General features: G+C 71.4%; 48 protein-coding genes, 1 tRNA gene, 1 other RNA gene and 1 pseudogene (2 of these 51 running past the window's edge). 12 read left to right on the top strand and 39 right to left on the bottom strand.

Translation table 11 applies throughout. From position 1 onward, the window contains the following. The 5 genes from ACIRVH_RS36880 to ACIRVH_RS36860 form a co-directional block, all read right to left on the bottom strand. A protein-coding gene (locus ACIRVH_RS36880; RefSeq protein ID WP_403962920.1) for an IclR family transcriptional regulator crosses the window boundary here: on the bottom strand, window positions 1–559 show its 5' portion. Its footprint begins 83 nt before the window's first position; the window shows 559 of its 642 coding nt (coding positions 1–559); its start codon is at window positions 557–559; the stop codon falls past the left edge of the window. 299 nt (window positions 560–858) lie between these two features. Then, window positions 859–2,658 carry a DEAD/DEAH box helicase gene (locus tag ACIRVH_RS36875; RefSeq protein ID WP_403962918.1) on the bottom strand — a complete coding sequence of 600 codons (1,800 nt, stop codon included), beginning with the start codon at window positions 2,656–2,658 and terminating at the stop codon, window positions 859–861. 122 nt (window positions 2,659–2,780) lie between these two features. Next, window positions 2,781–3,155: a type II toxin-antitoxin system death-on-curing family toxin gene (locus ACIRVH_RS36870; protein ID WP_403962915.1), complete on the bottom strand. Its 375-nt coding sequence runs from the start codon at window positions 3,153–3,155 to the stop codon at window positions 2,781–2,783. Continuing rightward, window positions 3,152–3,352, bottom strand: a complete 201-nt coding sequence (locus ACIRVH_RS36865) for a hypothetical protein (protein ID WP_403962912.1) — start codon at window positions 3,350–3,352, stop codon at window positions 3,152–3,154. The genes ACIRVH_RS36870 and ACIRVH_RS36865 overlap by 4 nt, the downstream gene beginning before the upstream one ends. Window positions 3,353–3,404: 52 nt before the next feature. Next, window positions 3,405–4,832: an MFS transporter gene (locus ACIRVH_RS36860; RefSeq protein ID WP_403962909.1), complete on the bottom strand. Its 1,428-nt coding sequence runs from the start codon at window positions 4,830–4,832 to the stop codon at window positions 3,405–3,407. Between the two features lie 175 nt (window positions 4,833–5,007). On the opposite strand from ACIRVH_RS36860, the gene ACIRVH_RS36855 reads away from it, so the two are divergent. Then, window positions 5,008–5,079, top strand: a tRNA-Cys gene (locus ACIRVH_RS36855). A gap of 78 nt (window positions 5,080–5,157) precedes the next feature. Here ACIRVH_RS36855 and ACIRVH_RS36850 read toward each other — a convergent pair. Then, a complete protein-coding gene (locus ACIRVH_RS36850; protein WP_403962907.1) occupies window positions 5,158–6,072 on the bottom strand; it encodes a hypothetical protein in 915 nt (304 codons plus the stop codon). Window positions 6,073–6,412: 340 nt separating this feature from the next. Continuing rightward, window positions 6,413–7,528, bottom strand: coding sequence for a PP2C family protein-serine/threonine phosphatase (locus tag ACIRVH_RS36845; RefSeq protein WP_403962904.1), 1,116 nt, complete (start codon window positions 7,526–7,528; stop codon window positions 6,413–6,415). Window positions 7,529–7,742: 214 nt separating this feature from the next. On the opposite strand from ACIRVH_RS36845, the gene ACIRVH_RS36840 reads away from it, so the two are divergent. The 3 genes from ACIRVH_RS36840 (at window position 7,743) to ACIRVH_RS36830 (ending at window position 10,866) form a co-directional block, all read left to right on the top strand. Continuing rightward, a complete protein-coding gene (locus tag ACIRVH_RS36840; RefSeq protein ID WP_403962901.1) occupies window positions 7,743–8,933 on the top strand; it encodes an NAD(P)/FAD-dependent oxidoreductase in 1,191 nt (396 codons plus the stop codon). Between the two features lie 10 nt (window positions 8,934–8,943). Continuing rightward, window positions 8,944–9,882, top strand: a complete 939-nt coding sequence (locus tag ACIRVH_RS36835) for a sigma-70 family RNA polymerase sigma factor (RefSeq protein WP_403962899.1) — start codon at window positions 8,944–8,946, stop codon at window positions 9,880–9,882. Between the two features lie 195 nt (window positions 9,883–10,077). Then, the gene (locus ACIRVH_RS36830) at window positions 10,078–10,866 is read left to right on the top strand and encodes a VOC family protein (protein ID WP_403962897.1); all 789 of its coding nucleotides are present in this window, start codon (window positions 10,078–10,080) and stop codon (window positions 10,864–10,866) included. Window positions 10,867–10,891: 25 nt separating this feature from the next. Here the strand turns inward: ACIRVH_RS36830 and ACIRVH_RS36825 are convergent, their stop codons facing one another. The 10 genes and pseudogenes from ACIRVH_RS36825 to ACIRVH_RS36780 all read right to left on the bottom strand — a co-directional run bounded on the left by ACIRVH_RS36825 (window position 10,892) and on the right by ACIRVH_RS36780 (window position 21,868). Continuing rightward, window positions 10,892–12,052, bottom strand: a complete 1,161-nt coding sequence (locus ACIRVH_RS36825) for an SUKH-4 family immunity protein (RefSeq protein ID WP_403962894.1) — start codon at window positions 12,050–12,052, stop codon at window positions 10,892–10,894. Between the two features lie 236 nt (window positions 12,053–12,288). Then, complete coding sequence (locus ACIRVH_RS36820) at window positions 12,289–12,414, bottom strand: hypothetical protein (protein WP_393463861.1); 126 nt, start codon at window positions 12,412–12,414, stop codon at window positions 12,289–12,291. After that, the gene (locus ACIRVH_RS36815) at window positions 12,411–14,720 is read right to left on the bottom strand and encodes a xanthine dehydrogenase family protein molybdopterin-binding subunit (protein WP_403962892.1); all 2,310 of its coding nucleotides are present in this window, start codon (window positions 14,718–14,720) and stop codon (window positions 12,411–12,413) included. Before ACIRVH_RS36815 ends, ACIRVH_RS36820 begins: the two co-directional genes overlap by 4 nt. After that, window positions 14,717–16,321, bottom strand: coding sequence for a 2Fe-2S iron-sulfur cluster-binding protein (locus tag ACIRVH_RS36810; RefSeq protein ID WP_403962889.1), 1,605 nt, complete (start codon window positions 16,319–16,321; stop codon window positions 14,717–14,719). Before ACIRVH_RS36810 ends, ACIRVH_RS36815 begins: the two co-directional genes overlap by 4 nt. Next, a complete protein-coding gene (locus ACIRVH_RS36805; protein WP_403962886.1) occupies window positions 16,318–17,211 on the bottom strand; it encodes an FAD binding domain-containing protein in 894 nt (297 codons plus the stop codon). The genes ACIRVH_RS36810 and ACIRVH_RS36805 overlap by 4 nt, the downstream gene beginning before the upstream one ends. Before the next feature lie 224 nt (window positions 17,212–17,435). Then, window positions 17,436–19,061, bottom strand: a complete 1,626-nt coding sequence (locus ACIRVH_RS36800) for a beta-N-acetylhexosaminidase (protein ID WP_403962883.1) — start codon at window positions 19,059–19,061, stop codon at window positions 17,436–17,438. A 1-nt stretch (window position 19,062) separates the two neighbouring features. After that, window positions 19,063–19,899, bottom strand: coding sequence for a carbohydrate ABC transporter permease (locus ACIRVH_RS36795; protein WP_403962880.1), 837 nt, complete (start codon window positions 19,897–19,899; stop codon window positions 19,063–19,065). Beyond that, window positions 19,871–20,686 (bottom strand): annotated as a pseudogene (locus tag ACIRVH_RS36790) (RNA-guided endonuclease InsQ/TnpB family protein); the annotation flags it as partial. The pseudogene ACIRVH_RS36790 and the gene ACIRVH_RS36795, both read right to left, overlap by 29 nt. 298 nt (window positions 20,687–20,984) lie before the next feature. Further along, window positions 20,985–21,266: a DUF3039 domain-containing protein gene (locus tag ACIRVH_RS36785; protein WP_031159440.1), complete on the bottom strand. Its 282-nt coding sequence runs from the start codon at window positions 21,264–21,266 to the stop codon at window positions 20,985–20,987. Between the two features lie 29 nt (window positions 21,267–21,295). Continuing rightward, a complete protein-coding gene (locus ACIRVH_RS36780; RefSeq protein WP_403962877.1) occupies window positions 21,296–21,868 on the bottom strand; it encodes a YqgE/AlgH family protein in 573 nt (190 codons plus the stop codon). Window positions 21,869–22,189: 321 nt separating this feature from the next. Here ACIRVH_RS36780 and murA point away from each other — a divergent pair, with 321 nt between their 5' ends. Next, entirely contained in the window at window positions 22,190–23,530 is a 1,341-nt protein-coding gene (murA, locus tag ACIRVH_RS36775) for a UDP-N-acetylglucosamine 1-carboxyvinyltransferase (protein ID WP_393463844.1), read from the top strand. A 135-nt stretch (window positions 23,531–23,665) separates the two neighbouring features. On the opposite strand, the gene ACIRVH_RS36770 is transcribed toward murA, so the two are convergent. The 6 genes from ACIRVH_RS36770 to ACIRVH_RS36745 all read right to left on the bottom strand — a co-directional run bounded on the left by ACIRVH_RS36770 (window position 23,666) and on the right by ACIRVH_RS36745 (window position 30,719). Continuing rightward, window positions 23,666–23,947 (bottom strand): HU family DNA-binding protein, encoded by a 282-nt coding sequence (locus tag ACIRVH_RS36770; RefSeq protein WP_018549700.1) that lies wholly within the window; start codon window positions 23,945–23,947, stop codon window positions 23,666–23,668. Window positions 23,948–24,243: 296 nt separating this feature from the next. Beyond that, window positions 24,244–25,659, bottom strand: coding sequence for an NAD-dependent malic enzyme (locus tag ACIRVH_RS36765; RefSeq protein ID WP_403962872.1), 1,416 nt, complete (start codon window positions 25,657–25,659; stop codon window positions 24,244–24,246). 354 nt (window positions 25,660–26,013) lie between these two features. Further along, window positions 26,014–28,383 (bottom strand): HelD family protein, encoded by a 2,370-nt coding sequence (locus tag ACIRVH_RS36760; RefSeq protein ID WP_403962869.1) that lies wholly within the window; start codon window positions 28,381–28,383, stop codon window positions 26,014–26,016. A 60-nt stretch (window positions 28,384–28,443) separates the two neighbouring features. Then, window positions 28,444–29,208 carry an anti-sigma factor family protein gene (locus tag ACIRVH_RS36755; protein ID WP_403962866.1) on the bottom strand — a complete coding sequence of 255 codons (765 nt, stop codon included), beginning with the start codon at window positions 29,206–29,208 and terminating at the stop codon, window positions 28,444–28,446. Between the two features lie 50 nt (window positions 29,209–29,258). Then, window positions 29,259–29,843, bottom strand: coding sequence for a sigma-70 family RNA polymerase sigma factor (locus ACIRVH_RS36750; protein ID WP_079071569.1), 585 nt, complete (start codon window positions 29,841–29,843; stop codon window positions 29,259–29,261). A 279-nt stretch (window positions 29,844–30,122) separates the two neighbouring features. Then, on the bottom strand, window positions 30,123–30,719 hold the full coding sequence (locus ACIRVH_RS36745; RefSeq protein ID WP_403962863.1) for a CGNR zinc finger domain-containing protein: 597 nt from the start codon (window positions 30,717–30,719) through the stop codon (window positions 30,123–30,125). Window positions 30,720–31,039: 320 nt separating this feature from the next. On the opposite strand from ACIRVH_RS36745, the gene ACIRVH_RS36740 reads away from it, so the two are divergent. Then, window positions 31,040–31,579 (top strand): peptidoglycan-binding protein, encoded by a 540-nt coding sequence (locus ACIRVH_RS36740; protein WP_403962860.1) that lies wholly within the window; start codon window positions 31,040–31,042, stop codon window positions 31,577–31,579. Here the strand turns inward: ACIRVH_RS36740 and ACIRVH_RS36735 are convergent. Further along, window positions 31,530–32,063, bottom strand: a complete 534-nt coding sequence (locus ACIRVH_RS36735; RefSeq protein ID WP_403962858.1) for a helix-turn-helix domain-containing protein — start codon at window positions 32,061–32,063, stop codon at window positions 31,530–31,532. The two genes, ACIRVH_RS36740 and ACIRVH_RS36735, sit on opposite strands and share 50 nt — an antisense overlap. 314 nt (window positions 32,064–32,377) lie before the next feature. Between ACIRVH_RS36735 and ACIRVH_RS36730 the strand changes: the two genes are divergently transcribed. Continuing rightward, window positions 32,378–32,941, top strand: a complete 564-nt coding sequence (locus tag ACIRVH_RS36730; protein WP_403962856.1) for a DUF1772 domain-containing protein — start codon at window positions 32,378–32,380, stop codon at window positions 32,939–32,941. Window positions 32,942–33,034: 93 nt separating this feature from the next. Here ACIRVH_RS36730 and ACIRVH_RS36725 read toward each other — a convergent pair whose 3' ends face one another. From ACIRVH_RS36725 to ACIRVH_RS36700, 6 genes are all read right to left on the bottom strand, one after another. After that, the gene (locus tag ACIRVH_RS36725; protein ID WP_403962853.1) at window positions 33,035–34,195 is read right to left on the bottom strand and encodes a uroporphyrinogen-III synthase; all 1,161 of its coding nucleotides are present in this window, start codon (window positions 34,193–34,195) and stop codon (window positions 33,035–33,037) included. Window positions 34,196–34,280: 85 nt separating this feature from the next. Further along, entirely contained in the window at window positions 34,281–35,666 is a 1,386-nt protein-coding gene (locus ACIRVH_RS36720) for a nitrate/nitrite transporter (RefSeq protein ID WP_403962850.1), read from the bottom strand. Between the two features lie 120 nt (window positions 35,667–35,786). After that, window positions 35,787–37,052, bottom strand: a complete 1,266-nt coding sequence (locus ACIRVH_RS36715; protein ID WP_403962847.1) for an acyltransferase — start codon at window positions 37,050–37,052, stop codon at window positions 35,787–35,789. Beyond that, window positions 37,049–39,229 (bottom strand): glycosyltransferase, encoded by a 2,181-nt coding sequence (locus ACIRVH_RS36710; protein WP_403962844.1) that lies wholly within the window; start codon window positions 39,227–39,229, stop codon window positions 37,049–37,051. The genes ACIRVH_RS36715 and ACIRVH_RS36710 overlap by 4 nt, the downstream gene beginning before the upstream one ends. 19 nt (window positions 39,230–39,248) lie before the next feature. Beyond that, window positions 39,249–40,367 (bottom strand): hypothetical protein, encoded by a 1,119-nt coding sequence (locus ACIRVH_RS36705; protein ID WP_403962842.1) that lies wholly within the window; start codon window positions 40,365–40,367, stop codon window positions 39,249–39,251. 158 nt (window positions 40,368–40,525) lie between these two features. Further along, window positions 40,526–41,500: a LysR family transcriptional regulator gene (locus tag ACIRVH_RS36700; protein ID WP_403962839.1), complete on the bottom strand. Its 975-nt coding sequence runs from the start codon at window positions 41,498–41,500 to the stop codon at window positions 40,526–40,528. A gap of 84 nt (window positions 41,501–41,584) precedes the next feature. Here ACIRVH_RS36700 and ACIRVH_RS36695 point away from each other — a divergent pair, with 84 nt between their 5' ends. From ACIRVH_RS36695 to ACIRVH_RS36685, 3 genes are all read left to right on the top strand, one after another. Continuing rightward, window positions 41,585–42,877 carry an MFS transporter gene (locus tag ACIRVH_RS36695; RefSeq protein ID WP_403962836.1) on the top strand — a complete coding sequence of 431 codons (1,293 nt, stop codon included), beginning with the start codon at window positions 41,585–41,587 and terminating at the stop codon, window positions 42,875–42,877. A gap of 163 nt (window positions 42,878–43,040) precedes the next feature. After that, the gene (locus ACIRVH_RS36690; RefSeq protein ID WP_403962833.1) at window positions 43,041–43,493 is read left to right on the top strand and encodes a hypothetical protein; all 453 of its coding nucleotides are present in this window, start codon (window positions 43,041–43,043) and stop codon (window positions 43,491–43,493) included. A gap of 19 nt (window positions 43,494–43,512) precedes the next feature. Next, window positions 43,513–44,439 carry a hypothetical protein gene (locus tag ACIRVH_RS36685; RefSeq protein ID WP_403962831.1) on the top strand — a complete coding sequence of 309 codons (927 nt, stop codon included), beginning with the start codon at window positions 43,513–43,515 and terminating at the stop codon, window positions 44,437–44,439. A 69-nt stretch (window positions 44,440–44,508) separates the two neighbouring features. On the opposite strand, the gene ssrA is transcribed toward ACIRVH_RS36685, so the two are convergent. From ssrA to ftsE, 5 genes are all read right to left on the bottom strand, one after another. Then, window positions 44,509–44,877, bottom strand: a transfer-messenger RNA (tmRNA) gene (gene ssrA, locus ACIRVH_RS36680). Window positions 44,878–44,986: 109 nt separating this feature from the next. Further along, window positions 44,987–45,529 carry an SsrA-binding protein SmpB gene (gene smpB, locus ACIRVH_RS36675; RefSeq protein ID WP_403963071.1) on the bottom strand — a complete coding sequence of 181 codons (543 nt, stop codon included), beginning with the start codon at window positions 45,527–45,529 and terminating at the stop codon, window positions 44,987–44,989. A gap of 67 nt (window positions 45,530–45,596) precedes the next feature. After that, entirely contained in the window at window positions 45,597–46,775 is a 1,179-nt protein-coding gene (locus tag ACIRVH_RS36670; RefSeq protein ID WP_403962828.1) for a S41 family peptidase, read from the bottom strand. A gap of 67 nt (window positions 46,776–46,842) precedes the next feature. After that, window positions 46,843–47,760 carry a permease-like cell division protein FtsX gene (gene ftsX / locus ACIRVH_RS36665; protein ID WP_403962825.1) on the bottom strand — a complete coding sequence of 306 codons (918 nt, stop codon included), beginning with the start codon at window positions 47,758–47,760 and terminating at the stop codon, window positions 46,843–46,845. 35 nt (window positions 47,761–47,795) lie between these two features. Next, window positions 47,796–48,485, bottom strand: a complete 690-nt coding sequence (gene ftsE, locus ACIRVH_RS36660; RefSeq protein WP_386581035.1) for a cell division ATP-binding protein FtsE — start codon at window positions 48,483–48,485, stop codon at window positions 47,796–47,798. A gap of 339 nt (window positions 48,486–48,824) precedes the next feature. On the opposite strand from ftsE, the gene ACIRVH_RS36655 reads away from it, so the two are divergent. Then, the gene (locus tag ACIRVH_RS36655) at window positions 48,825–49,019 is read left to right on the top strand and encodes a hypothetical protein (RefSeq protein WP_145882578.1); all 195 of its coding nucleotides are present in this window, start codon (window positions 48,825–48,827) and stop codon (window positions 49,017–49,019) included. A gap of 93 nt (window positions 49,020–49,112) precedes the next feature. Here ACIRVH_RS36655 and ACIRVH_RS36650 read toward each other — a convergent pair whose 3' ends face one another. The 4 genes from ACIRVH_RS36650 to ACIRVH_RS36635 all read right to left on the bottom strand — a co-directional run bounded on the left by ACIRVH_RS36650 (window position 49,113) and on the right by ACIRVH_RS36635 (window position 54,530). Further along, a complete protein-coding gene (locus ACIRVH_RS36650; protein ID WP_403962822.1) occupies window positions 49,113–50,042 on the bottom strand; it encodes a hypothetical protein in 930 nt (309 codons plus the stop codon). 291 nt (window positions 50,043–50,333) lie between these two features. Next, on the bottom strand, window positions 50,334–51,440 hold the full coding sequence (prfB, locus tag ACIRVH_RS36645; RefSeq protein ID WP_403962819.1) for a peptide chain release factor 2: 1,107 nt from the start codon (window positions 51,438–51,440) through the stop codon (window positions 50,334–50,336). 72 nt (window positions 51,441–51,512) lie between these two features. After that, window positions 51,513–52,739 (bottom strand): serine/threonine-protein kinase, encoded by a 1,227-nt coding sequence (locus ACIRVH_RS36640; protein ID WP_403962816.1) that lies wholly within the window; start codon window positions 52,737–52,739, stop codon window positions 51,513–51,515. A 111-nt stretch (window positions 52,740–52,850) separates the two neighbouring features. Further along, a complete protein-coding gene (locus ACIRVH_RS36635; RefSeq protein ID WP_403962813.1) occupies window positions 52,851–54,530 on the bottom strand; it encodes a serine/threonine-protein kinase in 1,680 nt (559 codons plus the stop codon). Between the two features lie 341 nt (window positions 54,531–54,871). Between ACIRVH_RS36635 and ACIRVH_RS36630 the strand changes: the two genes are divergently transcribed. Next, window positions 54,872–56,964: the 5' portion of an FtsK/SpoIIIE domain-containing protein gene (locus ACIRVH_RS36630; RefSeq protein WP_403962810.1), read on the top strand. Its footprint extends 1,669 nt past the window's final position; only the first 2,093 of its 3,762 coding nucleotides appear in the window; the start codon lies at window positions 54,872–54,874; the stop codon falls past the right edge of the window.

Raw genomic sequence — 56,964 nt, 5'->3', positions numbered from 1 at the left:
CCACACCCACGCTGCCCTCGACACCCGTCACACCGATGAGCGGCGCGGCGGCCCCGCTGGCACCCGCCTCCAGCTCGCCGTGCGTCAGCGTGTACCCGGGATCGGCGGACGGCGACTGGCGCGCGGAGAGAATCGCCCTGCCCGCGGCTCCCCGGTCCAGCGGATGCCGGAAACCGGCGCGGTATGCCACGTGATAGTCCGTCCACGACGGCTCGACCACGGCGACGGCCAGCGCCTCCGTCCCGTCCACCAGCGTCAGGTGCGCCGTCGCCCCGATGTCCTCGGCGAGCGAGCGCAGTGCGGGCAGCGCGGCCTCCCGTACCAGCGGATGCACCTGCCGGCCGAGCCGCAGCACCCCGAGCCCGACCCGGGCTCGCCCGCCCAGATCACGGCGTACGAGCGCGTGCTGCTCCAGCGTGGCGAGCAACCGGTACACCACGGTCCGGTTCACGCCCAGCTTGTGGGAAAGCTCGGTGACGGTCAGGCCATGGTCCGTGTCGGCCAGCAACTTGAGGACACGTAGTCCCCGGTCGAGCGTCTGGGATGTCTCCGCGGTCACGACGCCCACTCCTTCGGCGGTGAGGTCGGCGACCTCTGGGCGGCAGATGCGTGACCGAGTCCCGTCGGCGACGCGCTTCAGAGGCCGCCGATCGGCAGGACGGTCCGGCGGCTCCGGACCATGTCGCTTCACGGCTGCGCTCCGCGGCGGCGCTGCCACGGGGCGTGTGCGTAGCGGGACAGTAGCGAAGCCGGTTCGCTGAGCGGAAGCCTCCGTCCAGAATCCGGGCAACAGTGGGGATGGACTGCCAGCATTCGTCCGCATACACGCACGGACTCGATACGCACACGGAGGTGGGGTCACCTCATACGGGTGGCCCACTCCTGGACCTTGGCGATCCGCTGCCGCAGCTGTCCCGCGGTCGCCTCCGCACTCGGCGGCCCCCCGCACACCCGCCGCAGCTCGGTGTGGATCACCCCGTGCGGCTTGCCGCTCTGGTGGACGTACGCGCTGACCATCGTGTTGAGCTGCTTGCGCAGCTCCATCATCTCCTTGTGGCTGACCACCGGCCGCCGCTCGGCGGGCAGTTCGAGCAGGTCGGCCTCGGAGTCCGGCTTCTTGCGGCTGTGCGCGATCTGCCGTGCCTGCCGCTTCTGCAGCAGCAGCTGCACCTGCTCAGGCTCCAGCAGTCCGGGAATGCCGAGGTAGTCCTGCTCCTCCTCGCTCCCGGGGTGGGCCTGCATGCCGAACTCTGCGCCGTCGTACAACACCCGGTCGAAGACGGCGTCGGACTCCAGCGCCTCGAAGGGCAGCATGTCCTGCTCGCCGGTGTCCTCGTCCTCCTGCTTGTTCGCCTCGTCCATCTCCTTCTCGGACTCGGCGTACGGGTCCTCCTCACCCTCCTTCTTCGGCTTGTCGAGGGCGTGGTCCCGTTCCACCTCCATCTCATTGGCGAAGGTGAGCAGGTCGGGGATGGTCGGCAGGAACACGGAGGCGGTCTCGCCGCGCCGCCGGGACCGTACGAAACGGCCCACGGCCTGGGCGAAGAACAGGGGCGTGGAGATGGTGGTGGCGTACACCCCGACGGCGAGCCGGGGCACGTCGACGCCCTCGGACACCATGCGTACCGCGACCATCCAGCGGTCGTTGTTGCCGCTGAACTCGTCGATCCGGCCGGACGCGCCGGCGTCGTCGGACAGCACGAGCGTCGCCTTGGTCCCCGTGATCTCGCGGATCAGCTTGGCGTAGGCGCGCGCGGACTCCTGGTCGGAGGCGATGACGAGCGCGCCCGCGTCCGGGATGGCCTTCCTGACCTCGGTCAGCCGCTGGTCGGCGGCGCGCAGCACGCTGGGCATCCACTCGCCGCGCGGGTCGAGGGCGGTGCGCCAGGCCTGGCTGACGGCGTCCTTGGTCATGGGCTCGCCGAGCCGGGCGGCGATCTCGTCACCGGCCTTCGTGCGCCAGCGCATGTTGCCGCTGTAGCTGAGGAAGATCACCGGCCGGACGACGTGGTCGGCGAGCGCGTTGCCGTACCCGTAGGTGTAGTCGGCGGCGGAGCGCCGGATGCCGGCGTTGTCCTCCTCGTACGTGACGAAGGGGATGGGGTTGGTGTCGGACCGGAACGGCGTACCGGTCAGCGCGAGCCGGCGGGTCGCGGGCTCGAACGCCTCCAGGCACGCCTCGCCCCAGGACTTGGAGTCACCGGCGTGGTGGATCTCGTCGAGGATCACGAGCGTCTTGCGCTGCTCGGCCCGGTTGCGGTGCAGCATGGGACGCACGCCGACACCGGCGTAGGTGACGGCGACCCCGTCGTAGTCCTTGCCGAGCGGGCCCGCGCTGTACTCGGGGTCGAGCTTGATCCCTATCCGCGCCGCGGCCTCGGCCCACTGCTTCTTCAGGTGCTCGGTCGGCGCGACCACGGTCACCTGCTGCACCACGTGGTGGTGCAGCAGCCAGGAGGCGAGCGTCAGCGCGAAGGTCGTCTTACCGGCGCCGGGCGTGGCGACCGCGAGGAAGTCACGCGGCTGCTCCTGGATGTACTTCTCCATCGCCCCCTGCTGCCAGGCACGCAGCTTGCTGGCGGTACCCCAGGGCGCGCGGCCCGGGAAGGCGGGCGAGAGGTGGTGGGAGTGCGTCGAGGAAGCGGCGGTGGTAGTCACGGTCTCCGTGGTTGGGGGGGGTTGGGGCGGCTCGGCTACGTATGACAACCGGGCCACCCTACCGGCGCCCCACCCCCGTCAACGCCCGGACGAGGCCGGGTCACCCGTGGGTGGGACCCACGTCACAACTGCCGCAGCCGCCCCGCGATCCGCGTGATGTCACTGAGGTCGCCGGAGGCCACGTCGATGACCAGGTCGTATGCGATGTCCTGGTCGACGTCGGCGAGATCGACCCCGTTGCGGGCGAGGAAGGTGGCCGTGGCCAGCCAGGCGGTGCGCTTGTTGCCGTCGACCAAGGGGTGGTTGGCGGCGAGGCCGTGCAGCAGGGCGGCGGCCTGCTCGTACAGGTCCTCGTAGGCGGCCGTGCCGAACATCCGGGCGCGCGGCCGGTGTACGGCGGAGGCCAGCAGCCCGGGCTCCCGCGCCTCGGGCGGTCGGCCGCCGAACGCGATCTCGGCGATGGCGGTGACGTCGGCGACGGTCAGGTGGCGGCTCATTCGCCCAGCCTCCGCAACAGGTCGGCGTGGCTCAGCGCGAGGCGCTCGGCGTGGGTGCGGACGGCCGCCCCTTCCTCCTCCAGATACCGGCGTACGGCCTCCAGCACCACCTCCTCGGTACGGCGCCCGGACGCGTCCGCGAGATCGTCCAGCGCCTGCCGGAGGGCGGGGTCGAGGGAGAGGGTCAGCTCGTACATGCGCGAAGGCTAGGGCCCGGCGGCACCGCTCGGCGATCGATTTGCCGCCGGTTCAGCGCTCCCGCAGCCGCGTCGTCACCCACGCCCCCACCAGTGCCACGCCCGCCATCGGCAGGAACACGGCGGCGAAGGCGGCGGGGCGGGTGGGGTCGGCTGTCGAGGCCGAGGTGCTGCCACCGCCCAGGGCGGCGAAGGCGGCGCCGGTCGCGGCCAGGAGGACCACGTTGGAGAGGGCGTCGGAGATCTGCAGGGCGGCGGAGTTGGCGCCGGCCTCCTCGGGCGCGGACAGCTTGAGCAGGAGCACGCTGGCGGAGGCGATCACCAGCCCCATGCCGAAGCAGCCGAAGGCCCAGGCGACGGCGACGGTCCAGACGGGCACGGCCTGCACGAGCACACTCGGCGCGGTGACGATCGCGGCGGCGACCAGCACCATCCCGACCGTCATCAGCCGGTCCCGGTACTGCTCCATGCGCGGCCTGGACTGCACCCACGAGCCCAGCGCCCACGTCACCCCGCCCGCGGCCAGGGAGAACCCGGCCAGCGTCGGCGACAACCCCCGCTGGGTGACGAGCATCAGCGGCACGAAGGACTCCGCGGCGATGAAGGACCCGGCGGCCACCCCGCGCAGCAGCACGACGGAGGGCAGCCCGCGGACGGCGCGGTAGGTGCCGCGCGGCAGCAGACCGAGGACGGCGGGCACGAGCAGGGCGGCTCCGGCGAGGCCGGGGAGCACGGAGAGCCAGCGCAGGTCCTGGGCGGCGTACTGGAGGAGTCCCGCGCCGAGGGAGATGGCGAGGGCGAGCCGGATCCGGCGCCGGTCGAAGGAGCCGGAGCCCTCGCTGCCGGCCACCGGGCCCGACGCCCTCCGCCGTATCTGCGGCAGCGCCAGCGCGAGCGGGAAGACGACCAGCACCGGAATGCCGAGGAAGACCCACCGCCAGCCGAGGTGCTCCGTCACGGCACCCGAGGCGAGAGGGCCGACGATGGACGGTACGACCCACCCGGCGGCGAAGGCCGCCATGATCGCGGGCCGCAGCCGCTCGGGGTAGGCGCGGCCGACGACGACGTACAGCGCGACGATGACCAGCCCGCCGCCGAAGCCCTGCACGGCCCGGCCCAGGATGAACACCCACATGCTCTGCGCGGTCCCGGCGACGACGAGCCCCGCCGCGAAGGCCGCGATCCCTGAGGTCAGCGCCCCGAGCGGGCCCGTGCGATCGGACCACTGCCCGGCCAGCACCATCCCGAACAGGCTGGTCGTGAAGTACCCCGAGAAGGCGAACGCGTACAGCGCCACGCCGTCCAGCTCCCGCGCCGCGACGGGCATCGCCGTGCCCACGGCGGTCGCCTCGAAGGCGATGAGCAGCACGACGGACACGATCCCGACACTGAGCGCCCGATGGGCCCGGCTCAGCACACCGCCGTCTCTGCCGGCGGCATCATCCACAACAGCGGTGTCAGGGGACTCGAGGGCACTCATGCTCGCCAGCGTAAGGCCCACAACAGCATGTGACCCCTGTCGGTATTCCCACCCGACCTGCGACCTTGGTCGTACACCCGCCGTTTCATGAACGCGGTGTGGCAGTCACGTTGCAGGGGCGGGGTTTCCCTTGAACCCCTCTCTCGCCGCCCCGTACGTTCATTCCACGAAACACGGCCGTGTGCCCGAGTGGTTTAGGGGCTCGCCTGCAAAGCGAGTTACGTGGGTTCGATTCCCGCCACGGCCTCTACCTGCCTGACCAGGCAAGACGAAAGGGCGGCACCCCTGCAGGGGGCCGCTCTTCGGGTCACACCAACTGCGCTCCCTACTTCCCTCCCAGCAGGAGCGCCACAGTTTCGGCTCCGCGTGCCTTCTTGTAGAGGGTGACCAGAACGATGATGCCTGTCACGGTCGTGAGAGGTCCGGCAACCTCGGCCGGCAGGTGAAGGAGAGCCACTCCAACTGCTGCTGCTGCAATCAGTAGAGCCGCGGCTACGGTTCTCAGCACCTCACGATCACGCACAGGCTCGTACCCTTCCAGCTCGCCTTCGTCCAGCAATGCCCCGACGCGCCCCTCGGCAAGGCGATCTCCAATGCGGACAAGCATGAGCCCCAATTCCCGCAGGCCGGCCTCAGGGTCTGCATCCACCCGCGCCGCTGCTGCACGAAGCGCCGCGATCACCCGCCCCGCATGATTTTTCAGCTCAACCCTTTGATGCCTTAGAGGGGTAGATGTGGCTGGTCGAACCTTTTTCCATGCTTGACGTATCTCCGATTCAGCCAGCGGCATCACACAAGCGCTCCTCGACAGTGAGTCACGAACCCATCCACGCGCCGATAGAGCGCGACCGCATTTGGCCGCATGGGAGTACAAGACCAAAACTGCCCTGGACTGCCTTTCAATCTGCCGTAGAGTTCCACGATGGACGGCAGATTCGGAAGTACCATCGCCTACCAGCGCAGTTAGCGGCTTGAGTGGCCTGACGATATAGATGGCCGCCATCACAAGCAGCCACGCACCAACCAAGAGCACCGCACATTCATACCAGACCGTCACGCCACCCCACCCCCTCTCGACCACCCCTCCCTCCACGGCGCGATAAACCGACTCCCCGAACATGAAGAGGTTGCGAAAAGCGAATCCATAACCATGGATCACGCCGAAAGAAAAAAACGCGAAAAAAATGACCAGCCGAGCAGCGAAAACACTCATGAAAGCAAATGCCCAGCGCTCCGCCACTCTCTTTCTCCAACGTTTCCACTCGACCCCTAATTCGGAGAGACCGCGCAGGGCTGAGGCCTCATATTTCATCGCGATACGTCGTGCTCGACGATGCAGATACCTTGATCGCAGAACAGAGATGGCCACCATCGCATTTTGCCAGCAGCGAGAGTGCAACGGGTGAGTTTTTTGCATTACGGCCGAGAGAGGAGCATCGAGGATGAGTTGGCCGCGCTCGTCCAGGGAAGACCGAGCCGCTTTCCCGGGTCTTCACTTCCTCGGCGATCTTCAGAAAGGTTGTTCGATTCCCGCCACGGCCTCTGACTGGCTGACCAGGCGAATCCCGCGCTCAGGCGGGTCACAGGCGCACGATGACCAGGGCGGTGTCGTCGGTGGCGTCACCGGGTGGGAGCAGGTCGCCGAGCACGGCGTCAGCGAGGTTCTCGCAGTCGTCTGCCTGGTGGCGGGCCAGGGAATCGGCGAGCCGAGCGAGGCCGGTGTCGATGTCCTCGCGGCGGCGTTCGACCAGGCCGTCGGTGTAGAGCACGAGGGTGTCGCCCTCGCGGAAGGCTGCGGCAGCCTGGATCCGCGGGGCGTGTTGAGGGCAGGCGGCCAGTGGGGGGTCGGTGGCCTGGTCCAGGAACTCGACGGCCCCGTCCGTCTGGGCGAGGGCCGGTGGGAGGTGACCGGCGCTGCTGTAGGTGATGGTGTGGGTGTCCCAGTCGATGTATGCCGTGGCCACGGTGGTGTTCTCGGCGCCGTCGATGGTGCGTGCGTACACACCCAGGACCTCCAGGGCCCGGGCGGGTCCTTCGGTGACGAGGCAGACGGCGCTGAGGGCGCTGCGCAGTTGTCCCATGACGCCGGCCGCGGGCAGGCCATGGCCGACGACGTCGCCGACCGCGACGGCGATGCGGTCGCCGGGCCGGTCGATGAGGTCGTACCAGTCGCCGGCCACGTTCAGCGCTGCGGCGGCAGGCCGGTAGCGCACGGCCGCCGGGTGGCGGCCGACCGGGCGAGGAGCGGCCAGCATGGCCTCTTGCAAGCTCAGCGCGACTTCGCGGGCGCGGATGAGTTCGGTGACCTCCTCCACCCGGTGCAGCAGCAGCGCCACCTTCCCGTCCGGACCGAAGACAGGAACATTGATCCAGGTCCAGTACCGCTCGTCCCGTACCCCGGGCCGTTCAGAGTCCTCCACATCGGCGCGCTGCAGCGCCATGCTGTCGCGCTCACCGGTTTCCGCCACCCGGAGCAATGACGCCTGAAGGTTGGGCGTGACGGCCGTGCCAGGGGCGTCCGGGTCGTCGCGGAAGTCGTCGGGCAGGTAGCTGCCGATGACCTGCTCGCGGGTGCGGCCCAAGGTCCGCGGGAACCCCTCGTTGGCGTCCGCGTAGATCAGCTCCGGGGTCAGCAGTGCCACCGCCCCGGGAAGGGCCTGGAACACCGCCGCGTAGTCGATCTCCGATTCCGCCACGTCTTTTCCCGCCTTGACGTCGCCGCAGGTGCTTATCTCCACGATAGGACCCGTGCGGCGGAGCCGGGCAGGTCGCATGGGGCGGCCGGCAGGAAGGGCTGAGGAAGTACCGTTCACCCCCCACCCCCGAGTGACGCGCGTCACACCCGGCTCCTGTCAGCGATCGGGGTGCCATCTCGTTCAAGGGCCACGCGAACGAGACAGGAGCCATGCCATGAAGCACCGCATCGTCGTACTCGGCGCCGGATACGCCGGGGCCTTCGCCGCCGGGAACCTGGCCCGTCGGCTCTCCCCCGCCGACACCGAGATCACCGTCGTCAACGCCGTGCCCGACTTCGTCGAGCGGATGCGGCTCCACCAGCTCGCGATCGGCCAGGACCTCGCGGGGCTCAAGCTCGCCGACGTATTCACGGGCACCGGGGTGCGGCTGCGCCTGGCACGCGTCACCGGTGTCGACCCCGGGCGCAGGACCGTCGCCGTGACCGGCGAGGACGGCGACGGCGAGCTCGCGTACGACACCCTTCTCTACACGCTCGGCAGCTCCGTGGCCCACCATGGCGTCCCCGGCGTGGCCGAGCACGCCTTCGACGTGACCGGCCGGTCCTCAGCGCTGCGTCTGCGCGAGCGCCTGGCCGGCCTGGGCGAGGGCGGCACCGTGCTGGTCGTCGGTGAGGGGCTGACCGGCATCGAGACCGCCACCGAGTTCGCCGAGTCCCGGCCCGACCTCTCGATCGCGCTCGCCGCCCGCGGCGAGCTGGGCGCCTGGCTCTCCCCGAAGGGCCGCCGTCACCTGCGCCAGGCCTTCGACCGGCTCGGCATCACCGTCCACGAGCACACCGGCATAGAAGCCGTCGAGCCGACCCGGGCGATCGCCGCCGACGGTACGTCCGTCCCGGCCGACGTGACCGTGTGGTCGGCCGGGTTCGCCGTGCCCGCCATCGCGGCCGCCGGCGGCCTGGAGGTCGCCGAGACCGGCCAGATCGTCGTCGACCGCACCATGCGCTCGGTCTCGCACCCGGACGTCTACGCCGCCGGTGACTGCGCCTACGCGATCGGCGAGAACGGCCGGCCGCTGCCGATGTCCTGCGCCTCGGCCGGCTACACCAACATGCAGGCGACCGCCGCGATCATCGCGCGCCTGACGGGCAGCAAGGTCCCGACCACCGGGCTGAAGTACTACGGCAACCACATCAGCCTCGGGCGGCAGGACGCGATCTTCCAGATGGTGGACGGGGACGTCCGGTCGAAGTCCTGGTACCTGGGCGGCCGGACCGCCACGCGCCTCAAGTCGGGCGTGCTCAAGGGGGCCAGGTGGAGCATCGTGCACCCGACCTTCGGCATGCCGAAGCGCAAGCGGCGCCTCGCCACCGCACCTGACCGGGGCGGTGTGAGGGCCGCCGCCTAGGCTGCTCCGCATGGACAGTGCGGCCATCGATCGGTTCGAGGCCGGCCGGGACCGGCTGGCCTCGCTCGCGTACCGCCTGCTCGGCTCGGCCGCCGACGCCGAGGACGCCGTGCAGGACACGTTCCTGCGCTGGCAGGCCGCGGACCGGGAACGGATCGAGGTGCCCGAGGCATGGCTGACCAAGGTCGTCACCAATCTCTGCCTCGACCGGCTCCGCTCGGCGCAGGCGCGCCATGAGCGCGCTGTCGGCGACTGGCTGCCCGAGCCACTCCTCGAGGGCGACCCGATGCTCGGCCCTGCCGATACCTTCGAGCAGCGCGAATCGGTGTCCTTGGCCGTACTGACCCTCATGGAGCGCCTCTCGCCCGTCGAGCGGGCCGCCTACGTCCTGCGCGAGGCCTTCTCGTACCCCCACGCCGAGATCGCCGGGATCCTCGACATCACCGAGTCCGCGAGCCAGCAGCATGTCCACCGGGCCCGACGCCGGGTCGCCGCCGAGCGCCGCGCCGGCGACGAGGTGGACCCCGCGTCCGCGCGCCGGATCGTCGAGGAGTTCCTCGCCGCCGCCGTGTCGGGGCGCACCGAGCGGCTGGTGGCGATGCTCACCGCCGACGCGGCCGCGGTCTCGGACGGCGCCGGACTGGCCAGGCGGCTGCTGCGGTACACGACGCGCGAGCGCATCGCCTCGTATGTGCGGGCCGGCTTCAAGCCCACTCCGGCGAAGCGGCGGCTGGCCGGCGGGTCCCCCGCGCTCCACATCGCACGGGTCAACGGTTCCCCGGCCGTCGTCGCCGTGATCGACGGCCGCGTCGTGGGCACCGTGGCGTTCGAAGTCAGCGACGGCAGGGTCGCGTCCCTGCGCGGCATCGCCGCCGCGGACCGGCTCGCGCGCCTCGACGAGGCCTGGCGGCAGCGCGAACCCGACGCGCCGGTCATCAACGCATGGTGACCGGAGCCACCGGAATCCAGTGACCCGAGTCGGAGCAGCCGCAGCTGTTCAGAACCGTGCGCCCCGCCCCGATGAGCCATGGGCCGAAACCCCGCAGAGCCGTATTCGTTTCTCAGTGCGGACCCGAGAAACGCGGTTCGCCCGAGCCGGTGCGGCGGGCGGCGGCGTGCCGAACCCACGGTGGAGGACCACACCATGCTGACGACCGATTACGTGCCGGGCGCTCCGAACTGGCTGGATCTGGGGAGCCCGGACACCGACGCGAGCGCCGCCTTCTACTCCGCCGTCTTCGGCTGGGAGTTCCGGTCGGCGGGACCGGAGGCCGGTGGCTACGGCTTCTTCCAGCAGGACGGGAAGACGGTCGCGGGCCTCGGTCCGCTCACCGAAGAGGGGGCGAGTCCCTCCTGGACGGTGTACTTCCACACGCCGGACGCCGACGCCACCGCCAAGGCCGTGGAGCAGGCGGGTGGCACGGTCCGGGTCGCTCCGGCGGACGTCTTCTCCTTCGGGCGGATGGCTGCCTTCACCGACCCCACGGGAGCGGACTTCGCCGTCTGGCAGCCGGGCGGGACCAGCGGCCTGGAGGCTGTCGGCGTCCCCGACAGTCTGTCCCGGGTCGAGCTCTACACCTCCGACGCCGGCGCGGTGAAAGCGTTCTACGGGTCGGTCTTCTCCTGGCGGATGAACGATGTGCCGATGGGCCCGGAGCTGACGTACACACTGCTGGCCCCGGCCGGTGCCGGCGCAGAGGGGAACCACGGCGGGCTGATGCAGCTGCCCCAGAAGAACCTCGACGCCGGATCGACGGCGGAGTGGCATCCCTACTTCGAGGTGAGTGACTGCGACGCCACGTTCGCCGGAGCCACCGCGGCCGGAGCCACCGTCCTCATCCCGACCACCGACGCGCCGGGGGTCGGCCGCTTCGCCATGTTCCTCGACCCCGTCGGCGCCGCCTTCGCCATCATCAAGAGCGCCAGGGGCTGAGAGTCCGGTCCCGGCACCGCCCGCCTCAGAGCACCCCGCCCGCCTCGTCCTGGAACAGTTCCGTCCAGTAGTGCCAGTCGGTGTTCCGGGACAGGGCCGTGGGGTCGATCGAGGTCAGGGTCCGGATCATCGCCGCGGCCAGTTGGTCGTAGGCGTCCGTCGTCAGTTCGTTGCCCAGGTGCTCGTCGATCGTGCGCTCGTGGTGCAGGAGCCAGAGGGTGAAGGCCAGGGTGGAGACGTCGGTGTTCAGGGGGTAGAGCGTCGCCTCCGGCTCGCTGAAGGTGAGGATCGCGCCCGTTCTGCCGTCGATCACCAGGCTGTTGTCCTCGACCAGGTAACCGAGGCGGATCAGGTGGTCGGAGTGGGCCGGGAGGTCCTCCAGGGGGTATTCGCCGGCTCGCTCTCCGGTGAAGTACTCGGTGAGGGTGGGCAGCGGGACGTCCGTGTCGGCGTGGAAGAGGACGGCCTCCTCCGGCAGGCCCGTCTCGCGCAGGAAGCGGCGGGTCGGCTCGTGGGTGAGCGTGGTGGGGAAGTCCACCTCCTCGAAGCGGGCCACCCGGCCGTGGCCGAACTCCTGGTCCAGGACGCGGCCGGGGACGTCCAGGGTGAGGCCGGACGTCGCGCCGGGGCCGGCGATGAGGGCGAGCGGGCGGATCAGGGCCGCCGCCTTCCAGTACGGCGGGACCTCGCCGTCCGTGCCCTCCGCAAAGAGCGCCAGGAGGCGGCGGGAGGCCTCGGTCACCGTCTTCGGGCCGTACTGGCCCGACAGGGAGGAGAAACGGCCTCGCAGGCCCGCGAGTTCCTCCGTGACGGCGGCGAAGCGCAGGAGGGTGTCGAGGGAGGGCGCGAAGGGGCGGGGGTCGGACGGGGCGAAGAGGTAGGCGGTCGTGAGCTCGCCCGTGTCGCCGTCGAGCAGGATCGACTCGCGCTCCATGCCGGCGGGGTTGAGGAGTTCGCCTATCACCAGGCGGCTGCGCAGCTCCTCCGCCAGGTGGAAGGGGCCGTCCGTGGCGTCACCGAGGGTGCGCAGGCCGTGCGTGCGGAGCGGGGAGAACGTCAACAGGTCGGTGTCCGTGGGCAGTCCGAGGCCCGTGAGCAGACCGCGCGTCGGCGCGTGCGTGACGTACCGGTCCAGCTCCGCCTCGGTCAGCGTGATCGCCGGCACCCCGGCATCGGTCGTGCTCATCGCTCCCCCGCGATCTTCCTCGGTGCGTCGGTCCCTGGGCTGGGCATGCCCGGCCGCCCTCCGGCTTCCCTCGGAAAGCGGCGGTCCCCCACTGCCCAGAACACTACGCCGCACCACTGACAACGCCCGTCGGAAAAGACGCCGGGCGGCCCTCGCCCGTTCCGTCCCGGCCAGGAGTTGTGCGACCGTCGACTCGCCGGACGCCGTCACCCCGGTGATGGCGACGACCCCGTCCCTCAGGTGAAGTAGATGCCGCCCAGGACGACCGCCAGGGCCGCCACGGCGAAGATCAGGATCCACAGGAACAACTTGCCCACGCTCGGCGGGGGTTCGTAGCGCGGTTCCTCGGGGGGCGTGGTCACTGGGGGGTCACCACCGCGGCCTGCGGGCGGATCGGGAGGCGGTTGACCGGGCGGCCCGTCGCCGCGCGGACGGCCGAGGCGATCGCCGCCGGTGACGTCACCACCGGGACCGCGCTGACCGACTTGGCGCCGAAGGGGGCGACCACGTCCCGCTCCTCGACCAGCTTCACGATCCGGACGTCCGGCGCGTCCAGCGCGGTCGGCAGGGCGTATCCGGTCAGGTCGGGGTGGCGGATCAGGCCGCGGGGCGTCCGCAGGTTCTCGGTGAGGGCGATGCCCACGCCCTGGGTGACGCCCGCCTCGATGCGCGAGGCCAGCTGCGCCGGGTTCAGCACCCGGCCCACGTCCTGGGCGACCGCCAGCTCGACCACCCGGACCGAGCCCAGTTCGATGTCCACGTCCACCACCGCGCGGATCGCGCAGAAGGCGAGGCCGACGAAGGCGTCGCCCTGGCCCTCGGCGTCGAGCGGCTCGGTGGGGTGCGGGCGGCACTGGGCGGTGGCCCACAGCTCCTTGCCGTCCAACGCCTCGGTGACGGTCGTCGACAGCACGCCGTCGTACGAGGTGATCTTGCCGTCGGTGATCTGGAGGAGCTCCGTCGACATGCCGAACTTGTGCGCCAGGGGCTGCAGCAGTTGCGTGCGGACCATCTTGGCCGCGCGCTCCACCGCGCCGCCGGAGACCCAGGTGTGGCGGCCGCGGCAGCCCGCGCCCGCCGGGGGCTGGTCGGTGTCGACCGGTGCCACGTGCACCTCGTCGATGCCGAGCGTGTCCTGGACGATCTGGCGGGCGAGGGTGGTGAAGCCCTGTCCCGTCTCGACGGCCGCGCACAGCACGGTCGCGACGCCGTCGTGGACCTTCACGGTCGCCGTGGAGACCTCGTCGGCGCCCTCCGAGCCGAGCATGTGCACCATGCCCAGGCCGTAGCCGACGCCCCGGCGCACCGCGCCCGGCTCGCCCGCTCCCTCGGGGCCGCCGGGCAGCAGCCAATCCTCCTCGGGCGTGTCCTTGGGCAGCGCCGGGAGGGGGTAGTCGCGGACCGCCTGGAGGAGTTCGGCCACCGGCGCCGGGCAGGTGACCGTCTGGCCGATCGGCAGGACGTCCCCGGTCGCGAGCACGTTGCGCAGGCGCAGCTCGGCCGGGTCCTCGCCCAGCTTCTTCGCGAGCTTGTCCATCTGCGCCTCGTAGGCGGCGCACACCTGCATGGCGCCCTCGCCGCGCACATGGCCGGAGGGCGGGTTGTTGGTGCGGACGGCCCAGCCTTCGATGAAGGCGTTCGGGACGACGTACGGGCCGCAGGCGAAGGAGACGGCGGCGGCGAGGGACTCGGCGGAGGTGTCGGCGTAGGGGCCCGCGTCGAGGAGGATCTGCGCCTCGACCTTGACCAGCCTGCCGTCGGCGTCGGCGTGGTGGCGGTAGCGCAGCAGGGTCGGGTGGCGGTGGGCGTGGCCGAGGAAGGACTCCTCGCGGGTGGCCGTGAGCTTCACCGGGCAACCGGTCTTGAGGGCGAGCAGGCCGAGCGGGAGCTGGAAGCCCTGGTCCTCGCGGTCGGCGGTGGCGCCCGGCACCCCGGTGACGACGATCTTCACCCGATCAGGGGACAGGCCGTAGCAGGCCGCGGCGGTGTTGCGGTCGGTGTGCGGGTCGGTGGAAGCCAGGTACAGCTCCACGCCGCCGTCGGGACGCGGCACGGCGAGACCGGCCTCGGCGCCGATCGGGGCCGGGTCCTGGCGGCCGATGCGGTACAGGCCCTCGACGACGACCTCGCCGACCGCGTCCGGGTCGCCGTGGCGCAGCGGGATGTGCCGGATCAGGTTGCCGTCGGGGTGCAGGGGCTCGGCCTCGAAGGCCTGCTCCGGGTCGGTGATCGGGTCGAGCACCTCGTACTCGACGATGATGGCGGCGGCGGCCATCCGCGCGGTGTCCGGGTGGTCGGCGGCGACCGCCGCGATGGGCTCGCCGTGGTGGCGCACGACCTCGGAGGCGAACACCGGGCGGTCGGGCGTGCCCCGGCCGTACCGGGGGGTGCCGGGCACGTCCTCGTGGGTGACGACGGCTCGTACGCCGGGCATCTCGCGCGCGTGGGTGGTGTCGATGGAGACGATGCGCGCGTGTGCGTGCGGGGAGCGCAGGACGGCCGCCCACAGCAGGCCCTCGGCCCACAGGTCGGCCGCGTACGGGAAGGTGCCCTCGGTCTTGGCGCGGGCGTCGGCGTGCGGCAGCGAGGCGCCGAGGCCGTGCGGCAGCGGCTCGGCCGCCGGGGCCGCTTCGGACGCGGTGGTCGCGGTGGCGGCTTCGTTGCTCACGCCTGGCCTCCGTCCTGGCCGTACTGCTGCTCGTGCGGTCCCGGTGGGCCGAAGGTGCCGGGACTGTCGAAGACACCGTGCGCCTCGAACGCCGACGGGTTGACGCCGCCGGAGCCTGGGCCCGCCTGGTGCGGAATACGTGCCTCGTCCCCGTCCGTCTCCGCGTCGGCGGCGGTGTGCGCCTCGCGTTCGGCGACGACTTCCTGGACGGCGTCCAGGACGCCCCGGTAGCCGGAGCAGCGGCACAGGTTGCCGCACAGGGCCTGCCGGGTCTCCAGCTCGTTCGGCGCCGGATTGCCCTCCAGCAGGTCGTGCACGGTCATCGCCATGCCCGGCACGCAGAAACCGCACTGCACGGCACCGCACCGGGCGAGCGCCCGCTGCACGTCGGAGGGCTGCCCGTCGACGGCCAGGCCCTCGACGGTACGGACCTCGGCGCCGGCCGCGGTGACCGCCGGGACCAGGCAGGAGGCGACCAGGCGCCCGTCCACCTGCACGTTGCAGGCGCCGCACTCGCCCTGCGAGCAGCCGTCCTTGGCCCCGGCGAGGCCGAGCCGCTCCCGCAGGACGTACAGCAGGGACTCGCCGATCCAGGCGTCGGTGACGGGCCGTTCGCCGCCGTTGACGCGCAGGACGTACGAGGCGAGGGGGTGGTCGTCCTGCGGCCCCTGGGCGGACTGGTCCGGGTCCTCGGCGGCGTCGTGCTCGGAGGCCTCCGGGTCCTCGGAGGCCGAGGTGTGTGCCGCGGGCTCGACGGGGTCCGCGGTGGTGTCCTCCGGCGGGCCGGCCGGGTCCGCTTCGGCGGCTTCCGGCGCGGTGTCCGCCGTGGCGGCCGGGAGCACGGGGTCCGCCGGGGCCGGCGGTGCGGCCGTGTCCGGCGTTTCCACGGCCTCCTGTGCGGCCGTCGGGGCCGCGGCCTCACCGTGCTGCGCCGGGCCGTCAGCGGGGCCCTCAGGGGCCCGTGCGGGCGCTGTGGCGGCGTACTGCGCCGGGGGCGCGTACTCCGGCGCCGGGGACGCGTCGGCCGTGTGGGGTTCGGCGCCGGGCTCCGGCTGCCCCCAGGGCCCGCCCGCGGTCTCCGTCGCCCAGGGCGCGGGCGCGCCGCCGGGCAGGGTGGCCGGAGGGGTGCCGCCCCACTGCTCGACCAGCGAGGACGTGGTGAACTCGCCCGACTCGTCGGGGAGATCTCCGCCGGCGACCGGGATGGACCACTGCCCGGTGACGTCGTGCCCGGGCCCGGTCGGGGCCGCGGGCTCCTCGAAGGTCCACTGCTGGGTGGCGGCGGGGTGGTACGCGAACCGGTCGTCCGCCGCCTGCTCCTGGGGCACGGCGTTCGGGTCGGGCCACTGGTGGCCGTCGGCGGGCATGGTCCAGCTGCCGGTGCCGGCCGGATCGCTCGGCCCGGGGGTCGCCGTTATCTGCGGCGGCACGTAGCCGTGGCCGGGTGCGGCCAGGGGACTGTCACCGGACAGCAGGGCGTCGATGCCGCCCTCGGGGAGCTTGACGAAGGCGGTGGCGCCGTCGTCGTAGTCGCCCTGGGGCAGCGGGTCCCAGCGGCCGGCGCCCTGGGACGTGCCCTCTCCGTGCTGGTCGTCGGTCACGACAGCGCCCTCCCCAGTGCTCGTCGGGCCAGCGCGGCGACGGTGCGCCGCAGGTGCAGTACGGCGGGCGGAAGCGGGGCCACGGAACCGTCCGGCTCCGGGGCGGGGTCGGGGATGCAGGCCGCGGCGACGTACTCCCCGAAGGCGTTCAGGGCCTCCGGGACGAGCGCGCGGTCGTTGTCCCAGTCGATGAGCCCGGCGACCCACTGCTCGGCCTCCAGGGGCCTGAGCGGCATCGGCGCTATGGCACCGACGGCACACCGCACCCCGCGCCGGGCCGGGTCGAGCACCAGGGCCACGGAGGCCACCGCGCGGCCCGGGCCGGTGCGTCCGGTCGCCTTGAGGAAGACCTGCGGGGCGTGCAGCAGCGGCACGCGCACGTAGCCGATGAGCTCGCCGCCGCGCAGCATCTCCACGCCGGCCAGCAGATGCGACACCGGGATCTCCCGGCGGGCTCCGCCCGGGCCCGCGATGATCAGCGTCGCCTCCAGGGCGGCGAGCACCGGCAGCGCGTCCCCGGTGGGGGCGGCGGTGGCGATGTTGCCGCCCAGGGTGCCCGCGTTGCGGATGTGCGGCGGGCCCGCGGCGCGCGCGGCGGCCGCGAGCGCCGGGATCAGGGCCGCGAAGTCGGGGCGGCCCATGCGCGCGTGGGTGAGGCCCGCGCCGAGCAGCGCGTGGCCGTCCTGGTACTGCCAGCCGCGGATCTCGCTGATCCGCCCGAGGCCCACCAGGGCGGCGGGCCTGAGCTGGCCGGAGTTGACGGCGGCCATCAGGTCGGTGCCGCCCGCCACGGGGACGGCCGCGGGCATGGCGGTGAGGGCCGCCACGGCCTCGTCCAGTGTCGTGGGCAGCGTGACGGCCTGCGCCGCCTGCGGTGCGTGCGTGGTCAAACCGGCTGCCCCTTCCCGCTGCCCCACCTGGTCCCTCCTGTGTGGCCGTACGGTACGTGCTCACAGGGCGGACGTGGCAACTCTGGCACATCTTCGCAAGACCCGAACGCGGGGGTCCGCTAGGAGGCATTCGCCCACCTCATCGGGTAGATGGTCCGTTTTCGCACGGCTTCACCCGTGTATTCCTATTGCCTCTCTTCGGTGATGCCGACAGGTTTTTTCCGTTATCTGTTCGGAGGCGGTCCCTCCAGCGGCCGGCCGAGCACACCGGGGCGCCGCTGCCACGGCCGCGGCCCGGTGAGCGGCCGGTAGGCGACGCCGAGGGCGTCGAGTCGCCCGTAGTGGGCGGCCATACGGCGCTCGAAGTCCGCGAAGTCCCGCTCCTGCGGGGCGGGAAGCCGGCTCCAGGCGACCTCCGCGAAGGCGGCGAGCCTCGGGAAGGCCTGGTAGTCCACGCGCGCGGCGTCCTCCATCACCTCGGTCCAGACGTTGGCCTGGGTGCCCAGCACGTGCCGGGCCTCCACCTCGCTGAGCTGGGACGGAACCGGCTCGAACCGGTAGACGTCCTCCAGGGTGCGCACGAAGCCGATCGGCACGGGCTCGTCCTCGCCCGGGGCCTGACGGTGGTCCAGGTAGACGTACTGCTCCGGGCACATGACGACGTCGTGCCCGGCGCGCGCGGCCGCGACGCCGCCCCCGTAGCCGCGCCAGGAGGACACCGCCGCGCCCGGCGCGAGTCCGCCCTCCAGGATCTCGTCCCAGCCGATGAGCCGACGCCCGCGCGCGGTAAGCCACTTGTCGAAGTGCCCGATGAACCAGGACTGCAACTCGTCCTCGTCGGCGAGCCCGAGTTCCGTGATGCGGGTCTTGGCGGCCACCGACTCGCTCCACTGCTCCTTGCGGCATTCGTCGCCGCCGACGTGAATGAACTCCGAGGGGAACAGCTCCAGGACTTCCTCGAACACCCCCTCGTAGAACCGCAGGGTGGTGTCGGTGGGGGCGAGTACGTTGGCCGAGATCCCCCAGGTGTCCCACACGGTCAGGGCGGTGGTGTCGGTGACGTCGGTGTTGCCCAGTTCCGGATACGCGGCGACGGCGGCCTGCGAGTGGCCCGGCACGTCGATTTCCGGGACGACGGTGATATGCCGCTCGGCGGCGTAGGCGACGATCTCCCGGATGTCGTCCTGGGTGTAGTAACCCCCGTGCGGCTTCTCCTCCCACAGCGGCGAGGCCCGGTGTCCGAATTTCGTCCGCGCACGCCAGGACGCGACCTCGGTCAGCCTGGGATGGCGCCGGATCTCGATCCGCCAGCCCTGGTCGTCCGTCAGGTGGAAGTGGAAGACGTTGAGTTTGTGCGCGGCCATCAGGTCCAGATAGCGCAGGACGCCTTCCTTGGGCATGAAGTGCCGGGCGACGTCGAGCATGAGACCGCGCCAGCGGAAGCGGGGGGAATCCTCGACGGTGACCCTCGGCAGGTCCCACGCCCGCCCCGGCCGCACCGGCGCCCGGCGGAACGCGTCGGGGCCGAGGAGTTGCCGGAAGGTCTGCGCTCCCCAGAAGACACCGGCCGCGCCGCCGCCCTGGATGCGGTACGGGCCGTCGTCGCCGACCAGCCGGTAGCCCTCCGGCGGCAGGTCGGGCTCGATGCTCAGCACGAGCCGGTCGGCACCCTCGCCCTCCTCCGGAAACGGCAGTCCGGTCGCGGCACCGACCGTGGCACGCAGCCACCGCGCGACGCCCTCCGTGCCCGGCCGCGCCTCAAGGGCCGTACCGCTGCCGAGGCTCGTACGGCCGGCGGTGTTCCGGGAACAGCGCGCCGGAGCCGGAATCAGATCCACCTTGTCAGTCACGTCAGTCCTTAACCGCTCCGCCCAGCCCCGAGACCAGGCGTCGCTGTACGAGTACGAAGAAGACCAGCACCGGAATCGTCATCACCGTGGACGCGGCCATGACCCCGCCCCAGTCCGGCTTGTAGAAGACCAGCAGGGTCATCGGCAGGGTCGACTGCGAGGCGTCGCTGATGATGAAGGACTTGGCGAACAGGAAGTCGTTCCGGGCCGAGATGAAGGAAAACACGCTCGTGGCCACCAGGCCCGGGAAGACGAGCGGGAAAAGGATCTGCCAGAGGAATCTCCCGCGGCTCGACCCGTCCAGGTGCGCGGCCTCCTCCAGCGCTTCCGGCACGGCTTTCACGAACCCCCTCAGCATCCAGATCGCGAAGGGCAACGAGAACGCGATGTGGGGCAGGAGCAGCGAGCCGAGCGTGTTCAGCCGGCCGAAGTCCCGCACGAGGAAGAACAGGGGGATGGTGAGGGCTTCCACGGGCACCGTCTGGGCCACCAGAAAGATGATCAGCAAGGTGGTCCGGAAGCGGAAACGGAATCGCGCGACGGCGGTCGCGGCGAGAAACGCGATCACCGCGGAGACGATCACCACACTGCCCGCCACCACCACGCTGTCGGCGAAGTAACGGCCGAATTCCTGCTGCCCGAAGACCCGCCGGAAGGAGTCCGGGGACGGCGACAGCGTCCACGGCCGGGGCCGGTCGGTCTCGATCTCGCCGGCCGGCCTGAAGGCGCTCGGCACCATCCAGTACAGCGGGAAGGCGACGGCGGCCGCGATCAGCAGGGCCGAGACTTCTGCCACGAACCGCCACGGCCGCGCCACACGCACCCGAAGAAGATTCACAGCTCCTCCCCCTCCCGGCGCAGGATCCGCAGGTGACAGGGGCCGTTGACCTGGCCCCGCGTCGCCACAACTCCCACGCGCGGGCGCGGATGTTGCGGGAGCCGTTCCGATCCGCGTGATCAACGAATCCACAGGACCGGCATGCGAACCAGGCCTGAGAGACGCGATTCGCCTTGGCTACGTGCCCGCACTCGGCGCAGGTGCGCGACGGGTACGCCGGATCGACGTACACCACCGGTACCCCGGCCTTGCGGGCCTTGTACGCGATGAACTTCCCCAACTGGGCGAAGGCCCAGGAGCGGAGCGTGACCCGGTGGGGCTTGGCCGGCCGTACCCTCTCGCGGATGCTCGTCAGATCTTCCAGGGCGATGCCGCGCGAGGTGCGTTCCGCCTCGGCCACGATGCGCTTCGCAATCTTGTGACTGATGTCCTTTGCCCGCCGCGCCTCCTTACGGCGGCGCTTCTTCAACCGGCGCTCGGCGGACTTGGTGTTCTTCCTCTGCAGCTTGGACCGCAGCTCCCGCTCCCGCGCCCGGGAGCGATTGGCCTGCAGCCCGGCCATGATCTCGCCGTCGCTGGTGGTGGCGATATTCACGATGCCCAGGTCGACGCCAAGGAAGTCCACCGGATCCGAATTCGGGGACGCCTCGGGCACGTCGCAGGTCGCCGCCAGGAACCACATGCCGTCCCGGTGCGCAAGGTCCGACTCGCCCTGTCGGCAGGAAGCCAGGAGCTTCACCTGCACGACGAGCTCCATATCGTCACGCTGTCCCTCAACTACCCATATGTCAGAGGAACTTAAGAAATGCGATGCCACCGCACGAACCTCCCGGCAGTAGGGCGCGCGTACGCCCGCGGAGTGCGGCGCCCCGTAGCCGTCCCGTCCGCCGCCTCCACCACCCGGCTTCAGGTTGCAACATATGCAACGGCTATTTCGTTCCGCGCAACACCTTGGAGACTATGGACAACATGAACATGGCGACAAGAGGTCTCCACCACTCTGTGACCAGAAAACACAAAGGCCCCCGGGACGCGTCGAGACGCGTCCCGGGGGCCCTGAAGTCCTCAGCCGGGCGGGGAGACCCCTACTTCTTGTCGCCGCCCTTGTCGTCGCCGCCGCTGCCCATGGACTCGTAGATCTCCTTGCACATGGGACACACGGGGTACTTCTTCGGGTCGCGGCCGGGCACCCACACCTTGCCGCACAGCGCCACGACGGGGGTACCGTCGAGGGCGCTCGCCATGATCTTGTCCTTCTGGACGTAGTGGGCGAAGCGCTCGTGGTCGCCGTCGCCGTGGGACACCTGTGGCGTCGGCTCTACGAGGGTCCCCGTACCAGTCCCGCGCTCGGGCTCGAGAGTGCTCATATCAGCAAGAGTACTGAAGCTCACAGGCATCAGTTGAGCGACGGGTCGTCCGGGTACGTGGCCACCATCGCCAGCTCGTTGCGCTGGCGGCGGAGCACCTCGCGCCAGAGTCGCTCGGGGGCCGGCGAGGACACGTCGCCCGGCTCGGACTCGACGACGTACCAGGCGCCCTCCACCAGCTCGTCCTCCAGCTGGCCGGGGCCCCAGCCGGCGTATCCGGCGAAGATTCTCAGTGAGCCGAGGGCCGAGGCGAGCAGCTCCGGCGGGGCCTCCAGGTCGACCAGGCCGATCGCGCCGTGCACCCGCCGCCAGCCGAGCGGGGCGCGGTCCCCGTTGGCGCCGCCCGGGATGACCGCAACGCCGAGCGCCGAGTCCAGCGAGACGGGTCCGCCCTGGAAGACCACGCCGGGCTCACCCGTGAGATCGGCCCAGCCCTCCAGGATGTCGCTCACGTCCACCGGGGTGGGGCGGTTGAGGACGACACCGAGGGAACCCTCCTCGTCGTGGTCGAGAAGGAGCACCACCGCACGGTCGAAGTTCGGGTCCGCCAGGGCGGGCGTGGCCACGAGCAGCCGCCCTGTGAGCGAGGACACCTCGGTCATGCCAGACATGATCCCGCATCTTTCCCCGGTGTGGGGAGCCAATCGGGGTGTGGGAGTGAACGCAGCTTGAATGGGGTGGTGCGGCCCGGCGGGGGCCCGTTCGAGGGGGCGGCGGGAGACGGGCGGGCGCGTGGGCGCGGGCCCCGCGCGCGGTGACCCCATGTGCCCGATGCGGAACGGTTCGTGTTGTGACACAGCTATGACGTGGCTGGGCGGCACTTGGGCCTACGGCAGGGGGGCGATCGGCGATTACCCTGTCTCTCCGGCCCCCGCGCTAAGTGATCGGCCGACCCCTGCCCGACTCATCGGAACGCGAGATACATGACCGTCAACGACGATGTCCTGCTTGTCCACGGCGGAACCCCGCTGGAGGGCGAGATCCGTGTCCGCGGTGCGAAGAATCTCGTACCGAAGGCCATGGTCGCCGCCCTGCTGGGCAGCGCGCCGAGTCGACTGCGCAACGTTCCGGACATCCGTGACGTGCGCGTCGTACGCGGCCTGCTGCAGCTGCACGGGGTGACGGTCCGACCGGGTGAGGAGCCCGGTGAGCTGGTGCTCGATCCGACCCATGTGGAAAGCGCGAACGTCGCTGACATCGATGCCCACGCGGGTTCCAGCCGTATCCCGATCCTCTTCTGCGGTCCGCTGCTGCACCGTCTCGGCCACGCCTTCATCCCGGGCCTCGGCGGCTGCGACATCGGCGGCCGGCCCATCGACTTCCACTTCGACGTGCTGCGGCAGTTCGGCGCGACCATCGAGAAGCGCGCGGACGGCCAGTACCTGGAGGCGCCGCAGCGGCTGCGCGGTACGAAGATCCGGCTGCCGTACCCGTCGGTCGGCGCGACCGAGCAGGTGCTGCTGACGGCCGTACTGGCCGAGGGCGTCACGGAGTTGTCCAACGCGGCCGTCGAGCCGGAGATCGAGGACCTCATCTGCGTTCTGCAGAAGATGGGCGCGATCATCGCGATGGACACCGACCGCACGATCCGCATCACCGGTGTGGACAGCCTCGGCGGCTACACCCACCGCGCCCTGTCGGACCGTCTGGAGGCCGCTTCCTGGGCCTCGGCGGCCCTCGCGACCAACGGCAACATCTACGTCCGCGGCGCCCAGCAGCGCTCGATGATGACGTTCCTGAACACCTACCGGAAGGTGGGCGGTGCCTTCGAGATCGACGACGAGGGCATCCGTTTCTGGCACCCGGGCGGCCAGCTGAAGTCCATCGCGCTGGAGACGGACGTGCACCCCGGCTTCCAGACCGACTGGCAGCAGCCGCTGGTGGTGGCCCTGACGCAGGCCACGGGCCTGTCCATCATCCACGAGACGGTGTACGAGTCCCGGCTCGGCTTCACCTCCGCGCTCAACCAGATGGGCGCGCACATCCAGCTGTACCGCGAGTGCCTGGGCGGCTCCGACTGCCGCTTCGGCCAGCGCAACTTCCTGCACTCCGCGGTCGTCTCGGGACCGACCAAGCTGCAGGGCGCCGACCTGGTCATCCCCGACCTGCGCGGCGGCTTCTCGTACCTGATCGCGGCCCTCGCGGCCGAGGGCACCTCCCGGGTCCACGGCATCGAACTGATCAACCGCGGCTACGAGAACTTCATGGAGAAGCTGATGGAGCTCGGGGCGAAGGTGGAGCTGCCGGGCAAGGCACTCGGCTAGCAGAGGCCGGCCCGGCCTGCGTTCGAGGCCGGGCTTCGAGCGAGAACCGCGATGGGGCGGCACCCGGAAGACCGGGTGCCGCCCCATCGGCGTCTTACTGTCCTGTGCCGTCCCGTTGACACAGGGACGGCAAGGTCACTTGCCCTTGGCCGCTTCCTTGAGCTTCGAGCCCGCGGAGACCTTCACGCTGAAGCCGGCCGGGATGTTGATGGGCTCACCGGTCTGCGGGTTGCGCGCGGTACGAGCGGCACGGTGGGTGCGCTCGAAGGTCAGGAAGCCGGGGATGGTGACCTTCTCGTCGCCCTTGGAGACGATGTCGCCGACGACCTCGGCGAACGCGGCCAGAACGGCGTCGGCGTCCTTGCGGGTCACCTCGGCGCGGTCGGCCAGCGCGGCCACCAGCTCACTGCGGTTCATGTTCTTACTCCCGTGTTCTTCTTGCCGTTGAGGCGTGAGGTGAGATCGATGCCGATGCGCTCGCGCCCAGAGACGCATCCTGCCCCTACCTGCGGCGCGAAAGCCAATCCGGCACCCGTAGGAGTCGTGAGAACACCCTAGGGAGTCACACGAAAAGCGCCTGCTCGGCCGTCACCCTAGAGGGCACCCGCCGGTGGGGGGTTCCACGACGCGCCGATGCGGGGGGGCTGTCGTGTCGATCCTCACAGCCCCTGCACAGTCGGTCCCACAGCATCTGAACCCTACGGTACGAACGGCTAGGACGCCGCTCCGACCGCCTTGGCCGCGTCGCGCACCGCTCCGGCGACCGCGCCCGCGACCTTGTCGTTGAAGACGCTCGGAATGATGTAGTTCGGGTTCAGCTCGTCCTCGGTCACCACGTCGGCGAGGGCCTTCGCGGCGGCGAGCATCATCTCGGTGTTGACGGTGCGGGACTGCGCGTCCAGCAGACCGCGGAAGACACCCGGGAAGACCAGCACATTGTTGATCTGATTCGGGAAGTCGGAGCGGCCGGTGGCCACAACAGCGGCCGTCTGCCGGGCGATTGCGGGGTCGACCTCGGGGTCCGGGTTCGCGAGCGCGAACACGATCGCGCCCTCGGCCATGGCGGCCACGTCGTCGCCGTCGAGGACGTTCGGGGCGGAGACGCCGATGAAGACTTCGGCGCCGCGCACGGCCTCCTTCAGGGTGCCGGTGAGGCCCTCGGGGTTGGTGTTGTCGGCGATCCAGCGCAGCGGGGAGTCGGCCGGGGCGTCCACCAGGTCCGCGCGGCCGGCGTGCACGACGCCCTGGATGTCGGCGACGACGGCGTTCTTCACGCCCGCCGCGATCAGCAGCTTGAGGATGGCCGTACCGGCCGCGCCGGCGCCGGACATGACGACCCGGATGTTCTCGATCGCCTTGCCGGTGACGCGAAGTGCGTTGGTCAGGGCGGCGAGGACGACGATCGCGGTGCCGTGCTGGTCGTCGTGGAAGACGGGGATGTCGAGGGCCTCGCGCAGGCGGGCCTCGATCTCGAAGCAGCGGGGCGCGGAGATGTCCTCGAGGTTGATGCCGGCGAAGCCGGGGGCGATCGCCTTGACGATCTCGACGATGGCGTCGGTGTCCTGGGTGTCCAGGCACAGCGGCCAGGCGTCGATTCCGGCGAAGCGCTTGAAGAGGGCCGCCTTGCCCTCCATGACGGGCAGCGCGGCCTTGGGGCCGATGTTGCCCAGGCCCAGCACGGCGGAACCGTCCGTCACGACCGCAACCGAGTTGCGCTTGATGGTGAGGCGGCGGGCGTCCTCGGGGTTCTCGGCGATCGCCATGCACACGCGGGCCACGCCCGGCGTGTAGATCATCGAGAGGTCGTCACGGTTGCGGATCGGGTGCTTGGACTGCATCTCGATCTTGCCGCCGAGGTGCATCAGGAACGTACGGTCCGAGACCTTGCCGAGCGTGACGCCCTCGATGCCGCGGAGCTTCTCGACGATCTCGTCGGCGTGGGTGGTCGAGGTGGCCGCGATGGTGACGTCGATGCGGAGCTTCTCGTGGCCGGACGCGGTGACGTCGAGGCCCGTGACCGAGCCTCCGGAGGACTCCACGACGTTGGTGAGCTGCGAGACGGCTGTTCCGCTCGCGGGCACCTCCAGCCGGATGGTCATCGAGTAGGAGACGCTGGGCGCCGTTGCCATGGCCGACTTCCTCTGCTTTCACCGTGTCGCGAGTTGTGCCGTCCGATCGTCGCACCTACCGGTGAGTACGTGATAGCCGCCCGGGATTGCGGACGTTTTGTTCACAGCGGGTGCGTAATTTCGGAAAAACACTTCCACCATACGAGAATCGATCAGGCAATGAAAGAGGCCCACATCACAAGGTGATGTGGGCCTCCCACACGTTCATGACACCGACCCGCCATGCTCGCCTCGCGGCAAGTGGTCCCTCTGAGGGACGAAGGTTGGGCCCGGGGGCTTGGATCGGGCCGGTGCCACACCAAGGCTAACAAACGGATCCCGTAAGGCCATTCCCGTCGGCCGACTTCACAGCTTTCAGTCCCGCAGCAGGTCGGGCACCCCCGCCGCGTCCGGTTCGTCCCGCTCTCCCGAGACCACCGTCAGCTGCTGGGTGGCCCTGGTCAGCGCCACGTACAGCACCCGCAGGCCGGCCGGGGACTCGTCGGCGATCTCGGCCGGGGAGACGACGACCGTCGCGTCGTACTCCAGGCCCTTGGCCTCCAGGCTGCCGAGCGCCACCACCCGGTCGCCGAGCCCGGCCAGCCAGCGCCGGGCCTCCTCGCGCCGGTTCATCGCGACGACCACGCCGACCGTGCCGTCCACCAGGCCGAGAAGCTGCTCGGCCGCCGCGCGCACGGTCCGCTCCAGGGAGTCCCGTGCGACGGTGCCGTGTCCGTCGTTCGTTCTCACAAAACGCGGCCGGACCCCGGTGGACCGTACGGCGGACGGCGCCTCGGAGCCGGGCATGGCGAGGGCGAGCACCTTGGCGGCCAGCTCGGCGATCTCGGCCGGGTTGCGGTAGTTCACGGTGAGCTGGAAGCGGCGCCGGGGGCGGGTGCCGAGGGCCTCGTCGCGGGCCTCGCCCGCCTCGTCCGGGTCGGACCAGGAGGACTGCGCCGGGTCGCCGACGACCGTCCAGGTGGCGTGCCGGCCGCGGCGGCCGACCATGCGCCACTGCATCGGCGTGAGGTCCTGCGCCTCGTCCACGATGACGTGCGCGTACTCGGTGCGCTCCTGCGCGAGGCGCTCGGCCCGTTCGCGCTGGGTCTCCTCGCGCACCGGCATCAGCTCCTCCAGGCCGGTGAGCTGGTCCAGCGGATCGAAGTCACGCTTCTTCTTCGGCCGGGCCGGGGCGCCGAGGATCGCCTGCAGCTCGTCGAGCATGGCGACGTCGTGGACGGAGTACCCGTCCCGCTTCAGCGAGCGGGCGACCCTGCGGACCTCGCCGGGGTTGAGGATCCGGCGGGCCCAGCGGCCGAGCCGCCGCTCGTCGGCCATGGCGGCCAGGACCCCCTTCGGGGTCAGCTCCGGCCACCAGGCGTCGAGGAAGGCGATGAAGACGTCCTCGGTCGTGATGTCCTCGTCGAAGGAGGAGCGCAGCTCGGCGGCCAGCTCCGGGTCGGAGTGCCGGCCGGCCGCGCCGGACTTCGCCCACAGGGCGTCCAGCAGCAGCTTGCGGGCGCGCGGGCGGAGCAGGTTGACCGGCGCGGTGCCGCCCAGGGCGGTGCGGCGGATACGTTCCAGCTCGGCGGCCTCCAGTTCGAGGCGGCGCCCGAAGGCCACGACGCGGAGGCGGGACGGGGGACCTTCGAAGACCTGCGGCTCGCTGTCCTCGTCGAGGGCGAGCTGCCCCGCCGGAGCGGTCGGCCCCAGCTCCAGCGCGCCCCGGGCGGCCTTCCGCAGCACCTTCAGCATCCGGTACGAGCCCTTGGCGCGGGCCGCGGACGGGGAGTCGTACAGCGTGGCCTCCACACCGTCGACGAGGGAGCCGATCGCACGGATGGCGACCTGGCCCTCCTCGCCGAGCGAGGGCAGCACGCCTTCGGTGTAGGCCACCAGCAGCGGGGTCGGCGAGACGATCAGGATGCCGCCCGCGTAGCGTCTGCGGTCCTGGTAGAGCAGGTAGGCCGCGCGGTGCAGGGCGACCGCGGTCTTCCCGGTGCCCGGACCGCCCTCGACGTACGTGACGGAGGCCGCGGGGGCGCGGATGACCAGGTCCTGCTCGGCCTGGATGGAGGAGACGATGTCCCGCATGGTGTGACTGCGGGCCTGGCCGAGGGCGGCCATCAGCGCGCCGTCACCGATGACGGGCAGCTCGCGGTCGCCGAGGAACGCCGTCAGCTCCGGGCGCATCAGGTCGTCCTCGACCCCGAGGACGCGGCGGCCCTTGGAGCGGATGACGCGGCGCCGGACGACCCGGCCGGGGTCCTTCGGGGTGGACCGGTAGAAGGGCGCGGCGGCCGGTGCCCGCCAGTCGATGACCAGCGGCGAGTAGTCCTCGTCGAGCACGCCGATCCGGCCGATGTGCAGGGTCTCGGCGATGTCGGCGGTGTTGTCGGGCCGGACCGCGCCCTCGGCGGGCTCCACCGCCGTGTACGCCCCGTCGGGACCCTTCTTGCCGTCCCTGCCGAGCAGCAGGTCGATCCGGCCGAAGAGGAAGTCCTCGAACTCGTTGTTGAGCCGGTTGAGGTGGATACCGGCCCGAAAGACCTGGGCGTCCCGCTCGGCGAGCGCGCCGGGCGTGCCGACCTGGCCGCGCTTGGCCGCGTCGTTCATGAGGAACTCCGCCTCGTGGATCTTTTCCTCGAGGCGTCGGTACACCCGGTCGAGGTGTTCCTGTTCGACGCTGATCTCCCGGTCCCGGACCGAGTCGAGCGCGGTTTCCTGTTGTGCCTGAGCGGCCACCGGGCCCCCTTCTGACGTGCTGGGCAGCCGTCAACCGTACGCGAAGGGGGCCCGCCGAGGCTACGCGTCCACTTGGACGAGCTTCTTCCCGTCGAACGTCACGACCTCGAAGTGGTCGATCTCGTTCGGCTTGAGGGCCGTGCCACCGCCGATGTAGAGCGGGTTCTTGGCCTCCTCCGTCTTGGCGTCCGGAATGCCGTAGCCCCACTTCGGGACGGACCAGGAGCCCAGCGTCTGGCGCTCGCCGTTGCCGGTGACGGCGACCAGGGAGCACTTGAGCGGACCCTTGACGCCCTTGAGCTCCAGGACCGTCGAGGTGCCCCAGTTCTTCTCTCCCATGGCGACGGTCGCGCTGGCGCCCGTCGTGCTGTCCGTGCCCGAGACCTTCTTGGGCAGCTGGTTGAAGGTCGTCTGGGCGGTGGCCGCCAGCGGTGTGGCGGTCTGCCCCGAGTCGCTTCCGCCGCTCGTCGCCATGACGGCCACCGGGCCGGCGATGATCAGCGCGGCCGCGGCCGCGACCAGGTAGAAGCCCTTGCGCCGCTTCAGCGCGCGGCGCTCGGAGACCTCGTCGACCAGCTTCTCGACCAGTCTTGGGCTCGGCTTGGCGGACAGCGAATCGCCGATCGCGGGCGTGCTGCCGGAGTTGGGCAGGTCCGCGAGGGCGGCCAGCATCGGCTCCATCCCGGCCAGCTCGTCCAGCTGCTGGGCGCACCACTCACAGCCCGCGAGGTGGGCTTCGAAAGCGGTTGCCTCGGCGTCGTCGAGGATCCCGAGGGCGTAGGCGCCGACGGTTTCGTGCTCGTTCGGAGCCTGTGATCCCTGCATGGACCCAGACATACCCGAACCACCCGTGCCGAACCCCCCGTACATGCTCATCACGCCGTCACCCCCCGCTCCTCCAGTGCCAGCTTCATGGATCGCAGGGCGTAGAAAACACGAGAACGAACGGTTCCGCTGGGTATGCCCAGGGTTTCGGCCGCCTCGTTGACGGTACGCCCCTTGAAGTACGTCTCGACGAGTACCTCCCGGTGGGCCGGGGTCAGGTCGTCGAGCGCGTCAGACAGCGTCATCAGCCACAGCGCCTTGTCGATCTCGTCCTCCGCGGGGATGACCTCCAGCGGCGACGGATCGACCTCCTGCGGCCGGGCCTGCCGGCTGCGGTGACCGTCGATGACGATGCGGCGCGCGACCGTCACCAGCCAGGGGCGTACCGAACCGGTCGCCCGATTGAGCTGACCGGCGTTCTTCCAGGCACGGATGAGCGTTTCCTGCACGACGTCCTCGGCGCGCTGCCGGTCTCCGGCGACCAGCCTGAGGACATACGCAAGCAGAGGTCCGGCGTGCTCGCGATACAGCGCACGCATCAGCTCCTCATCCGGTTCCGAGGGCTGTGAGGACATGCGATGTCGGGCCCTCGTTCCACGTTCATTGGCCACGGCCGCATCCTTGCGCACGCCCACCTCCGGTGTCCGGGGGTTCCCCCAGTCGGTCGCTCGCCCACCCGTACGGACAGGGGTGACGTGATGTTCAAAGCGAGCTGGGAGTTTTCTCGGAAGTGGTGTGACGAGCAGGACATGCACACACATTCCCACCGCGTGATCTTTACATTTCCGACACATCGCCGGAGGCGGCCGAGCTGCCCGTGGCGGACCGTCAACAAACCAGGCGCCGCGCGATGTTGCGGAAATCACTCCGGCCGCCACAAGGGTGCAATGCGACAGAAGGCCCGTACCGGACACTCAGGCCTGCGCGAGTGCTGCCCGCCGTCGATGCCGGGCGACCCGTTCACGGTTCCCGCAGACCTCGCTGGAGCACCAGCGCCTCCTGCGCCCCCGGGACGTGTCCAGGTACACAATGGGGCAGTTGTCCCCCTCGCACTCGCGCACGGCCGCCCGCGCCACCGGATCGGTGAGCAGCTCGACGGCGTCCCGCGCGACGAGCGCGAGCAGCCCCGCGCACCCGGGCGCCTGCGCCAACTCCCGCACCAGTGTGCCGTCCTCGCCGCGCACCGCACGCGGGACCGGAGGTGCGGCACGGGCGGCGACCTCGTTGAGCCGGACGAGAGCGCGCTCGTCCGGCCGTGGGTCCGCCGGGTTCGCGGGCCGCACCAACTGGCCGATGCACCCGCGCAGTTCCCGGAACCCCGCGAGCCACGAGACATCGGCATGGCCCAGCGGGGTGCCGGGCGGCACCAGCCCCGACCCGCCGATCCAGGCGCACAACGGCCCCACGGCGTCCAGCCGTTCGGCCGGGTGGATGGTCGCGAGGAGATCCAGACAGATCCGCCCGGCGTCGAACCGCAGCTCGTACGGGACCGTGGCCGTACCCAGTGCCATGTGCCTGTCACCGCCTAGGACAGGGGAACGTTGCGTCGCTCCTCATCACAGTGCCTGCCCGCACACGACTGCGGAACCCCTCGTACCGCCCGTGGCACGCCTCCTTTCGCCGCGCCGTCCCGTCCGGCCCACGGCGTTCCCCGCCCGACCCGTCCCCGGCGGGGATGCCGGAGCCCGGAGCACGGGTCGGCCCCTTCCGGTCCAGAAACCCGGACAGGGCTCGTGGCCCCTGCCCACGGCCATGACGCTGTGTCCTGCGAAAGCACCGGAGCCGCCCCAGGGGGAACCACGGGGGACGGCGGTTCAGAAAGGAAACGTTCATGAGCATGCGCACCCGGGTCGTCGCGATGGCGACGGCCGCGCTGCTGGGCGCCGGAGCGACCGGTATCGCCCTGGCACCCAGCGCGAGTGCCGCCTCGTACCACGGCATCGACGGCAACGGCGGAGTCACCGACGACTTCCAGGACGAGGAGGACCTCGGCGTCGACAACTACGCGGAGAGCAACGCCACGGCCCTCTGGCAGACCGTCCTGTACGCGGACGGCGCCCAGTGGCAGGACGAGGACGGCGACACCCACACCTTCAAGAAGAACCAGATCGACGGCACCTTCGGCCCCGAGACCGAGTCGGCCACCCAGTGGTGGCAGGAGCACTACAACATCACGGAGAACGACGGCGTCGTCACCGGCCCGAGCTGGGAGTTCGCCCAGCGCTGGCTCACCGGCCCGGCCTCGGGCGGCACCGTGACGTACATCGGTGACGCACGGAACGTCACCCTCAAGCGCGTCAGCGGCAAGTACCGGGTGCGGATCAAGGGCGCCGGCCCCTGGAAGCTCGCCTACTACGACCAGCTCGGCTGAGAACACCCCGGGGGCGGGTGGCCGTTCGGTCGCCCGCCCTGCGGGGCAGCGCCCACAGCAGCCCCGCGACCAGCAGCACGATGACGGCGAACGCGGCCAGCGCCGCCGTCCGCCACCGCCCGTGCGCTCCGCCGGCCGGCTCCGGCCCGGCCTCGGCGTCGCCCACGGCATCGGCTGCGGCGACATCCTCCAGCGGCCCGGCGGGCTCCCACCCGCCGGGCCGCCATGCCTGTTCGGCCAGCTCCCACAGCGCCAGCAGCCGTGCCTGGTCCGCTCCGGCCAGCCGGCCGAGCACCGACGCCGCTCCCCGCGGCGGCAGTTTGGCCCCGCTCAGATACCGCTGCCAGGACGACTTGCTGTACGCGGTGCGCCGGGCCAGTTCGGCAAGGCTGAGGCCGGTACGGCCCTTCAGGACGCGCATCTGCTCGACCAGGTGCCGTGCCTCTCGCGGCAGCGAATCCGGCAGGGGCTGCCAGCGTGTCATCCTCGTCCCCCCGAGTGCTCGCCGCGCCGTCTCCGGGTGCGGCTCCTGCCCACCACAGTCCGGCGTCAGCCTGACGCCCGGCCGAAAACCTCCGGCAGAGCGCACGCCCGGCAACCCGGAGCACGCGTGGTCGCACGGCGTGAGCCGAGCGCCCTCTGCCGCGGGACCTGCCTGCACCGCCGGGCCCGTTGCCGGTGAGCGGTACCCAGAACGGCGTACGGCCGTGCAGGCGTCGGCGTAGCTGGACGCCCGCGTATGCGGGTGCGCGCTTCGGCCATGTCCGGGGCCGGGGCCGCTCCGGTTGGCTGGAAGGCATGACGCATACGAGGGAAGCACGAACCAGCAAAGTCGTCCTGAGCGCGGCCACGGTCGCGATGGGCCTGATCGCCGGGGTCTTCTACATCTTCGCCTGCGCGGTCATGCCGGCCCTGGCGCGCAGCGACGACCGCACGTACATCGAGGTCATGCGCAACATCAACGACGTGATCCAGAACCCGGTGTTCTTCCTGAGCTTCATGGGGGCGCTGGCACTGACGGGTTGGTCGGCGTGGCAACTCCGCGCCACCCCCGCCGCCCGCTGGACCTGGGCGGCCCTGGCGGCCTACGCCCTGGTCTTCTTCATCACGGTGGCCTTCAACATCCCCCTGAACAACGCCCTTGCGGCGAAGGGGGATCCGGCCGCCCTCCGCGAACACTTCGAAGGACCGTGGGTGGCGTGGAACGTGGCCCGGGCGGTGGGGTCGACGGCGGCGGTGGCACTCCTGACGCGGGCACTGCTGGTGCACGGGCGCTCCAGGCAGAACCCGAGCGAGGCATCGCAGCCGTCCGCGCCGCTCACCCCCCGTCGCAGTGCACCGGGATCGCGTGCGGCGTCGTGAGGCCGACCCCGTGCGAGCGTGGGCGTGGAGGGGGTGTGCGAAGAAGCCCCCGCTCCGCCCGGCGCAACGGCGACCACCGCACCGAGCCGTCTCTCAGGCGTCCGCGTACTTCGCGTCCGCCGCCGGATCCAGCGCCAGCCGGTACCCCCGCTTCACCACGGTCTGGATCAGCTTCGGCGCCCCGAGTGCCGTACGCAGCCGGGCCATCGCCGTCTCCACCGCGTGCTCGTCGCGGCCGGCGCCCGGCAGCGCGCGCAGCAGCTCGGCGCGGGCCACCACCCAGCCCGGTCGCCGGGACAGCGCCCGCAGCAGGGACATGCCCGCCGGCGGCACCGGCTTCAGGTCGCCGTCCACCAGCACCGCGTGGCCCCGGATCTCCACCCGATGCCCGGCGATCGGCAAGGACCGTGCCCGCCCGGGCAGTTCCTGGCAGAGCAGCTGGACGAGCGGTCCGAGCCGGAACCGCTCCGGCTGTACGGTGTCCACGCCCAGGGCCTGCAGCGGCAGCGCGGTGACGGGGCCGACGCAGGCGGGCAGGACGTCATGGCTCAGCGCGGCCAGGAGCTCGGCGCGCAGCCCCCGCTCCTCGGCCCGCGACAGCAGGGACGCGGCGGCCGGCGCGCTGGTGAAGGTGAGCGCGTCCACCCCGCGCGAGACGACGGCGTCCAGCAGCCGGTCGACGGGGCCGATGTCCTCCGGCGGCATCCAGCGGTACACCGGCACCGGAAGCACCTCCGCTCCCCCGGCCCGCAGCGCCTCGACGAACCCGGGCAGCGGCTCCCCGTGCAGCTGCACGGCGACCCGGCGCCCGTCGACGCCCTCCTCCAGCAGCCGGTCGAGCACCTCGGCCATGGACTCGCTGGACGGCGACCACTCCTCGGTGAGCCCGGCGGCCCGGATGGCCCCCTTCACCTTGGGCCCGCGGGCCAGCAGCTCCACCCCGCGCAGCCGCTCCAGCAGCTGCTCCCCGAGCCCCCAGCCGTCGGCGGCCTCGACCCAGCCCCGGAACCCGATGGCGGTGGTCGCCACCACCACGTCCGGCGACTGGTCGATGATCTCCTTGGTGGCGGCGAGCAGTTCGCCGTCGTCGGCAAGGGGCACTATGCGCAGGGTGGGCGCGTGCAGGACGGCGGCTCCGCGCCGCTGGAGCAGCGCGCCCAGCTCGTCGGCACGGCGCGCGGCGGTCACGCCTACCGTGAAGCCCGCGAGGGGCCCGTGTTCCGTCTGTCCGGCCTGCTGCTGTTCGTCGTACATGGCTCTCCTACCTGGCCCGCATGCCGAACGAGCCTGTCAACGGCTCGTGACAGGCTCGGTTCGGCTCGATGTCGCCGGTGTTACGTCACACCTCGGCGTAGCTGAGCTGCGGCTTCGCCTCGGAAGCGGCGGCCGCGGCGGGAGCCTGGCCGGGGCGGCGAAGGTATACGGCCCAGGTGACCACGAAGCAGAGGCCGTAGAAGGCGAGGAAGGCGACGAACGCGCCGGTGCCGGAGCCGTAGGAGAGATAGGACTGGCGGAAGGCGAGGTTGATGCCCACACCGCCGAGCGCGCCGACGGCCCCGATGAGTCCCATGGAGGCACCGGACAGGCGCCGGCCGTAGGCGGCCGCCTCCTCGCCCTGGAGCCCCTTGGCGACAGCCTTGGCCTGGAAGATCCCCGGGATCATCTTGTACGTCGACCCGTTCCCGAGGCCGCTCAGCACGAACAGCACCACGAAGACCGACACGAACAGCGGCAGCGACTTCTGCATGCTGGCGACGACGAGCACGGCGGTCGCGGCGGCCATGCCCACGTAGTTCCAGAGGGTGATCTTCGCGCCGCCGTACCGGTCGGCGAGCCAGCCGCCCACGGGCCGGATGAGGGAGCCGAGGAGCGGGCCGATGAAGGTGAGGTACGCGGCCTGCAGCGGCGTACGCCCGAACTGGACCTGCAGCACCTGTCCGAAGGCGAAGGCGTAGCCGATGAACGACCCGAAGGTGCCGACGTAGAGGAAGGACATGATCCAGGTGTGGGCGTCCTTGGCGGCGTCCTTGGCGGCGCCGGTGTCGTTCTTCACGGAGGAGAGGTTGTCCATGAAGAGGGCGGCGAGGACGGCGGCGACCAGGATCAGCGGGATGTAGATGCCCAGCAGCACACGCGGACCGCCGCTGGCCCCGATGATGGCGAGAGTGACCAGCTGGATGACCGGCACGCCGATGTTGCCGCCACCGGCGTTCAGCCCGAGCGCCCACCCCTTCTTCCTGAGGGGGAAGAAGGCGTTGATGTTGGTCATGGAGGAAGCGAAGTTACCGCCGCCGATGCCCGCGAGCAGGCCGACCAGGAGGAAGGTGTCGAAGGACGTCCCCGGCTTCATCACGGTGAACGCGGCGACGGTCGGCACGAGCAGCAGACCGGCGGAGATGATCGTCCAGTTCCGGCCGCCGAAGATCGCGACGGCGAAGGTGTAGGGGACGCGGACGACGGCGCCGACCAGCGTGACCATCGAGGTCAGCAGGAACTTGTCCGCCGGGGTCAGCCCGTACTCCGGGCCCATGAAGAGCACCAGCACGGACCACATGGTCCAGATCGAGAATCCGATGTGCTCGGAGAGGACGGAGAAGATCAGGTTCCGGCGGGCGACCTTCTCGCCGGTCGCGTTCCAGAAGGCCTCGTCCTCCGGATCCCAGTTCTCGATCCAGCGGCCTCCCCTGCTGCTGCTCGGGGCGGGGGCTGTACTCGGGGCTGTCATGACGCCTCCACGGTGCTCCGGGGCTCGGCGGTTCGGGGTGCTGAGCGGTGATGAGTCCCGAAGGTAGGGAGGGCGCGTTTCCTGCCTGTGGCTGTGGGTGACCGGAAGGGAACGTTGCTCTCACTCGCGAAGAGAGCCGTCGGTGAGGGAAGAAACGGGGGGTCGGTCGACCCCGTCCGGCCACAGCCGTGGGCTGCGCTTCGCCGCGATGTCCTCGACCCAGCCGAACCAGACGATGCAGCTGCCGATGAACACCCAGGTGATCGCGAGGACCGGCCAGGAGCTCTCCAGCAGCCAGGAGAAGTGCAGGTACATCACGTCGACCTGCCACAACTGGTCCCACAGGGTGGCCGCGACGAGGATGCAGAGGTTGTGCCAGAGATAGATCGTCACCGCGCGGGAGTTGAGCAGGGTGACGAACCGGTCGAAGGGGCGCAGCCACCGGGGCCACTCGGTCCAGGAAGGGCTGACGTGGAGGAGCAGCAGCACGGTCGCGAAGGACCAGAGGGACTGGGCGAAGGGGATGTCGTCCAGGTCGTGACCCGGTCCGAAGCCGTGTGTCAGGGCGTACCAGAGGCCCACCGCGGCGACGGCCGGGGCCACCGAGGGCACGACGTAGCGGGGGATGCGCTGCAGGACGCCTTCCTGGTGCGCCATGCCGAGGATCCAGCAGGCGCCGAAGGTGCTGTAGTCGGTGAGGGCGGAGGGAATGCGCTCCCCGGGCAGGGTGAGGTAGCCGAACTCGAAGGCGGCCGAGAGCGCGATCGGCGACAGGATCGTCGCCCAGGGCAGCGCCCGCAGTGCCTTGAGCAGGAACGGGGAGAGCAGCACGTACCAGAGGTAGGCGCGGATGTACCAGAGCGGTCCGGCCAGTTCCGCTCCCCAGTCCGCCCCGAGGACGCCGTGGATGCCGCGCAGGCCCTCGGCGTAGGGCGGGTCGCTCAGCGGCAGGATCCAGAAGCCGAGGTGGAGCCACCACCAGCCGGGGTGGCCGTCGTCGCCCGGGCTCCAGCCCTGCAGCACCATGCCGGTCACCCCGATGGCACCGAGCAGCCACAGCGGAGGCAGCAGTCGGCGCAGGCGGCTGCGGACGACCTGCAGCGGCGGGCGCTTGAGCGAGCGGGCCATGAGGTTGCCCGCCAGCGCGAACATCACCCCCATGGAGGGGAAGACGACGGGCAGCCAGGCCCAGCCCATCAGGTGGTAGAAGACGACACGGAAGAGGGCGACCGCCCTCAGCAGGTCGAAGTACCGGTCACGCCCGGATGTGCGCCCCTGCTGCTCCGGCCGCGGCGGCAGAGTGGGCTCGTCCGTGCCGGACGGCAGGGTGGGAACGCTCACGTGCCGGGCTTCCTGGGTGTGCGTGGGTGCGGGTGGGGTGGTCATCCGGCCGGCCTCCCGTTCATGACGGGCCGCGGCCGGGCGGACTGGTTCGGGGGAGCCGCGATGCCGCCCGTACGGCGCAGCTTCTGCCAGCGCAGCCGGCCGCCGGTGAGGGCCGTGATCCAGGACTGGAGCAGCACGACGTACATGAGCTGGCGGTAGAGGATCTGCTGCAGGGGCAGCGAGATCAGCGGGGTCAGGGGCTCGCGGTCCAGCAGGAACGCGTAGGCCGCGCAGGCCGCCTGGACGGCGAGGACGCCGAACCAGGCCGCGATCGTCTTCTCGGTGGGGCCGAACACCAGCCCGTAGACGAGGAAGAGGTCGATCAGCGGGGCCAGCAGCGGCGCGACGACCATGAAGAGGGACACCAGCGGCAGACCCACGCGGCCGAACCGGCCGGAGGGGCCGCGCTCGAGGAGGGCGCGCCGGTGCTTCCAGATCGCCTGCATGGTGCCGTACGACCAGCGGTAGCGCTGGGACCACAGCTGCTGGACGGACTCCGGCGCCTCGGTCCAGGCGCGGGCCTTCTCCGCGTACACCACCCGCCAGCCGTCGCGGTGGAGGGCCATCGTGACGTCGGTGTCCTCGGCGAGCGTGTCGTCGCTCATGCCGCCGACCCGCTCCAGCGCCGAGCGCCGGAAGGCCCCCACCGCGCCGGGGATGGTCGGCATGCACCGCAGCACGTCGTACATGCGGCGGTCGAGGTTGAAGCCCATCACGTACTCGATGTGCTGCCAGGCGCCGATGAGCGTGTCCTTGTTGCCGACCTTGGCGTTGCCGGCGACGGCGCCGACCTGCGGGTCGGCGAAGGGCTGCACCAGTTCGCGCACCGTGGCCGGCTCGAAGACCGTGTCGCCGTCCATCATCACGATAAGGTCGTGCCGGGCGTTCGCCAGGCCGCGGTTGAGGGCGGTCGGCTTGCCCGCGTTGTGCTGCCGGATCACCCGGACGTCGGGCAGCTCCAGCCCCTCCACGATGCGGGCGGTGCCGTCCGTGGAGCCGTCGTCGACGACGAGGACCTCGATCGGATGCTCGCTGCGCGCCAGCGAACGGACGGTGTTCTCGATGCACTTGGCCTCGTTGTAGGCCGGGACCAGCACCGACACGGGCTCGGTGACCGGCCGTTCGCCCCAGCGGAAGCCACGGCGCCGGGTGCGGCGCGCGTGTACGGCGGACAGGAGCAGCATCAGGCCGAAGCGCGCGAACACGAGGAAGCCGATGACCGCGAGGCCGACGACGAGGAACCCGGTGATGCCGTCCGACGCCTTCACCAGGAGGACCCAGGCCTTCCCCTTCCACAGGTCGAGGCCGGTGACCGGGGTGTCCGCGCTCGGTGCCTTCAGGGCCTCGGTGAGGGTCTGGAACGCGTAGCCCCGCTGCTGCAGCCGGGGCAGGAACCGGTCGAGTGCCTGGACGGTCTGGTGGCGGTCGCCGCCCGAGTCGTGCATGAGGACGACCGCGCCCTTGCCGCGCCGGGGCGTGGCCCTGCGGATGATCTCCTCGACGCCGGGCCTGCGCCAGTCCTCGCTGTCGGTGTCGTTGACGACCGTGAGATAGCCGCGACTGCCGACGTACTCGGTCACCGGCCAGGACCTGTCGTCCATGGCGTCGGCGAAGGAGGAGTACGGCGGCCGGAACAGCGAGCTGCGGATGCCGGCCGCTCCGGCGAGCGCCAGCTGGCTCTGGGACAGCTCCCAGTCGATGCGCTCCGTGGAGTGGTACGAGAGATCGGGGTGGCCGAAGGTGTGCACGCCGACCTCGTGGCCCTCGTCCACCATGCGCCGGACGAGGTCCGGGTGGCGCGAGCTCATGGCGCCGGTGACGAAGAAGACGGCGTGCGCGTGGTGCTTCTTCAGGATGTCGAGGACCTTCGGCGTCCAGGTCGGGTCGGGACCGTCGTCGAAGGTGAGGACGATGCGGTGGTCCGGCACCCGCAGGCTGTCGACGCGGCCGCCCCGGGTGTCGATGACCGGGCCGCCGTCGAGGATCTTCTCCGGCACCTTGTTGCTCGCGGCCTCGGGCCGCACCCGGTGGTCCGCGAGGATCTCGTTGTGCACGTATCCGCGCAGCATGAGCATCGCCAGGGTCGCGCAGAGGACCAGGATCGCCAGCAGATGGCGCAGCGGCAGTCGGGGGCGCCGGGCCGTCGGGGACGTACGGCGGCGGAAGGGTGAAGCCATCAGAGGGTGTTTCCCCTGGTCAGAGTGTGAACGTGGGACGTGGGTGCCGGTGCCCGCCGCCGGGGGTGCGGGTGCTGTCCGAGGGCGACGGCGAGGGGGCGGAGGAGGTGCTGCTGCCGGAGGGGGACGGGTCCGGGGAAGCGGCGGCGGAGGAGGCCGACGCGGACGGGGAGTTCTTGGTGCCGCCGGCCGTGCCGGAGGCGGAGGCGGAGGAGGTGCCGGCCGTCGGCCCGACCGCGGCGGGAGCGCTGGGCGCACCGGCGTCCGGGACGGCGGTGGCGCTCGCCGTGGGGGGCCCGGCCGGCCCGGTCACCCGCTCGGTCGCCGAGGGGGGCGCGGCCTTGGAGGCGCTGGGCAGCGGCGAGGTGTGCACCTGGCCGGCCGGCCGGTCGGCGTCCTGGCCGGGCACGGGGAGCCACGGCGCGTCGGAGCTGCCGGACAGCAGGGTGGCGACGATGACGGCGGCGTATCCGGCACAGGCGACGGCGACGAGTACGCCGACGCGACGGAAACGGCGGCTGCGACGACCGGACTCGTCCACGAAGACCGGCCCGTCGGAGCCGTCGCGGCCGACGTCGCGCGGCTCACCCGCAGCCGACCGCACCCGTACGTCACCGAGTTGGACACCGTCCAGCTGGACGGTCACCTCGTGCGGGTCATGGGTGGGCTCGGCCGACGTGGTGGCGTCGGCCGACGCGGTGGACTCGGCCGACGCGGTGGACTCGGCCGACGCGGTGGACTCGGCCGGCGCGGTGGACTCGGCCAGCGCAGCGGACTCGGCCGGTGCAGTGGCGTCGGCCGGCGTCGAGGGCAGTGCGGCCGTCTCGTCGGGCTCGGCCTGCGCGGTGGGCTCGGCCGACGCAGCGGACTCGGCCAGCGCAGCGGACTCGGCTGGCGCGGTGGCGTCGGCCGGCGTCGGGGGCAGTGCGGCCGTCTCGTCGGGCTCGGCCTGCGCGGTGGGCTCGGCCGACGCAGCGGACTCGGCTGCTTCGTCGGGCTTGGTCAGGGCGGCGCGACCGCCCTGGGGTATCTCGGCCTCCGCGGTCGTCTGTCGCTCACCCTCCGGCGCCGGCAGAGCCGGACTCGCGGATGCGAAGTCGGACCCTTCCGGTTGGGCGTCTTCTCGCCACTTTTTCACGCGCGCACATCCCCCCCACGGGACAGTTCTGGGTGCGCGCACGACTCCGAGCACCCGTCGACCGGACCAGGCCCCCACCCGGCCCGAGCGCCCCCGTTACCACACCTGTGCTCAGGCCATGAATGTAGCGCACGCGGAGTATCGGAGTTCGCCGCGCGTCAGTTGTGGACGTTCATCACATCGCCATCGCTGGCCGGAATCCATCGGTCGGCGGGCTGTCGCAGCCAGCCCTCGGCCTTCGCGATCTCGGCCGCGGCCCTGCGGAGCGCATCCAGCGCGGGATGGACCAGCCCTCTGCGCCAGACGAGCGAGACGGGCGACAGCGGAACGGGGTCGACGAGCGGCCGCAGCACCGTGCGGGGCATGACCGGGAAGTCCACGACGGCCAGAATCGGGTTGCGGGTCTTGGACATGATCCGCTCGAACTCCTCGTCCCCGACCGCCAGCGGAAGAGGGGGCGCCAGCCGGATGCCGCGCCCCTCGAAGAGGCGAAGGGCCAGGTCGGTCCACTCCCGGGTGCGCGGGTTCCCGGCACCGGCGTACACCGTCTCCCCGGCCAGCGCCGCCAGCGGCACCGCCGGCCGCCCGGCCAGCGGGTGGTCCTCGGGCAGCACCACGGCCATCGGCTCGTAGCGCACGGGCTGCTGCTCAAGACCGGAGCGCAGGGCCGGGTCCAGGCCGGCGAAGCGCCCGAAGGAGGCGTCGAGACGGCCGGCGAGCAGTTCGGCCGCAGCTCCGGTGAGGCCGCTCTCGTAGCGGGCCATCAGCTCGCAGTCGGGGGCGAGTTCCCGGGCCCGGTGCAGCACGCGGCGGCCGGTGGCCAGGCCCGCGGAGTTGAGGTCGACCAGCAGCGGCCGGGCCTGACCGAAGGCGGCGAGCAGGTCGTCCTGGGCGGCGAGGACCCGTCGGGCGTGCGGCAGCAGCCGCTCGCCGTCCGCGGTCAGCGTCACCTGCCGGGTGGTCCGCACGAACAGCTCGGCACCCAACTCCCGCTCCAGTCGCCGCACATCCCGGCTGAGCGCCTGTTGGGCCACGTACAGGCGGGCCGCGGCACGGGTGAAGTGCAGTTCTTCGGCGACGGCGAGGAAGGCGCGCAGCAGGCGGGGCTCTATGGCGGCGGGTGTGGCGGGCATGGCGGGCAATTTACAACGCGGGTGCGTGAATCGGCACCGACAAGGTGTTGGACCCGGTGATCCACTCCGGGCGAACGTAGAGCCATGCCGCACCGGACCGCCGAAGACACCCGAATACTCAGCAGACCAGCACAACCCACCGGATACCGCCGCCTCTTCTCCCTCCCCGGCGCCCGCGCCTTCACCGCCGGCAACCTGATCGCCCGCCTCCCCATGGGTATGTTCGGCGTGAGCGCGGTCGTGATGATCGCCGGGTCCCGGGGCTCGTACGCCCTCGCCGGTGCCGTCACGGCCACCGGGCTCGCGGCGACCGGGCTGGCCGGGCCCTGGATCGCCCGGCTCGTCGACCGGCACGGGCAGGCCCGGGTCGCCGTACCGGCCACGCTCACGGCCGTGCTCGGCAGCCTCGCGCTGCTGCTGTGCGCGCGCTACGACGCCCCCGACTGGACCCTGTTCGCCGCGTACGCCGCCACCGCGGCCACCCCGAACATCGGCGGCCTGTCCCGCGCCCGCTGGGCCCATCTGCTGCGCGACGACCCCGGCGCGCTGCACACTGCGAACTCCTTCGAGCAGGCGGCCGACGAGCTGTGCTTCATGCTCGGCCCGGTGCTGGCGTCCTTCCTGACCGGCACGTTCTTCCCGGAGGCGGGCACACTCGCCGGGGCCGTCCTGCTGCTGGCCGGCATGCTGCTGTTCACCGCGCAGCGGGCCACCGAGCCGCCGCCGCAGGCCCATTCGAAGGCGCCGTCGCCGCTGCGGAGCCCGGGCATGCCGCCGCTGCTGGCCTGCTTCGTGGCGACCGGCGCGGTGTTCGGTTCGATGGAGGTCGTCACGATCGCCTTCGCCGACGCCCAGGGGCATCGCGCGGCGGCCGGCGTGGTCCTCGCGCTGCAGGCGGCCGGCTCCTGTGCGGCGGGCCTGCTGTACGGGGTGCTGAAGCCGGCCGGCCTCCGCCTCTCCCGGTGCCTGCTCGCGATGGCCGGACTGATGACCCTGCCCTGGCTGGCGGCCACCACCGCGGGTTCGCTCACGGTCCTGGCGGGCGCGCTGCTCCTGGCCGGCATGGCGACCGCGCCGACGATGGTGACCGCGATGACCCAGGTGCAGGAGCGCACCCCGGCGGACCGGCTCAACGAGGGCATGAGCCTCGTCGTCACCGGCCTGCTCACCGGCATCGCGTGCGGTTCGGCGGCCGGCGGCTGGGCGGCGGACCACCTCTCCCCCGCCCTCGCCTTCGCCGTCCCGGCCGCGGCGGCCGGCGCGGCCGTGCTCATCAACTCGGCGGCGACGGGCATGCGTTCTTCCCGCCGAACCGCCGACCGCCATGCCCGTCACACCGGCGACCGCGCGAGCACCGCACCCCGCAACGCGCCCTGAGGGGCCGCCCCGTCTCAGGGACGCGTCCCAAACCGCAGGTCAGAGGCTTGGGACGGGCAAGGCATGCGACAAAACACCCCATTCAAGGCCGCGTTGAGGTGGCCCGGCATGCAGAATTCAATCCGCCGCGGCAACGGATGTCCCCTCGACGAAGGAAAAGCACATGATTCTCAGCAAGTTCGGTCGGCGTGCGGGCGTCGCGGCGGCAGGTGCCGCGCTGGCGCTGGGTGTGTCCGCGGGGCAGGCGAGCGCGACGGACACCAACGTCGGCGCGTGGAGCACGAGCTCGCGATGCGACAACGGCTACTTCTTCTGCCTGTACTACTCGCCGAACCACGCGGGTGGCATGAAGGGCTACTACAGCATCCAGGTCCCCACGATCTCCGGCAACTTCGACGACGGCCACGTCATCCGCAACGACGCCGCGTCCATGGAGAACCCCGTGTACTGCGACGTGCGCACCTGGGTCTACCCCAACTACGTGGGCGACTCGAACTACGTGATGGGCGGACGCGGCGGCAACCTCACCTCGAGGCTGCGGAACAACGAAGCGTCCATCGCGATCGACGGGCTGTACGGGGGCCACGACAGTTACGACCAGTGCCCCGACGTCTGATCCGTACGAGGAAGAGAACATGATCGCCGCACGCACCCTCCGGCGTGGCCTGAAGGCGGGGACGCTGCTGCTCGCGCTCATCACCGCGGTGGGCTGCGCGGGTCGGCAGGACCCGCCGTCGGCCGCCGCGGCCACGCCCGTTCCCACGCCCACGCCCGGCCCGGCGCAGGTCATGACGCTGCACCTGCCGATCGAGGACTACATGCTCACGCCCGAGCAGACGGCGCGGCGCGGCTGGGTGCACGGCAGGATCGTCGAGGACTGCATGAAGAAGTACGGCCTCGACTTCCCCGTGGGACCGAAGCCCATGACCTCCGCCGCCGACTCGGTGATGTACCGCAGGTACGGCGTGACGGATCCCGCGAGCGTCGCGACCTGGGGGTATCACCTGCCGCGCACGAAGTCGTCGGCGCCGGCCGACAGCGCAGCGCTGAGGCCGTCCGCCGCGCAACAGGCGGTCATGTTCGCCAGGAACGCCGAGCGCCGGCCGGTGACCACGTACCAGGGCCGGAAGCTGCCCGCGGGAGGGTGCGAGGGCGAGGCCGCCCGGCGGCTCGACACCGGCGCCGGACCCGACGGGATCGTCGCGGCCACCAAGAGCGACAGCTTCGCCCGCTCCCTGGCCGATCCCCGGGTGCGGAAGGTCTTCGCCCGCTGGTCGGCCTGCATGCGGACGCACGGCTTCGACGAACCGAACCCGATGGAGGCGGGGGCGAAGCTGCCCTCGGTCCAGCGGGCCGAGCCGGACCGCACGGAGATCGGCGAGGCCCGGGCCGACGTCGGCTGCAAGGAGAGCACCAACCTGGTGGGCGTCTGGTTCGCCGTCGAGTCGGAGTACCAGAACGCAGCGATCGCCGGTCGGCAGAAGAAGTTCAGGGCCGCCCGGGCGGAGCGTGACGCGGAGATCTCCCGCATCACGCGACTGGCCCGCGCGTACGGGGCATGACGGGGGTATGTCCCGTACGACGGCAAAGGCCCCGCTGCCGAGGCAGCGGGGCCTTTGCCCACATGGGATGAGTGGAGATGGCGGGAATCGAACCCGCGTCCAACGGTGCGGAATCAGGGCTTCTCCGTGTGCAGTTCGCTGTGATTTTCTCGGCCCCGGCGATCACGCGAACAAGTCGCCGACGGGCCCAGTCACTGTTAGATTTCCCTCTTCACCCCGTGACCGGGATCAAGGTTTAGTTCCCTAGCTGATGCCAGGATCCGGGTCGGGAACAGCCCCGGGCTGACACTTCGCAAGTCGCTACTTAGGCAGCGAGGGCGAAGGAATCGCGCTTGGTGTTGGCGATTATTTTTTGCGACATATGGTTTACGAGATCATTGCCGCTTCCTCGACACGCTTCCCCTGCTTCGACAGCCGCTGTCGAAACCGATCATCCCCATGTTGATTTTTCAATCCCCTCCGGAGAGGGGGACGCACCCTCTGTGGAGTGCAGTGCCATCGTACGTGACCGACGCACGCCGATGCCAGCTTATTCCCGGCGGCCCGGCTAGACGCCGCGCTGCCTCCGCTTCGCCGCAGCGATCGCACGGTCCGACTCACGCCGGTCCTGCTGCTCCCGCAGGGTCTGCCGCTTGTCGTACTCCTTCTTGCCTCGTGCGAGCGCGATCTCGGCCTTCGCGCGGCCGTCCTTGAAGTACAGGGCGAGCGGCACGATGGTGTGACCTGTCTCCTGGGCCTTGGACTCCAGCTTGTCGATCTCCTCGCGGTGCAGCAGGAGCTTGCGCTTGCGGCGCGCGGAGTGGTTGGTCCAGCTGCCCTGGTGGTACTCGGGGATGTGGGCGTTGTGCAGCCACGCCTCACCCCGGTCGATCTGGACGAAGCCGTCGGTCAGCGAGGTCCGACCCTCACGCAGCGACTTCACCTCGGTCCCGGTGAGCACGAGCCCGGCCTCGTAGGTGTCGACGATCGCGTAGTCGTGCCGGGCCTTCTTGTTCTGGGCGACGATCTTGCGCTTGCCGCCCTTCTCGCCGTCCCTGGCCTTCGCGGCCCCACCGCCCTGCTTGGGCTGGGACTCCTTCGGTACGTACATTCCCTTGCTCATAGTGCCGACCATTTTCGCACCACGGAGGGGGTGGGTGGGAAGCGTATTAAGAGCGCTAGGACGGGTCGCCGAGACCGGTGAGCACCGTCTCCGCCCGCTGGAGGGCCTCCGGCCCCGCCTCCAGGTCCGGGGTGATGCCCCGGCCGTCCACCTTGTGGCCGGAGGGGGTGCGATAGTGGCCCACGGTCAGCTCGGCCACCGAGCCGTCGGGCAGCTCGGTCGGCATCTGGATGGAGCCCTTGCCGAAGGTGCGGGAACCGATCACGACCGCTCGGCCCCGGTCCTGGAGGGCGCCGGTGAGCATCTCGGCCGCGCTCATGGTGCCGCCGTCGACCAGGGCGACCAGGGGCCGGGTGGTGTCGCCGCCGGTGTCGGCGTGCAGGGCGCGCTGGGCGCCGTCGACGTCGTAGGTGGCGACCAGGCCGCCGTCGAGGAAGGCGGAGGCGGTGTCCACCGCCTCGGTGACCAGGCCGCCGGAGTTCCCGCGCAGGTCGAGCACGATGCCGGCGCCGGCCGGGGCCTGCCGTACGGCGGCGCGGACGGCGGCGCCGGAGCCCTTGGTGAAGGCGGCGATCTGGATGACGGTGACTCCGTCGGGCAGCCTGCGGACGGTCACCGAGTCCGTGGACAGGCGGGCCCGGTGCACGGTCTCGGTCCACGCGCGCGGGCCGCGCTGCAGACCGAGCGTGACCTTCGTGCCGGCGGCCGCGTCGTCCGCGTCGCCGCGCAGTAAGGAGACCACCTCGGTGACCGGCCGTCCGTCGACCGTGTCGCCGTCGACGCTGCGCAGCCGGTCGCCCCTGCGGATCCCGGCGTCGGCCGCGGGCGAGCCGGGCTGCACCCGGGTCACCGCGATCCGGCCGTTCCGCTCGCGCCGCGCCCACAGGCCGACGCCGGTGTACTGGCCTTCGAGGGCTTCCTGGAACTCCTGGTACTCGCCCTCGGAATAGACGGCGCCCCAGCGGTCTCCGCTGCGGCTGACGGCCCGCTCGGCGGCCTCCGTCGGCGACTTGCCGTCGGCCATGGCCTCTGCGGCGGCCTGCTGCACGGCCTCGTGCCCGAGATCCGTGTGCGCGGCACCCTCGGCGGCCTTGCGGCCGGCGCCGACTGCCTGGCCGGTGTCCGGGAAGGAGCCGGTGGCGGCGCCCGCGACGAGGACGCCGGCGAACACCAATGTCAGGGCGGCCCCGCGGCGGATGCGGCGGGGCTGGCAGAACAGGTCGCGGCCTGACATGGCCGTGAGTCTAGGGGAACGGGAAGGGCCGTACGGTCGGATGTCCGTACGGCCCTCTTGGTATGCGTCACACCTTCAGGTACTTGCGCAGCGCGAAGAACGCCGCCATCGACGGCATGAGGACGCTGGTGGCGAGGATCAGCGGGAGCTTGGTCAACACCGCGTCCCAGCCTACGAAGTTGATCAGCGTGAGCTTGGTGGACAGCGCCATGCCGTGGTCGATGGTGAAGTACCGCCCGACCACCAGGAAGACGCAGGCGAGGCCACCGCCGATGAGCCCGGCGACCGCGGCCTCCATGATGAACGGCGCCTGGATGTAGAAGCCCGAGGCACCGACCAGGCGCATGATGCCGGTCTCGCGCCTACGGCTGAACGCCGAGACACGCACGGTGTTGACGATCAGCAGCAGCGCGACGAGCAGCATCAGCGCCATCACGCCGAGCGCCGCCCGGTTCATCAGGTTCAGCAGCTGGAAGAGGTTGTCCAGGATGCCCTTCTGGTCCTGCACCGACTGGACACCGTCGCGTCCGTTGAACGCGGTCGCGATCACCTGGTACTTCTGCGGGTCCTTGAGCTTGATGCGGTACGACTCCTGCATCTGGTCCGGCGTCAGCGAGCTGGCCAGCGGGGAGTTGCCGAACTGCTCCTTGTAGTGCTTGTACGCCTGGTCCTGCGACTCGTACGCGACCTTTTCGACGATCGGCATTTTGTGCAGGTCGTTGAGGATCTGCTTCTTCTGGTCCTCGGTGACCGCACCCTTGGCGCAGTTGACGTCCGACTGTGCGTCGCTCTTGTTGCACAGGAAGATCGAGACGTTGACCTTGTCGTACCAATAGCCCTTCATGGTGCTCACCTGGTCGCTCATCAGCAGCGAACCGCCGAAGAGGGCCAGGGACAGGGCGACGGAGACGATGACGGCGAAGGTCATCGTCAGATTGCGGCGGAGACCGACACCGATCTCCGACAGGACGAACTGGGCGCGCATGGCGTCTGGTTAAGCCTTTCCGTGGATCTCGTCGGTCAGTGCTGGTAGCCGTAGACGCCGCGGGCCTGGTCGCGGACGAGGCGGCCCTTCTCCAGCTCGATGACGCGCTTGCGCATCTGGTCCACGATGTTCTGGTCGTGCGTCGCCATGATCACGGTGGTGCCCGTCCGGTTGATGCGGTCGAGCAGCTTCATGATGCCGACGGAGGTCTGCGGGTCGAGGTTGCCGGTGGGCTCGTCGCAGATGAGCAGCTTGGGCCGGTTGACGAAGGCCCGCGCGATGGCCACGCGCTGCTGCTCACCGCCGGAGAGCTCGCCCGGCATCCGTTCCTCCTTGCCGCCGAGCCCGACGAGGTCGAGCACCTGCGGCACGGACTTGCGGATCTCGCCGCGCGACTTGCCGATGACCTCCTGCGCGAAGGCCACGTTCTCCGCGACCGTCTTGTTGGGCAGGAGGCGGAAGTCCTGGAACACCGTCCCGAGCTGGCGGCGGATCTGCGGCACCTTCCAGTTGGAGACGCGCGCGAGGTCCTTGCCCAGGACGTGCACCTGCCCGTGACTGCACCGCTCCTCGCGGAGGATGAGCCGCAGGAAGGTGGACTTTCCGGAGCCGGAGGACCCCACGAGGAAGACGAACTCGCCCTTCTCCACTTCCAGGGACACATCCCTGAGCGCGGGGCGGGTCTGCTTGGGGTAGACCTTGGAGACGTTGTCGAATCGGATCACGGATGCACCACGGGTCGCCGGGGGTAGATGTGCGTGACCATACGCGAACCGGGGGCGGGGGTGCAGGGTCCGGGCGGGGTTGGGGGAGGGTTGTGCGTTTTTGTACGGGGCTTTTCGGCAAGCGTGAGCTTTCCCACCCGGGGGGCTCGGGCTGTAGCGGTGTGCGGCTGGGCCGCGTGGCGCGACCGGCCCTCACGGCCCGCAGTCGCGCCACAACGGAATCCACCCCTCCACAGGCGGGCCGCGCACGCTCCGCAGGAACCTGGCAGAGTGGAGGGGGAACGTTCTCGTTCCCGTGTGCGTTATATGTGTGATGGCCGGTGCAAGGAGGGCGAGCGCATGACGTACGACCGGTTGGTGTGCGCGAACTGTGCGTCGCCTGTGAGTGAGGGCCGGTGCCCGGTGTGCCGCGCCAATCGCGAGCGACTGCAGCAGCAGGAGGGCTTCTTCGCTGGGCTGAACCCGATGGCGCTGATCATGCTGCTCGCGGTACTGATCGCCGCGGTGGCGCTGCTGGCGCACCAGACCGCGTAAGAAGACCTCAGGAACACCGGAAGGGCCCGGAGCGCCGAGCTCCGGGCCCTTCCGTCTGCACTGCACCTACAGCACGTGACCGTGAGGCTACGCTCAGGCGGCGGCGCCGCCCCGGCCGTTCATCAGACGCGGCAGGATGCGGAAGCCGACGCCACCGGCGATCATGGTCGCGGCGCCGACGATCAGGAACGCGGTCTGCCCGGCACCGGTCTCGGCGAGCTGCTTGTCGCCGCCCTGGGCCGAGGTGTCCGAGCCCGTGTCGGTGAGGGCCGAGGAGCCCTCCTCCTGGGACGCGTTGTTGTTGCCGCCGTCGGGGGTGGTGTTGCCGTTGCCACCGGTGCTGCTGTTGCCACCGGAGGAACCGTTGCCACCCGAGTTGCCGTTACCACCCGAGTTGCCGTTACCACCCGAGTTGCCGTTGCCACCCGAGTTGCCGTTACCACCGGAGTTGCCGTTACCGCCGGTGTCGCCACCGGTCGAGCTGTCGCCACCGGTGCTGTTGCCACCGCCGGTCGAGCTGTCGCCACCGGTGCTGTTGCCACCGCCGGTCGAGCTGTCACCACCGGTGCTGTTGCCACCGCCGGTCGAGCTGTCACCACCGGTGCTGTTGCCACCACCGGTCGAGCTGTCACCACCGGTGCTGTCGCCACCACCGATGACGCCACCGATGCTGGCGGTGCCGCCGGTGGAGTCGTCGCCGCCGGTGGTGGTGCCACCGGTGGAGTCGTCGCCGCCGGTGGTGGTGCCGCCCGTGGAGTCGTCGCCACCCGTGGTGGTGCCGCCCGTGGAGTCGTCACCACCGGTCGAGCTGCCGCCCGTAGTGTCACAGACACCGACGGGGTCGCAGCCCCCGGTGGTCCCGCCGTCGTCGTTGCCGTCCGCGCTCACGCCCAGGGTGATCGGACCTGCCTGGACGCCGAGGTCCAGAGCCGAGGCGGCACCCGCGGCGGTCAGTGAGGCGCCGGCCGCAATCACGGCGCCGGCGGCTATCCGCGCGACCCGGATCCGCGTCTTCTTCGTCATATGGTTGCTACCCCCAGTAGCTGTTCGTCAATGAGGCGGCGTGCGGGGCTTGCCGTGATCGACGGAGGTAGCCGTGACGAGATGTGCGCCAATTCCCCCGGTTCACATGCGCCCCAGAGATACGCATGCCACGCTTCAGCCTTCCCATTTTTCAAAGCAACGTCAAGGCCATTGCGCGCGCAATGTCCAACGGGGCGGCGTTTGGGGGGACTTGGAGCCTGTGAGTGTGATGTAAAACCCAGACAAAAGACAACTGCCGCCTCTTGGGCGGCAGTTGTCATGTCGACAAAGTTACTTCTCCTGCTGCTTGCGCCAGCGAATGCCGGCCTCCAGGAAACCGTCGATCTCGCCGTTGAACACGGCCTCGGGGTTACCGACTTCGAACTCGGTGCGCAGGTCCTTGACCATCTGGTACGGGTGCAGCACGTACGAACGCATCTGGTTGCCCCAGGAGTTGCCGCCGTCGCCCTTGAGGGCGTCCATCTTGGCCTGCTCCTCCTGACGGCGCCGCTCCAGCAGCTTGGCCTGGAGGACGTTCATCGCGGTGGCCTTGTTCTGGATCTGCGACCGCTCGTTCTGGCAGGAGACCACGATGCCGGTGGGGATGTGGGTCAGGCGCACCGCGGAGTCGGTGGTGTTGACGCCCTGACCGCCGGGGCCGGAGGAGCGGTACACGTCCACCCGCAGCTCGGACTCGTCGATCTCGATGTGGTCGGTCTGCTCGACCACGGGGAGGATCTCGACGCCCGCGAAGGAGGTCTGGCGGCGCCCCTGGTTGTCGTAGGGCGAGATGCGCACGAGGCGGTGCGTGCCCTGCTCGACGGAGAGCGTCCCGTAGGCGTACGGCACCTGCACGGCGAAGGTGGTCGACTTGATACCGGCCTCCTCCGCGTACGACGTCTCGATGAGCTCGGTCTTGTAGCCGTGCTGCTCGGCCCAGCGCAGGTACATGCGCTGCAGCTTCTCGGCGAAGTCGGCGGCGTCGACGCCACCGGCCTCGGCGCGGATGTTGACGAGCGCCTCACGGGAGTCGTACTCACCGCTGAGCAGCGTCCGGACCTCCATCTCGTCCAGCGCCTTGCGCACGGAGGCCAGCTCGGACTCGGCCTCGGCGCGGGTGTCCGGGTCGTCCTCCTCCTCGGCCATCTCGAAGAGGACCGCGAGATCGTCGATCCGGCCGCGCAGCGCCTCCGCCTTCCTGACCTCGGCCTGGAGGTGGGAGAGCTTGCTGGTGATCTTCTGCGCCTCGTCCGGGTTGTCCCACAGGGACGGCGCGGCCGCCTGCTCCTCGAGCACGGCGATGTCTGCCCTCAGCCTGTCGAGGTCCAGGACGGCCTCGATCGACTCCATGGTCGAGGAGAGGGACTTCAGCTCTTCGGATACATCGACGACTGCCACGCCTCCAGCGTAACGGCTCCGCCGGGCAGCCAGGGCCGAGCGGTGAGGAGCACCTCTCCACAGGCCTCGCGCCTACGGCGTCGAGGTGCTGTGGGTCTCCTGCGGCGGCTCGTCGTCCCCGGAGGTCGCCGCCCACGCGCCGACTCCTATCGCCGCGGCCAGGACCACTCCCGCGATGCTCAGCGTGATCCTGCGGCGCCGGGCGGCGGCGCGGTGGCGGGCCGAGCCGGGGCGGGGTGCGCCCGACGCACGGGGGGCTCGCGCCGTGCCCCGTGCTCCTCCGGCGAGCTCGTCGGGCGCCGGCACCCGCATCGACGTGTGGGTGTCCCGGTTGGAGTCCGGCTTGGCCCCCGGCACCAGGGAGACCGCGCCCCGGCGCCGTACGGGCTCCCCGGGCGCGGCCGGGGCCGGTGCCTCCTCCGGGCCCTCCTCGGCCGACTCCGCGTCCGGCTCGTCGACGTCCAGCGGCGGCATCCCGACCAGTGTCGGCAGCTGCTCCCGCAGGAGCGCCGCCAGCTCCGACGCCCGCAGCCGCGACGCCGGCGCCTTCGCGAGGCACTGCACGATCAGCTGCCACAGCTCGTCGGGGATCCCCGGCAGCGGTACGACCGTCTCCGTCACGTGGCGGCGCAGCACCGCCCCCGGGTGCCCGCCCCCGAAGGGGGTGAAGCCGGCCAGCAGCTCGTACAGCACCGTCGCGAGGGCGTAGATGTCGACCGAGGCGCGCGGCGGCAGGCCCTCGACGATCTCCGGGGCCAGGTAGTCCGGCGTACCGATGATCTTCGTGGCCCGGGTCCGCTTCGGCGAGTCGATCAGCTTCGCGACGCCGAAGTCCGTCAGCAGGGCGGGGTGCGCGCCGCCAGGGCCGAGCGGGCCCTGCATGTCCAGCAGGACGTTCTCGGGCTTGACGTCCCGGTGCACGACCCCGGACGCGTGGGCCGCCGCGAGCCCGTCGGCGATGTCGGCGACGATCGCCACGGCCGCCTCGGGAGCCATCCGTCGCTCACGGTCCAGGCGGGTGCGCAGATCGGTGCCGCGCACCAGGTCCATGACGAGCGCCAGGTCGTTGCCGTCGACCACGAGGTCGCGCACCGTGACGATGTGCGGGTGCTCCAGGCCGAGCAGTGCGGTGCGCTCCTGCACGAAGCGCCCGACGAGCTCCTGGTCGGACGCGAGGTCCTCACGCAGCAGCTTGATCGCGACGGGCCCCTCGGGTCCCTCGCCCAGCCACACCGTGCCGGCGCTGCCCCGCCCCAGGATCTGGTTGGCGGTGTACCGGCTGCCGATCTTCCGTGCCAAGACTGCTCCTACTGACGCGTGTTGCCGACAAAGCTACGCGCCGAACGAGCCAACCTTCACCGCGGAGACGGAAATCACCCGCCAGGTGTCGACAAATCACCAAACCAGCGGTCAGTTGCCGCTGCCGGTGGCCGAGCCCAGCTGCTTGAGCCAGTGGCCCACCTGCCCGGCGAAGTGGCTCACCTCGTGCCAGTAGCCCCTGCCCTGGCCGACCCAGGTGTGCAGCGGGGTCAGGTCCCAGATCAGCCAGCCGGCCACGACCAGGATGACGATCGTGAACAGGCAGCCCTTCAGGCAGCCGAGTCCGGGGATCTTCATCGGGTTGGCGCTGCGCTGCCTGGCCGGCCGGGGCTCGCGCGCGGGCCGCTGCGGCTCCGGGGCGGGGGGCGCGTACCGCTGGGGCTGCTGCTGCGGGGCGTACTGCTGGGGCTGCTGCGGGTAGCCGTACCCGGCGTGCGGCTGCTGGCGGCCGCGCGACTGCGGCTGCTGCGGGCGCGCCTGCGGGGCCTGACGCGGCTGCTGCTGCGGCCGGGCGACCTGCCGCTGGGGGCGGCGGCGCAGCGGGTCCTCATTGGGGTCGAGGTACTGGATCTGCGTCTGCTCGTTGCGGTCCCGGGCCGCGCGCAGCTGGGTCTGCCAGGGGTGCGGCTGATCGGGCTGCTGGCCCGGCTGCCCCTGCGGCATCGGGGGCATGACGGCCGTCGGGTCGGCCGCGCCGGTGTTCGGCAGGACGGCGGTCGGGTCGGCCGCGCCGACGGGGCCGCCGGTGTGCGGCAGGACGCTGGTCGCCGCATTCGGGTCGAACGCCCCCTGCGGCGCGTTCGTCGGCAGCACCTGGGTGGGGTCGGCGGCACCGGGCACGCCCGGAACGGCGGTCGGGGCCGGGTCCGGGGCCAGCAGGGCACCGACGCCCTCGGCGGCGGCGATCTGGGCGGCGTTCGCGTGCACGCCGACGCCCTCGGCCACGACCCGGAGTCCGCGCGCGAGGTTCTCGGCGCTGGGCCGCTCGTCGGGGTTCTTGCGCAGGCAGCGCTCTATCACCGTCCACAGCGGGTCCGGGACGGTGGAGGGGCGGCGCGGCTCGGCGCTCAGGTGCTGGTGCAGCACCTCCAGGGCGGTGGCGCCGGAGAACGGCGGGTGACCGGTGACCAGTTCGTACAGCAGGATGCCGGCGCCGTAGATGTCGACGGCGGAGGTCTGCGGGCGGCCCTCGGCGGACTCCGGCGCGATGTACGCGGGCGTGCCGACGAACTCGTGCGTGCGAGTCAGGCCCGGGGAGTCGGCGAGGCGGGCGATGCCGAAGTCGGTCAGCATCGGGTGCATCTGGCTGTCGAACTGCTGGAGCAGCACGTTGGCGGGCTTCAGGTCGCGGTGGACGACGCCGTCGGAGTGGCTCGCGCCGAGGGCGTCGGCGATCTGCGCCGTCATCAGCGCGGCGGCGACCGGCGTGAAGGGGCCGTTCTCGCGCAGGTAGCGGTGCAGGTCGGGGCCGTCGACGAGGTCCATGACCAGGGCCAGCAGATCACCCTCGACGACCAGGTCGCGGACCCGGACGATGTTGGGGTGGGTGAGCCGGAGCAGGACGGAGCGTTCCCGCAGGAACCGCATCACGATGTCCGGGTCGCTCGCCAGCTCCTCCTTGAGGACCTTGATCGCGACCGTCTCGCCGGGCTGGCCGGCCACGGCCGCCTCGGCGCCCGCGGTCTCGCGCTGGCGGGCACGCCAGACGGTGCCCGTGGCGCCGCGTCCGAGCGGCTCCTCGAGCAGGTACTTGCTGCCGACTGGCCGCACGTTCCGCGCTCCCTGCTGTCTGTTCGCCTGTGTTCCGGTGTTCCGGCCCACTGTAGTGCCGCCCCCCAGGGCACTACGTAAGCGTTCCCGTCGATGTTCGAAGGAAAGACGCTCGCCTTGGTCTCCTGGTTGCCCAGTGCCGGACGTGACCGATCTCAACTGATCACCGATGGATTAATGGTCAGGCACTTTTGGGGGCAGAGCTGACCAATCAAGATCACTTGGCACCGGGCCGCGGGCGCGTTGTCAGTGACAGGTGCGAGGATGCGTGCAGTACTGGCCGACGTGCTCGTGCGGGGGTGGGGGATGTCCGCGCCCGGGCAGAAGGGACCGCTGCGCCGATGCAGATCCGGCTGACCGTCGTGGACCCGCTGGGTCCGTCCCCGCAGCGGGGCCGCGCCGCGAGCCGCGACGTGCTGGTGACGGCGCCCGCGGGCACGGACCTGGCCGCGGTGGCGTCGGCACTGGCCACGACGGTCACCGGAGACGGCGGCACGGGCCGGGACACGGGCAGCGCCTCGGTGGTCCTGTACGCCGGCGCGGAGCGGCTGGACCCGCGCCGCTGCACCCTCGGCGAGCCTCCCCTGGTCGACGGCGCCGTGCTGTCCCTGGGCGCCCCGGCGGCCCCCGAGCCGCATCCCGAGCTGGACGACGCCCCGGCGCAGCTGCACGTGGTCGCGGGCCCGGACGCGGGCGGGGTCCATCTGCTGCACGGCGGCCGGATCACGGTCGGCCGCTCCGCCGACGCCGACGTCCCGCTGGACGACCCGGACGTCTCCCGCCTGCACTGCGCGGTCACGGTCGCCGCCGACGGCCGCGTCTCCGTGGCCGACCTCGGCTCCACCAACGGCACGGCCCTGGACGGCACCCGGGTGAGCGACCGCGCGGTGCGGTTCGCTCCGGGGGCCCTGCTGAGGATCGGCGAGTCCGCCCTGCGGCTCACCCCGTCCGCCGGCCCCGGGGCGCGGGTACGGACGGTGCCGGACGGGGAGGGGTGCGTGCGCTTCGCCCCGGGGTCGGCCGGCGAAGCCGGTGGTCCGGGTGCGGCGGGCGCCGCCGGGCACGCGCGCGTGGAGCCCGCCTCGGGCCCGGCCGCCGACGGCCCCTCAGGACCGACCCGTCACGCGTACGGCACGGCGAGCTGGGCTGCCCCGGGCGGGGGCGCGGGGGTTCCGGAGCACCGGCGCGGCGAACAGCCGGCGGTACCGGGCCAGGGCGGGGCACCGAGCATCGAGACACGCGGCGCAGGCGCAGGGGGGCCGGGTTCGGCTCCCGGCAGGGCTTCCGTCGACGGGGGCGGCTTCGGGGCCGGACCGAGCGGCGAACGCCCGGCCCCCGGAGTGCCCGGCGCGGCTGCCGGCGGCGGGGGCGCGGCCACGGGCCGCTACGGGGCCGGCGGACCGAACGACGAACACACGGCCCCCGGGATGCCCGTGGCGACCACCGGCGGCGAGGCCGCAGCCGCAGGCCGCCACGGGGCCGGCGGACCGGGCGGAGACATAGCCGCGGCCGGGATGCCCGGTTCCGCCAGCCGTGGCGGGGACACACACGCGGGGCGGTACGGCGTCGGCGGCCCGGAGGGCCTGACCGGGGCCGCACACGCCGGTGCGACGACCCGCGGCCCGGCGTCCGACAGTGCCGCTTCCGGCACCGATGCGGGAGCGAGCCGCGGCCGCAAGGACACCCCGCTCCGGGGCACCGACGCCCCCGAGGGCGGCCGTCGCCGGGGCGGAATCGGTGCCTGGGCGCGGCGGCTGGCCGGTGGGCGCGGGGAGCAGCCCGCGGCCCGGCCGGAGAGGTACGGCGCCACGGAGGCCGGTGCGGGCGGCGTGCAGCCGGCCGACGGCCCGCAGCTGCCGGAGACCTGGCCGGATCCCGCCGCGCTGCTGCTGACGGCCCTGGGGCCCGGGCCCCGGCTGTGGGAGCGGGGGCCGGGACACCCGGAGGCGCTGACCGTACGGCTGGGCACGGCCGACCGGAGCGCACCGGACGGCTCGGGCGTGCTGCCCGCCGTACCGGTGACCGCCGCGCTGCGCGAGGCGGGTGCGCTGGGCCTGGCCGGTCCGCGCCCCCGGCTGTCCGGGCTGGCCCGTGCGGTGCTGGCCCAGCTGGCCGTGCTGCACTCCCCCGACCTGCTGGAGATCGTGCTGATCAGCGCGGACCGCAGCCGCCCCGAGGAGGAGCGGACGGCCGAGTGGTCCTGGCTGAGCTGGCTCCCGCACGTCCGTCCGGGGCACGGCCAGGACTGCCGCCTGTTGCTGGCCTACGACCGCGAACAGGCGGCGGCCCGCACGGAGGAACTGCTGCGCCGGGTGGAGGAGTTCGCGGCGACGGGCCGAGGCACGGCCCAGCCGGCCTCGGCGACCGGGGCCGTCGCCCCGTCCACCGGCCCTGCCGGACAGGCCTCGCCCGCCGCACCGGCAACGGCACCCGG

This window comes from Streptomyces sp. NPDC101165 (assembly GCF_044768135.1).
Lineage (GTDB): Bacteria > Actinomycetota > Actinomycetes > Streptomycetales > Streptomycetaceae > Streptomyces.
Note: the sequence above shows the minus strand (reverse complement) of the source record. Positions and strands in the feature narration are given on the sequence as shown.

What these genes read in the sequence shown, in the direction of transcription:
- ftsX (WP_403962825.1), bottom strand. Translation starts at nt 47,760, where the DNA reads ATGCGCGCCCAGTTCGTCCTGTCGGAGATCGGTGTCGGTCTCCGCCGC.
- ACIRVH_RS36870 (WP_403962915.1), bottom strand. Translation starts at nt 3,155, where the DNA reads ATGAGCCGCCACCTGACCGTCGCCGACGTCACCGCCATCGCCGAGATC.
- ACIRVH_RS36745 (WP_403962863.1), bottom strand. Translation starts at nt 30,719, where the DNA reads ATGGCACTGGGTACGGCCACGGTCCCGTACGAGCTGCGGTTCGACGCC.
- ACIRVH_RS36865 (WP_403962912.1), bottom strand. Translation starts at nt 3,352, where the DNA reads ATGTACGAGCTGACCCTCTCCCTCGACCCCGCCCTCCGGCAGGCGCTG.
- smpB (WP_403963071.1), bottom strand. Translation starts at nt 45,529, where the DNA reads ATGTACGTACCGAAGGAGTCCCAGCCCAAGCAGGGCGGTGGGGCCGCG.
- ACIRVH_RS36710 (WP_403962844.1), bottom strand. Translation starts at nt 39,229, where the DNA reads ATGGCTTCACCCTTCCGCCGCCGTACGTCCCCGACGGCCCGGCGCCCC.
- ACIRVH_RS36860 (WP_403962909.1), bottom strand. Translation starts at nt 4,832, where the DNA reads ATGAGTGCCCTCGAGTCCCCTGACACCGCTGTTGTGGATGATGCCGCC.
- ACIRVH_RS36830 (WP_403962897.1), top strand. Translation starts at nt 10,078, where the DNA reads ATGCTGACGACCGATTACGTGCCGGGCGCTCCGAACTGGCTGGATCTG.
- ACIRVH_RS36730 (WP_403962856.1), top strand. Translation starts at nt 32,378, where the DNA reads ATGACGCATACGAGGGAAGCACGAACCAGCAAAGTCGTCCTGAGCGCG.
- ACIRVH_RS36650 (WP_403962822.1), bottom strand. Translation starts at nt 50,042, where the DNA reads ATGACGAAGAAGACGCGGATCCGGGTCGCGCGGATAGCCGCCGGCGCC.
- ACIRVH_RS36780 (WP_403962877.1), bottom strand. Translation starts at nt 21,868, where the DNA reads ATGACCGAGGTGTCCTCGCTCACAGGGCGGCTGCTCGTGGCCACGCCC.
- ACIRVH_RS36685 (WP_403962831.1), top strand. Translation starts at nt 43,513, where the DNA reads ATGATCGCCGCACGCACCCTCCGGCGTGGCCTGAAGGCGGGGACGCTG.
- ACIRVH_RS36690 (WP_403962833.1), top strand. Translation starts at nt 43,041, where the DNA reads ATGATTCTCAGCAAGTTCGGTCGGCGTGCGGGCGTCGCGGCGGCAGGT.
- ACIRVH_RS36655 (WP_145882578.1), top strand. Translation starts at nt 48,825, where the DNA reads ATGACGTACGACCGGTTGGTGTGCGCGAACTGTGCGTCGCCTGTGAGT.
- ACIRVH_RS36755 (WP_403962866.1), bottom strand. Translation starts at nt 29,208, where the DNA reads ATGCAGGGATCACAGGCTCCGAACGAGCACGAAACCGTCGGCGCCTAC.
- ACIRVH_RS36700 (WP_403962839.1), bottom strand. Translation starts at nt 41,500, where the DNA reads ATGCCCGCCACACCCGCCGCCATAGAGCCCCGCCTGCTGCGCGCCTTC.
- ACIRVH_RS36720 (WP_403962850.1), bottom strand. Translation starts at nt 35,666, where the DNA reads ATGACAGCCCCGAGTACAGCCCCCGCCCCGAGCAGCAGCAGGGGAGGC.
- ACIRVH_RS36835 (WP_403962899.1), top strand. Translation starts at nt 8,944, where the DNA reads ATGGACAGTGCGGCCATCGATCGGTTCGAGGCCGGCCGGGACCGGCTG.
- ACIRVH_RS36725 (WP_403962853.1), bottom strand. Translation starts at nt 34,195, where the DNA reads ATGTACGACGAACAGCAGCAGGCCGGACAGACGGAACACGGGCCCCTC.
- ACIRVH_RS36695 (WP_403962836.1), top strand. Translation starts at nt 41,585, where the DNA reads ATGCCGCACCGGACCGCCGAAGACACCCGAATACTCAGCAGACCAGCA.
- ACIRVH_RS36735 (WP_403962858.1), bottom strand. Translation starts at nt 32,063, where the DNA reads ATGACACGCTGGCAGCCCCTGCCGGATTCGCTGCCGCGAGAGGCACGG.
- ACIRVH_RS36740 (WP_403962860.1), top strand. Translation starts at nt 31,040, where the DNA reads ATGAGCATGCGCACCCGGGTCGTCGCGATGGCGACGGCCGCGCTGCTG.
- ACIRVH_RS36785 (WP_031159440.1), bottom strand. Translation starts at nt 21,266, where the DNA reads ATGAGCACTCTCGAGCCCGAGCGCGGGACTGGTACGGGGACCCTCGTA.
- ACIRVH_RS36825 (WP_403962894.1), bottom strand. Translation starts at nt 12,052, where the DNA reads ATGAGCACGACCGATGCCGGGGTGCCGGCGATCACGCTGACCGAGGCG.
- ACIRVH_RS36670 (WP_403962828.1), bottom strand. Translation starts at nt 46,775, where the DNA reads ATGTCAGGCCGCGACCTGTTCTGCCAGCCCCGCCGCATCCGCCGCGGG.
- ACIRVH_RS36840 (WP_403962901.1), top strand. Translation starts at nt 7,743, where the DNA reads ATGAAGCACCGCATCGTCGTACTCGGCGCCGGATACGCCGGGGCCTTC.
- ACIRVH_RS36765 (WP_403962872.1), bottom strand. Translation starts at nt 25,659, where the DNA reads ATGGCAACGGCGCCCAGCGTCTCCTACTCGATGACCATCCGGCTGGAG.
- ACIRVH_RS36715 (WP_403962847.1), bottom strand. Translation starts at nt 37,052, where the DNA reads ATGACCACCCCACCCGCACCCACGCACACCCAGGAAGCCCGGCACGTG.
- murA (WP_393463844.1), top strand. Translation starts at nt 22,190, where the DNA reads ATGACCGTCAACGACGATGTCCTGCTTGTCCACGGCGGAACCCCGCTG.
- ACIRVH_RS36770 (WP_018549700.1), bottom strand. Translation starts at nt 23,947, where the DNA reads ATGAACCGCAGTGAGCTGGTGGCCGCGCTGGCCGACCGCGCCGAGGTG.